Below are 56592 nucleotides of genomic sequence, written 5' to 3' on the forward strand. Positions count from 1 at the left end.
AGCGAATGCTGGTGGTGCATTTAGTCCCTTTGGTGACATTACTACCCTAATGGTTTGGCAAAAAGGCATAGTGGAATTTACGGAATTCTTCCGTTTGTTTATACCTTCTGTTGTAAATTTTTTAGTTCCAGCTTTTATCATGTCGTTCGCGGTACTCAAAGGAAAGCCGGAAATGGAAGCTTCGGTGGAATCCAATCGAATAAAGCCCGGCGGTATTCCGATTGTATTTATGTTTCTAGCGACCATTGTCACCGCCGTATCTTTTCATAGTTTTCTCCATCTACCTCCTGTGTATGGCATGATGTTTGGCTTCGCGTATTTAAAAATCTATTCTTATTTCTTAAAACTGCAATCGGAAAATTGGGAACAAGATCCTGACGGTTCTCCAGGAAGTACGCCGAGAGAGCAATACAGTAAATTTGATATTTTTAATAAAATTGCACAAGCTGAATGGGATACCTTATTCTTTTTCTACGGCGTAATCTTGGCTGTAGGTGGATTAGGATTTATGGGCTATTTAGCCTTAGCATCAAATGTTATGTATGTGGATCTTGGAATTTTACCCGCGAATATTTTGGTGGGCATTTTAAGTGCCATAGTGGACAACATTCCTGTGATGTTTGCGGTTTTAACCATGAACCCAGATATGGAATTGAATCAATGGTTGTTGGTTACCCTGACCGCGGGCGTGGGCGGAAGTCTACTGTCCATTGGTAGCGCTGCAGGCGTTGCACTTATGGGGCAAGCAAGAGGCTATTACACTTTCTTCGGGCATTTAAAATGGACACCTGTAATTGCCCTAGGTTATTTTGCCAGTATAGGAATTCACTTATTAATCAATTAAATGCATTAGAAGATTGAGATCTGATTATTTCTCGCTATAGTAGGTAGTATTACTCGTAAAAATTTGCAGGAGCAAGCGATAGCTACTCGTCTTCCCCCGATCATTGATGTTGAGGCTTCAGGGTTTGGTATAAACAGCTTTCCAATTGAAATTGGTGTCGTATTAGAAAATGGCAGTCGATTTTGTCGGCTTATTCGGCCATTTAATGATTGGGTACATTGGGATGATGAGGCCCAGAAAATTCACGGCATTTCTCAGTTAATGTTGGCTAAAAAGGGTGTGGACCCAGTCATTGTTTGTCATGAATTAAACCGTTTTGTCGGAAATCAAGTATTGTACTCTGACGCTTGGGTAGTGGATAACCCTTGGGTAAATACTTTGTTTTATCGCGCTGGTGTTCCCATGCAGTTTTCCATCAGCAGTTTGGAATTGATCCTCAAGGAACAACAACTTGGCACTTGGGACAGGGACAAAGCGTTTGTGCTACGCAGAAGTGGCCTAAAAAGGCACAGAGCTAGCACTGATGCATGTATTATCCAACTTACCTACGAGCGCAGCTTACAGCGCATGTTAAATACCTGAAAGTTATAGGTAGCCTCAATAACATACTGTTATACTATCGATTCATCATGGCAGCTTTCACTTGCATAGCAGCTTTTGGGCATTAGCAACTATCAAATCAATCAACATAAACAGGGTGTAAATGAAAGCACTGGATATTAGAGCCTTAGAGAAAACTTATAAAGGCGGTGTACAGGCGTTAAAAGGAATCGACCTGTCAGTAGAACAAGGAGATTTTTTCGCACTTCTCGGTCCCAATGGTGCTGGAAAGTCAACCACAATAGGCATTATCTGCTCCTTAGTGAACAAATCTAAAGGTCAAATTGAAGTATTTGAGAATGACTTTGAGCAACAAGAAGTAGCAGCTAAAAAATGCATAGGTTTAGTTCCCCAAGAATTTAACTTTAATCAGTTTGAAACCTTATTGCAGATAGTAGTGAATCAAGCGGGCTATTATGGTGTTCCTCGAAATATTGCCAAACAAAGAGCCGAGAAGTATTTAAAGCAGCTAGAACTTTGGGACAAGCGTAACGCTCGCGCTAGAGAATTATCTGGTGGTATGAAACGTCGACTGATGATTGCCCGCGCGCTTATGCATGAGCCTAAAATGCTGATTTTGGATGAGCCAACTGCCGGCGTAGATATTGAAGTAAGACGTTCAATGTGGTCGTTCTTGCGAGAAATAAATCAGCAAGGTATCACCATTATTTTGACCACACATTACTTAGAAGAAGCTGAAATGCTTTGTCGAAACATCGCCATCATCGATAAAGGTGTGATTGTTGAAAATACCAGTATGAAGGCCTTGTTATCAACGCTAAACATTGAAACCTTCGTATTTGATATCGAAGGCGACGCGACCAATATTAGTATTCCGGAATTTGAAACTCGTGCTATTGATGAGCACACACTAGAAGTTGATGTGCCGAAAACCAGTGGTCTGAATCCGGTTTTCAATAACTTTTCAGAGCAGAATGTAAAAGTCATGAGTATGCGTAACAAAGCCAATCGATTAGAAGAATTATTTGTTCGCTTAGTTGAATCATCTAAAAAGCAGGAGGCAAGTGCGTGAATAGTTTGAATTTTGTTGCATTACGCACTATCTGGATTAAAGAGTGTACAAGATTCTTACGGATCTGGGTGCAAACACTGGTTCCACCCGCAATTACTATGTCCTTGTACTTTGTTATTTTCGGTAGCTTGATTGGCAGTCGAATTGGAGAAATGGGCGGCAAGTCTTATATGGAATTTATTGTTCCAGGTTTGATAATGATGTCGATTATTACCAATTCCTATTCCAACGTATCGTCTTCATTTTTCAGCGCCAAATTTCAACGAAATATAGAAGAATTGATTGTTTCACCTGTGCCTACTTGGGTCATTATTTTTGGCTTCGTTGGTGGCGGTGTGGCTAGGGCTTTGTTAATTGGCATTATAGTCACCACGGTTTCTATGTTCTTTGTAGATGTGGAATTTCATAATGTATTGGTCATAGTGGTTACCTTGATTTTGACTTCCACCATGTTTGCGACTGCTGGGTTAATTAACGCTATTTATGCAAAAACCTTTGATGATATAAGTGTTATCCCCACGTTTGTGCTAACGCCTTTAACCTATCTTGGCGGTGTATTTTATTCCATTGATCTATTACCAAGCTTTTGGCAGACCATTAGCCAAGCGAATCCTATTGTGTATATGGTAAATGGATTTAGATACGGCTTTTTGGGCGTGTCAGACGTGAACTATTTAGTTTCGATGGCGTTGTTGGTAATTTTTAATGTGGTGATGTTTGCATTAGCCTATCGTCTATTGAGCAAGGGTGTGGGTATACGTTCCTAATATGCACAAAGTAAATCCAGTTACTAGCAATCAATCTTCAGTGCATGAGGATTTATCGTTTTATGTTGAACGTTACAAAACCGCCAATTTTAAACGTCCTTATGCACAGCATACGCTAGATGCATTTAAGCAAGTGGAAGATTGGTTAAATAACTGGTCAGGTGATGTGATTCTCGATGCTTGTTGCGGCGTTGGAGAAAGCACCGCAAAGCTGGCGGAACTTTATCCAAATAGTCGGATTATCGGAGTAGATAAGTCGGCCCACAGATTGTCTAAACATGATCATTATGCGGCAGAAACAGCAACAAACTATTTTGTTGTACAGGGGGATTTATTAGATTTTTGGCGGCTATTGTTAGAGGCGCAAAAATCTCATCCAGCGTGGAAAATAAGCCGACAATTTTTATTTTATCCAAATCCTTATCCAAAAAAATCTCAATTGAATAAGCGCTGGCATGCAGGCGTGATGTTGCCTTATATATTGCAGGTCTCGAAAAACATAGAAGTGCGGTCAAATTGGCGATTGTATTTAGAAGAGTTCAAAGCGGCATTGGCACTTTATGATATCTCGATGGAAATTCAAGAAGTCCAAGGGGAGCCAATAACGCCATTTGAGCGTAAATATTTACTGGATGGCCAAAGGTGCTGGCGAGCTTTTACGCTACTTGCTACCGAAAATTAACTTAATCTATTCGATACAGACAAGAAAAAACCTTGGCCATACTGAATCTGCAAATCTGCCACAGCGTCTAGAATTTCTTGATCTTCAATATTTTCAGCAATTAAAAGTACATTGTAGGTTTCACAGTACTGCTGGATTTTTTCAATCGATATAAATTGCTGTTGTATAGCAGGCGTTTTCAGCAATTCACCTCGTAGTTTTATAGCATTGATACCAGACGCTATGATAGCCAAGAGTTCGTTGCTACATTCAAACACGTCATCCACCGTCACAAAAAGTTGGGGCAGGCGACGAACCAATTGCCCTAAAACTTGTGGATTGTTTTTTACCGCTGAATAAGGGATTTCAATTCCGCATAGGCCTTTATCTACTTGGTTACAGATTTCAGTTACCGTTTCTAACACTAGATTATCATCCAAATCAGCGTCAAAAAGATTAATGTTCCAATGCATTTGTCTTGGACGACAGAATGCGTTAGAACGCTCTACCATCAAACGAGTTAAAGCGGCAGTAATTTGTTCTCTGGCGATACAGGTAATTTCACCAGTTGGCATCCATGCATCATATTGAGTTAAAGCTCGAGGGAAACATTCATAGCGTAATACTGACCCTGTGGATAGGTTATAGATAGGTTGAAAATAAGGCACAATATTATCTATATCGACTAATGGATGGTGAGAATGTGCTTGCAATGTCTTATTCGCTTAAAAACTGAACTACTTATACTTCTTTATCAGTCAGATTCTTCCAGTCTTTAATAAATTGGTAAAAAAAGTGTCATAATTTGCGTTTTTTATAAACTCTTGGATGTAATGCGCTTGGTAATTTTTCAGAACTGCGTTAAAGTTCGGCTCTCGGGGCATCGGGAAAACCTATTTTGATAAAAGCAGAAGTTAGTTTAGAACATCTTTTCAAGGTATTTACTAAGCCTGAAAATGATGACTCTACACTCGCAAAAATTGAACGGCAACTGTCAGATAATCTATCAGATTTTCTGTCTCAGCACGTGGTGACAAAAAAGACCTCGTTGGAAGAGATCGAAAAGGATTTTAATGATCCTAGAATTCCTCAGGAGCCCGAATTCGTATCCAGCCATGCTGAAGTATTATTAGATAAGCTCGTAGCCCACAGTGTAAATACTTATTCTCCGACCTTTATCGGGCATATGACATCTGCTCTACCTTACTTTCACTTACCATTATCTAAATTATTGGTAGGCCTAAATCAAAATTTGGTCAAAATTGAAACTTCTAAAGCCTTTACGCCTTTGGAAAGGCAAACGCTAGGCATGATTCATCACTTGATCTATGGAGAGAGTGATAAGTTTTATGAGAAATACTTACATAGTGCCAAACATTCTTTAGGCGCTTTTTGTTCGGGTGGCACCATAGCTAACATTACTGCACTTTGGGTCGCGAGGAATAAGATTCTTGGGCCTAAGGGAGTATTTAAAGGCGTATCGCAACAAGGGCTGGTAAGCGCTTATCAACATTATGGTATCAAGAACTTGGGCGTGATGGCGTCAAAGCGAGGCCATTACTCGCTAGGAAAGGCAGTGGACGTACTTGGCATAGGTCGCCAAAATATGCTCTCGGTAGATAGTCCAAGATACATGCTGGAGCCAGAAACTGCATTAAAAGTAGGTAATGCATTTCAAGCTGAAGGTAATAAGCTTTTAGCTATCGTTGGTATTGCCGGTACAACAGAAACCGGTCACGTTGATCCTTTAGATGAGCTAGCTGATGTTGCTAAAGAGCTAGGTTGTTGGTTCCATGTTGATGCAGCTTGGGGTGGCGCAACCCTATTTTCACAGAAAAACCGTGATAAATTATCAGGCATAGAAGAGGCAGATTCAGTTACCATAGATGCGCATAAACAAATGTACGTTCCTATGGGGGCGGGCATGGCGATTTTTAAAAATCCACACGATAGCAACGCTGTAAGGCACCATGCACAATACATATTGCGAGAAGGTTCTAAAGATTTAGGCGCCACCACCCTTGAAGGCTCCAGAAATGGAATGGCGATGATGCTGTATTCATCGATCCATATTTTCGGAAAAGGGGGATATGAGCTACTCATTGATCGCTCTATCGACCTTGCATTGAAATTTTCACAAATGATTAAACAAAGAGAAAATTTTGAGTTAGTCACTGAACCTAAACTCTCTATACTTACTTACCGACTTATTCCTGATGCCTTGCAGAATTTGGGTGAATTTGAAAATGAAACTCAAAAACGCATTAACAAACAAATCGACAGCCTGACCGTAGCTGTGCAAAAACAGCAAAGGGAAGCGGGTAAGTCATTTGTTTCGCGAACGCGCATCGAAGTAGAAAAATACCACGATCACTCAATCACTGTTTTTCGTGTTGTATTAGCCAACCCATTGACTACCGAAGAAGACCTATCTGCAATTTTAGACGAACAATTAGCTATCGCTAAAAATCAACAAACTTGGCATAAACTCGCCCACTGGCCTAAGTCAAAAATCGCATAAATTCAAGTTACACACATTTTCTGCAATAAAGTTGAATGGAATTTCAACCCAGTCCGGTCTTTTCACAAAACAATACAATTAGCTGAAAAGAGTGTTTTATGGATAAACTGCTTATTGTTGAAGATGATCTCGACATTGCAAATCTAGTAAAGGTAAACCTTAACGAATTAGGCTTTGAACTAGACCACCGTGTAGATGGAATTAGCGGGCTAGATGCCGCTCTATCTCAGACATATTCATTAGTTATCCTTGATGTAATGCTTCCTAAAATGAACGGCTTGGATATTTGTCGCAAGATAAGGGATCAAAAGCCAGAACAAGCAATTTTAATGTTGACGGCAAAAAATTCGGAAACGGATAGGGTGCTTGGTTTAGAGTTAGGCGCTGACGACTATATGGCCAAACCATTCAGTGTAAGAGAGTTGCAAGCTAGGGTTAGAGCCCTACTAAGACGTGCTGATTTGGTGCGTCAAAATCAACGAGTACTTGTTGATAATTCCAATAGTCTTATTTGTGGCGACTTGGTTGTAGACCGACGAACCCGAACCGTCGCTAAATCAGGAAAATGTATAGAGCTCACTGCAACAGAATTCGATCTCTTGTTTCATTTAATGCAACACCCAAATCAGGTGTTTAGTCGCAGTCAACTACTAGAATCCGTGTGGGGTTATCAGCATTGCGGGTATGAACACACGGTCAACTCTCACATCAACAGGCTAAGGTCTAAATTAGAAAAAGATGCGACAAATCCTGACTATGTACAAACAGTTTGGGGCGTAGGCTACAAATTTAATCAGGCCTCTGTGGTGCATTAGAATGTGGTTTCCTAAGCTCTGCTTTTACCAAAGATTAGCAATTTCATTAGTAGCGGGTTTTTTCACCATCATTGCCGTGCTTACTATTTATTCAACCTATTTGCAGCAAAGTATGCAGCATGAAGCTGAACAAAGATTGCACTTAGGTTTGGCTGAGCATTTAGTGTCAGATAACCCTATTTTGAAAGAAGGGGTGTATGATTACAAAGCGTTAAACAAATTGTTTCATACATTGATGTTGCTTGGGCCAAATTTTGAATTCTATTTCCTTGATCCTCAAGGAAACCTACTTACCTATTCAGCAAAAGCAAATGAGATTGTTCGCAAACAGGTGGATGTCACACCAATTAATGTAATGCTATCTGGTGGTAAAAGCTTCCCTAATTATGGTGATGATCCTAAAGACATAGATAAGCAAAAAATATTTTCAGTAGCCCCCGTTTACAACGATGATAGTTTGCAAGGGTATTTGTACATTATCATTGGTGGGGCACAGTACGATTCGATTACCGATAGCATTAAATCCAGTAAGGGAGTTCAACAATACATTTTGATAGTCTTAGCGGGCTTAATATTCTTGATGTTTGTGTTATTGGTGCTGTTTAAATTTTTCACCGCTCCGTTGAAAAAACTGAGTGATGATATGGACAGATTTCGCGGGGCTGGTTTTGATATAAAAAATGCGAAGATTACCTTATTACCTTGGCGCAACGACTCTCGCAATGAAGTTCAGCGTTTAGGTTACTCATTTAATGAAATGTTGCGGCACATCGACAAACAATGGCAGCAAATTAAACTTAATGACTTACAACGACGAACGCTTCTCGCGGATTTGAGTCATGATTTACGCACCCCATTGGCCAATATGCAAGGTTATATGGAGACCTTGTGCATCAATGATAGTCAATTGACCAGTGAGCAGCGAGATGAGTTTTTTGGCATTTGTACGCGCAATTTGCATAATTTGAAGCGGCTAATCGATCAAATTTTTGAGTTAGCTTATCTTGAGGGAGGCCATGTAAATTTGAAAATGGAACCTTGCTTGTTAGCTGAGTTATTACATGACATTGCAGCTAAATTTAATTTACAAGCTAATGCCAAAGATATAGGGCTGACGGTAGATATTCAAACGCCTAATGCCTACGTTAAAGCAGATATAGAGAAGCTAGAACGAGTGCTAACAAACCTCATTGATAATGCTATTCGACACACACCTGCAGGAGGCTCAATTCAACTGCAAATTAAAGAAGCCAACGACAAACTTGTGGTCAGTGTGAGGGATTCTGGAATCGGTATTGCTGCGGAGGAATTAGAGCATATATTTGTTGCACGTTACCAAGCAACCAATAGTCAAAAAGGGACGAAAACCCATGTAGGATTGGGGTTAGCAATTAGTCAAAAACTCATTGCATTATTTGATTCTACGCTTGAAGTAACGTCCGAAATAGGTAAAGGGACTAGCTTTAGCTTTACTCTTCAGCAAGCTAAAGCTTAGTACGCCTAATCATCGTCAAAATTTAATTCTTTAAGCTTTCGAGTTAACGTATTTCGGCCCCAACCTAAACGTTTGGCTGCCTCTTGTTTATGTCCACGGGTATGTTTAAGTGCTCGACTTAACAAGATCTTTTCAAAATCATATTGAGCTGTGTCTAGAATATCGTTCTTACCCGCTAATAATTGTTTGTCAGCCCATTGAGAAAGTAAAATCGTCCAATCATCACTTTCTGCAGCCTGTTTTACCTGCACGCCAGAAACGTTTAATTCTGGTGGTAGGTCATCGATTAAAATTTCTTGACCACTGGCCATCACAGTCAACCAGCGACAAGTGTTTTCTAGTTGCCTTACATTACCCGGCCAAGCGACTTCCATTAGCCTATCAGCTGCCGCCTTAGATAACTGTTTGCTTTCAACGCCTAATTCTTTAGAGGCCTTGTTTAAAAAATGTCGGGCCAATAATGGTATATCTTCTCTTCGTTCATGCAGACTAGGTAAGTGTATTTTTATTACGTTTAGTCTGTGGTACAAATCTTCTCTGAACTTGCCTTCTGCGACTCGCTGTTCCAAGTTCTGGTGAGTGGCAGCGATAATTCTTACATCTACTTTTACCGGTTGATGACCACCGACCCGATAGAATTGTCCATCGGCCAAAACCCGCAATAATCGTGTTTGTACGTCTATTGGCATATCACCTATTTCATCAAGGAATAAGGTACCGCCATCGGCTTGTTCAAAACGCCCTTGGCGGCTATTTTGTGCCCCAGTAAAGGCGCCTTTTTCATGCCCAAACAGCTCTGATTCAATTAATTCTGTCGGTATTGCCGCCATGTTTAACGGCACGAAGGTTTTATTTGCTCGCGGACTGTGTTTGTGCAGTGCTTGTGCAACTAATTCTTTACCTGTACCCGATTGGCCATTAATCAATACGCTAATAGAAGAGCGCGAAAGTCTTCCAACGGCCCTAAATACTTCCTGCATTGCCGGCGCTTCACCAATGATTTCTGTACTGTTTGTTAGGGTATCTTGTTGTTTTAACTGACTTGTTTCACGGGCATGTTCAATGGCTCGTTTGGTGAGTGAAACAGCTTCATCAATATCAAAGGGTTTAGGTAAATATTCGTAAGCGCCACCTTTGTACGCTTTTACTGCGCTATCTAAATCAGAATGTGCTGTCATTATGATAATAGGGAGATCAGGAAAGTGTTGATGGATCTCGTCCAACAGCGTCATACCATCCATTTGCGGCATTCTGACATCGGAAATGATGACTTGTGGAGCATTGCCACTGTGAATTTGAAGTAATAGATCTTCAGGGTTAGAAAAGCTTAAACACCCGATGTCGGCAGATTTAAATGCCTTCTCTAATACCCATCTAATGGAGCTATCATCGTCCACTATCCATACTGGCTCATTCATCTGCTAAATCCTGTTTTATAATTGGTAAATAAAGCGTAAATTCGGTATATCCTGGAAAGCTATCAACATCTATTTTGCCAAAGTGATGATTTATTAGGGTTTGTGCAATCGATAACCCAAGTCCACTGCCATTGGCTTTACTTGATACCATTGGATAAAAAAGTGTGTCTCGGACTTCTTTGGGAATTCCTGGACCATTGTCAACAATGCTCACCAGTGCTGAAAGGCTGTGGGGCTTTCCATTAATCACACAGCGGCGCTCTATTCTGGTGCGTAACCCTATGATGGGTCTTTCAATTTTTGCTTCACTCAGTGCTTGGCAAGCATTACGTACGATGTTTAATATGGCTTGTTCAAGCATATCTGGATCGGCGTATACTTCTGGTATAGAGGGGTCATAGTCGCGCTCGATATCAATATCAATAGATTGATCAGCGGTAATGACGCGTTTTACTTTTTCTATTACCTCATGCAGATTACACAGGCGTTTATGCGGCAGTGTATTTGGCCCTAACAAACGATCTACCAAAGCCCTGAGCCTGTCAGCTTGGTCCATAATCATTTGGGTAAATTCTAACTGATCTTCATTTGGCAGTTGTCGGCTTAGCAGCTGTGCTGCACCTCGAATGCCTCCGAGAGGGTTTTTAATTTCATGGGCTAAACCACGAATTAAATCTCTAGCAGCCATTTGTTGGGCATACTGTTGGGTTTCTTGACTTATTTTTCGTTGTTTATCCACGTGCATGATTTCAAACAGAATCATTTTTTCGCCGTCGATTAATGCCAAGTTAGCCTGCATATCTACCAGCAAGCATCTGCCATCTTTAAAACAGAGTTGTAATTCAGATTGAGAGAATTCTTCACCCGCTTCAAATACGTTTTCAAAACGGTCTTCGTCAAAACTATCAGGCGCAAAAAAGCTTAAGAAGGGCTTTTGGCAAATTTGCGATTTGCCAGTCTCAAAAATACTCAGCGCAGCGTCATTCACAAATACCACATGATATTCGCGGTTGACCATTACAAGTGCAGTTTTCATGCACTGTAACATGCTATCAATCTGGTTAAGCTCTAAAATCAATGTAAATCCTCGACTAAAGACTAAATATGCACAATATAAGTGCATTGCTTCATCTTAGTGAATGTACATAACCTTCACAAGGGATTAATTGAATAATGGAATCCCTGTATTCCCTTAGATATTAAGCTGTCCGCTAATTAATTGCGCGGGATTAATACTGAGGCTCTATGTAAAAATAATGTTCGTTGCTCGGACGATGCAATTATCTTGCCTGAGTTGTCAGTGAAATCCACTTTATATGAGTATTCTCCTCGGTCCATGTTTTCTAATTGAAAAACACCGCTTGGAGATTGGAAGGATTGGCCGTTTATAGTGAGGTTGTACATGCCTCCGATAGAAGGTTTTAGTTGAGCTTGAATGGAAAAATTGCCGGAATTATCACGCAATGTTGCTTCTTGTTTTGGAGACACGATGGTGAGGTTGAATTGTTTTTTCTTAACCGCTACATCTGGTTCGATTTTAGGTACCGGTGAAGAAGGTATTACAGTAGTGCTATCTCCTAGTATCACTTCAATTGCACCAGGGGAGGGCTTATCAGAAAAGGTAACAGTGCCATCTGCATGAACAGTTTTATATACAATGGTTTGACCATTCACTATGAAAGGGCAAATGAAACAAAACAAACCGACTAAAAATAAAGACTTCATAACAGGTCCTTAAAAGCACTATTCTTCATATTCTATCATACGCAATAAAAAAGCCTGCATAAAGCAGGCTTTGGTATGGTTTAAGCGGTGTAGTTATGATTTATACGCTGTAATACATGTCAAACTCTACTGGATGAGTTGTCATGTTCACTTTTTCTACTTCTTCAGCTTTAAGTGCGATGTATGCATCAATCATGTCGTCAGACATTACACCACCAGCAGTTAAGAATTCACGGTCTTCATCTAGTGCAGCAAGGGCCATTTCTAGCGAGCTAGCAACTGTTGGAATAGAGGCAGCTTCTTCAGCAGGTAGATCATATAAATCTTTATCCATTGAATCGCCAGGGTGAATCTTGTTTTTGATTCCGTCGATACCAGCCATCAACATAGCAGTGAACGCTAAGTATGGGTTAGCCGTTGGATCAGGGAAACGAACTTCGATACGACGTGCTTTATCGCTTGTTACATATGGAATACGGATAGATGCACTACGGTTACGAGCAGAGTAAGCTAACATAACTGGCGCTTCAAATCCTGGTACCAAACGCTTGTAAGAGTTAGTAGAAGCGTTAGCAAAAGCGTTGATAGCACGTGCGTGCTTGATGATACCGCCAATGTAATATAATGCTTCTTCAGAAAGACCTGCATATTTATCACCAGCAAAGATGTTTTTACCATCTTTAGAGATAGATTGGTGACAGTGCATACCAGAACCGTTATCACCTACAAGTGGTTTAGGCATGAAAGTAGCGGTTTTTCCGTATGAATGGGCAACGTTATGAATAACGTACTTGTAGATTTGGATTTCGTCAGCTTTGCTTACTAATGTATTGAACTGACAAGCAATTTCGTTTTGACCAGCAGTTGCAACTTCGTGGTGGTGAGCTTCAACAACCAAGCCCATTTCTTCCATAACTAAACACATGGCAGCACGAATGTCGTGAGCCGAATCTACAGGAGGAACTGGGAAGTAACCGCCTTTCACACCTGGACGGTGACCCGTGTTGCCACCTTCGTAGTCTGCACCAGAGTTCCATTTAGCTTCTTCAGCATCAATAGAATAGAAAGAACCTGCCATATCAGTGTGGAACTTAACGTCTTCGAACAAGAAGAATTCTGGCTCTGGACCGAAGAAACAAGTGTCGCCGATACCAGTTGATTTAAGATACTCTTCAGCACGCTTAGCAACAGAACGTGGATCACGGTCATAACCAAGCATTGTTGTTGGTTCAACGACGTCGCAACGAATATTAATTTGTGTTTCTTCAGCAAAAGGGTCTAAAACAGCAGAGCTTGCGTCTGGCATTAGAATCATGTCTGATTCGTTAATACCTTTCCAACCTGCAATTGAAGAACCATCGAACATTTTACCTTCTTCAAAAAACTCTTCATCGACAAGGCGAGCAGGAATTGAAACGTGTTGCTCTTTACCTTTAGTATCAGTGAAACGTAAATCTACAAACTTAGCTTCGCTTTCTGTTATAAGCGCTATAGCTGACTCAATTGACATATTGTCCTCCACTTATTTAAGTCCGTTGTGTGAGTAGTAAAAGCTTGTTCAAGCAAATTCGCATAAACAAAATCAAAAAAATAATGGATCTTTTATAAAATCAGCAAGCGATTCTGACACTCGATGATAGTCATCAAGATTAAAACCTAATGCAGATGAATAAAAGAAAAATCTAGTTATTTATTCTTGAGGTTTCATCAAGCGATAATCATGCCATGAGATGTAAATATAAATTAGCAATAAAAACAGTGACATATAAACGATGCGAAATAATAATACTGAAAATTGCACTGTTATGATGCATTTATTTGTGAGGGTTTGCACTATATTGGTTTGAAGGTCATGTGCTAATACCCTCAAATTAAAATCCGTTAGTTACTATCTTGTGAATGACAAAGCCTTAGACTGTTAAATTAGTTAAAAAATCGACAATTCCAATAGCACAATGGCGAATAAATCTGTAGAATCCGCCGCCAGTTATTTGTTGCCCGCGAATCAACCGATTGGCGGGTTTATTTTTTTGAGAGAATGTATGTCTGTTAGTATCGATAAAATTCGCAATATTGCCATTATTGCGCACGTTGACCACGGGAAAACTACCTTGGTTGATAAACTCCTGCAACAATCAGGAACGTTAAAATCACGTGGTGAAAACCAAGAGCGTGTAATGGATTCTAACGATATCGAAAAAGAACGTGGAATTACTATCCTAGCCAAGAACACGGCGATTAATTACGGTGACTACCGAATTAACATCGTAGACACTCCTGGGCACGCCGACTTTGGTGGAGAAGTTGAACGTGTAATGTCAATGGCTGACTCAGTACTACTATTAGTAGATGCTCAAGAAGGTCCAATGCCACAAACACGTTTTGTAACCCAAAAAGCATTTGCTCAAGGTTTAAAACCTATCGTAGTTGTGAATAAAATTGATAAGCCAGGTGCTCGCCCTGATTGGGTAATCGACCAAGTGTTTGACTTGTTTGATAACTTGGGTGCTACCGACGACCAATTGGATTTTCAAATCGTTTATGCTTCTGCACTCAATGGTTGGGCTGCACATGAATCTGATGAAACTGGTACGGATATGACACCATTGTTCGAAACTATCATCGAACAAGTAGCGGCACCGGACGCGGACGCTCAAGGCGCGTTCCAAATGCAAATTTCTCAACTTGATTACAACAGTTATGTTGGTGTTATCGGTGTTGGTCGAATTAAGCGTGGTTCAGTGAAAGTAAACCAGCAAGTGACTGTAGTTAATGCTGCTGGTGAAAAGCGAAACGGTAAAATTGGTAAGGTACTAGGTTATTTAGGTCTTGAAAGACATGATGTTGATCAAGCATCTGCAGGTGACATAGTCGCTATCACTGGATTGGGTGAACTGAAAATTTCTGACACTGTTTGTGATCCAAACAAGGTTGAAGCTCTTCCTGCATTAACTGTTGATGAGCCAACAGTAACAATGACTTTCCAGGTAAACACTTCGCCGTTTTCTGGTAAAGAAGGTAAATTTGTTACATCAAGAAATATCCTAGAAAGACTACAAAATGAACTAGTGCATAACGTAGCATTGCGTGTTGAAGAACTAGACGATCCAGATAAGTTTAAAGTGTCAGGTCGTGGTGAATTACACCTAGGAATCTTAATTGAGAACATGCGTCGTGAAGGTTACGAATTAGCGGTATCACGTCCAGAAGTTATCTTAAAACATGAAGATGGTCAGTTATTAGAACCTTACGAAACTCTTACCATTGACTGTGAAGATCAGCACCAAGGTTCTATCATGGAACAATTAGGTTATAGAAAAGCTGAACTAACCAATATGACGCCGGATGGAAAAGGCCGAATTCGTATGGACTTCATCGTGCCTAGTCGTGGCTTAATTGGCTTCCAAACTGAATTTATGACACTAACCTCAGGTTCAGGTTTGTTATATCATACATTCGATCATTATGGTCCGCATAAAGGTGGCAACATAGGTCAACGTAAGAATGGTGTTCTGATTGCCAATGCAGCAGGCAAAGCACTAACAAACGCTTTGTTTAACTTACAAGAGCGTGGTCGTTTATTTATCGGTCATGGTGTAGAAGTTTACGAAGGTATGGTTATTGGTATCCATAGCCGTGATAACGACCTAACAGTAAACGCCCTTAAAGGTAAGCAACTTACTAACGTTCGTGCATCTGGTACTGACGAAGCGCAAACTTTGGTTCCGCCAGTGAAAATGACGTTGGAACAAGCGTTAGAGTTTATTGATGACGACGAATTAGTAGAAGTAACACCAGAAAGCATTCGTATTCGTAAGAAATTGCTTACTGAGAACGAGCGTAAACGAGCATCTCGTCCTAAAAAAGAAGGTTAAGCTTAGTTAATAAGCAAGCATTTCAAAGTTTGAAAAAGCCCGAAGAAGTTAAGTCTGACTCGGGCTTTTTTTATGGTATTTAATGCAGATCAATTCCATTCGAGTTTGCATCAAACTATAGCTATCCAGCATCAATGCGGTCTGTTAAAATTGTGCAAAATCTAGTTAACCAAAAGAGATGTAAACTTGTACGACTTTGATAAGCTAACCGACCGTTCATCCACCTATTCTTTTAAATGGAACCGCTATAAGGGACGGAACATTATTCCTGCTTGGGTTGCTGATACTGAGTTTAAGTGCGCGCCACCAATAGTGGACGCAATGGTAGAAAGAAGTCGTCATGGTCTTTTTGGTTACACGTTACCGAATGAATATTTACCTGCTAAACAAGCTATCCAGCGTTGGTGTAGAAAACAGTATGATTGGGATGTTGCTCTTGATTGGATCGTTTGGACACCTGGTGTGGTACCTGGGTTTAATATGGCCATTCAAGCGGTGTCAGAACTTGATGACGGGATCATAGTACAATCTCCAAATTATCCGCCGCTTTTGGCGGCTCCTGGCATTAATAATCGTACTAGGTACGAAGTGGGTAATGTGCTTGAAAACGGTCGATGGACCTTAGACTTTGAACAGCTAGAAACTCATGCTAAACGCGCTGATACCAAATTGTTCATATTATGCAATCCAATGAATCCTATGGGCGGCGTTTTGACTCAGGAAGATTTGGATAGAGTGGCAAAAATTTGTAAAGATAACGATCTGGTGTTGTGTAGTGATGAGATTCACTGCGATCTTATTCTTGATGATTTACCCCATATTCCAGCAGGCAAATTGTCGCTAGTCGAAGATTCATCTATTACCCTTATGGCCGCAAGTAAAACCTTTAACGTTGCAGGGTTAGGGACATCCTTTGCAATAATTCCGGATGCCAAATTAAGAGCAAAATTCGCTAGCGCAGGTGCTGGACTCATTCCTTGGGTAAATGTCATGGGACTGGTAGCAACTGAAGTTGCTTTTACGCAATGTGATGATTGGCACCAAGCAGAATTGGCTTATCTTCGCTCAAATAGAGATTATTTGGTGAACGCCATAAATCAAATTCACGGTCTATCTTGTGTGTCACCGGAAGCAACTTACCTCTTGTGGATTGATGCAAGTGAACTGGGTGTTGAAGACACTCAAAAGTGGTGTGAAGACAAAGGTGTTGGGCCATCTCCAGGTAGGGATTTTGGCAATAAAAATTGTTTTAGAATTAATTATGGATGCCCTAAAAGCATGCTTGAAGAGATTGTAAAACGATTAGGCGGCTAAATTTTGTAGTAGTAGTGGTTGGAGTTTTATGCGGTATCGACAAACGCTTGAAAGCGCGCTTAAGTTGGCAAAATCTATAGTGCCATTTGAATTATGGATGATTACCAGAGTCAATGAAAATCATTGGTTCGTACTTGCATGCAGTGAAAATCCTTTTGGCATTCATGACAACCAGCTTATGGAATGGACAGATTCAATTTGTTCAAAAATGGTTGAGGAAAAACCACTAGTTTTTGTGCCAGATATTGAGTTAACGCCAGAGCATAAAACAGCACCTTCGGTCAGTCGACATAAGATTAAATCATATGCGAGTGTGCCGTTAAAAAATGCCCAAGGGGATATGATTGGCACCTTATGTGGGTTCGATCATCGAGCGTTAAGCGACGGTCAGTATAAAGATCATCAAGATCTGCCTTTAGTCGCGAAAATGATTGAGTACATACTTGAAGAGCATGCCTATATTCAACAATTAGAATCCAATACATTTACTGATATTTCAGATGAATTGGTTTTTGTAGAAAATTCGACACAATTTGATAATTTTGAAAGTATTGCTCGACAAAAACACGAAATTTACGCCAAGATTTCATGTCCACTGGGCATTCTTATTCTTGAAAATAGAAGCAAGGGATTAGCAGAAGAGTTGGTTTCTGATAGAGTTGAAAAAGTGCTCTATGAAACCTTAAGGGAATCTGACTCTGTTTATCGTTTATCAGAAGATCGATTGGGCATTTTATTGATTAACGTTGATAATAAATTTATCACTTAATTATTGCTTGAACTTCGTCAGAAATTAAATGATGGTCAATTAAAAGTGGTCATAGGCGCTCAAGTTTGTCGCCCGGATCAAAATATTTCTGATTCTATAAAAATGGCGCAAAAAAATCTTTGGGAGTAAGTCATGTGTGGGTTTATTGGTTATGATGAGAGAACTATTACTGAAACCCCTGACTTATTTGATAAATTAAACTCATTGAGTGACTGTATCGCTCGTATCCCTTCTTATTCAGCCTATCCGGCTTTTGGTGGCGATCTTAGTAAACGTATTCCATTGATCATTGAAGACGATGGCATTAAGTTAGTGAATGCCATTTGGTGGTTTGATGCCTATCAAAATAATGATTTAGCGACAGCACTAGGTAATCGCACCAGTTTTAATGCTCGTAATTTACAAAGCCCATTTTGGCGAGCTGCGCTAAAACATCAAAGAGGAATAGTTTTAGCATCTTCCATTGGTGAATCTAAATTAGTGGGTAAAACTAAACATCAATACTTAATGCAAAGTAAAAGTCCATTTTTGTTAGGTGCCTTATACAAAAAATTGCCGAACAATGATTATGCTTGTGCGGTCATAACGCGCGACGCACATCCTAAAATGGAAGCTTATCACGACAAAGCGTTTCCGTTGTTTTTACCAGTGCTAAGTCATTTTCTTGATAAATGGTTGTTAGCAAAAGGGGAAATTCCGTCTGAAGTTGAACAGTTGCTAGAATCTCCAAAGTTATTTCCAAATTTGCATGTGCAAAGGGTAAAAACCTATAAATCGGGTCAACCTATGGGCAAAATATCCGAAAATTTAATTTCAGATCATCCTGAATATTTGTAAATCGTTAATTAACTAGAAAAATAAATGAATTTTAGGTGCAAATTTTGCTAAGCACTGTTATCTTGATCTCGACAGCGTCATAAAAATAACAGTGTGCTAAAAATTAAACTGCTGATCATTACTTTTTTATTGGGGATTTCATCGACCTTTTTCGCCAAAAGCGAAGAGATAAAAATCGCCATCATAATCGATGACATTGGTGCTAAAGCATCCGATGCGCAGGCCTTTTCTCTGTCGAGAAAGGTAACTTTCGCGATTCTTCCCCATACTGAATTTTCAACGGATTTTTCTTACAGAGCAGCGCGACAAAATCGTGAAGTTATGCTTCATATGCCTATGGAATCTTTAAACGGTGAAAAATTAGGTGACAAGCCGTTGCTTTCAACTATGTATCCAAATCAAATTAAGCAGACATTGTCAGAAGCCTTAAATACTGTGCCACATGCAGTTGGAATCAATAATCACATGGGCAGTAAATTGACGCAAATGACATTACCGATGCGCAGTGTTATGGAACTGCTTGCTCAGACTAATCTTTATTTTATCGATAGTCGCACTACTCGTTATACAAAAGCAGGGCTGATAGCTGGACAATTTGGAGTACATAGTGCGACCCGTCATGTATTTTTAGATCATGTACAAACGCCAGAGTTTCTTGCACAACAAGTCAAACAATTAGTGAGAAAAGCTAAGCAAGAAGGAAAGGCCATAGGTATCGCCCATCCTTATCCAAGCACGCTAGCTTATTTGCCTAAAGAGTTAGAAAAACTCCCCTCAAATGTCACCTTGGTTACTGTAAGTGAGTTATTGCAAGAAACTAATAAGTTTCGGATTAGTCCAGCATTAGCCAATCAATCAGAAGTTAAAGAGCTAATTAGCGCCTCGATTTCACCGCAAGAATAAATTTTTGCACAGATGTTTGCTAGTTAAAGAGTTAATGTTATACTGTAACACTTTCTGATAAAGGCAATCGTTTAAACAGTGAAACCAACAGAGTTAACTTCAGTGCAAAGGGACGAACAACAAAGGGTAGACAATACGCGTTTTGACAAACTTGGCGTATGGGTATCTTCGTTGTGTGCTTTACATTGCCTAGCGATTCCTATGCTTTTACCCATAGCGCCTTTTATTGCGACTACCTTCTTTGCCGAGTCTTGGTTTGAACGCACTATTCTTGCTATTTCAATTCTTATTGGCTTTATTGCCTTGTTTATTGGTTTCCACCAATACCATAGACAGCTTTATCCGATTTACTCGCTGATTACCGGCGCATTGATTTATTGGAATAAAGATGTATTTGGCGAAGCCTATGAGCCGTTTACTATTGCCTTAGGTGCCGGTTTTATAATTGCAGCACATCTGTTGAACTTAAAACTTTGCCGACAGTGTAAAGACTGTAAATAAGTCTGCACTAAGAATTATCTGCTAATGTTTGCAAAGCCCATTGAGGGTCATCACTAAAAACTGCATCTACACCAAAGTTCTTCAACTTAGTTAAAAGGTCAGAATGGTTAACGGTATAACACCAGACTTCTAGAAACCGTTGATGGGCGTCTGTCACAAAGGCTTGATTAATTTGATTTCCTTCCAAAACCACAATATCGACTTCTAACTGTTCCCCAAACGCGGCTAAATCTATCGGCAAATGAGCAATGACGGCAGCGAACTTGATGTTGTCGAGAATTCGGTATCCGCGTAATTTTGACTTTAATTTCAAAATCAGAGGATGGTTAAAAGAACTTAGAATGATCTTGGTATCATAAGTTTGCATCAATTGACTTAGTTGCTGGATAAACAAATCAGCATTCTCAAGGGTTTTTATCTCTAAATTCAAAGTAGCTTTATTGCCAACAATGTTAAACAATTCAGCCAGAGTAATCACTTTTTGTCCACTAATTGTTTGCAGTGTTGCAATATCCTGACAAGAGGCATCAGTAAAGCGTCCGGAGTGAAAAGTAAGGCGGTCTAAATAAAAATCATGGTAAATAAAAAAGTCATCTTCAACTTGCTGAACATCACACTCAATATAGGCTGCACCTGTATCTAACGCTCGTTCAAATGCTTCAGCGGTATTTTCAGGATAGCTTTTGCTAAATCCTCTGTGGGCAATAATTTTCATGAGATTTATGTAGATTTTTGCTCTACATTCTTTTGTGAATGATGAGTTTTTACTGTCTCATAAATTGCGGCTGAAATCACCAAAATTCCACCGAGCAAAATTTCCCAAGAAGGTGATTCATTTAACAGTGCAATTGCGAATAACACCCCATAAAGTGGTTGCATACAGGCCACTAATGAAAAGGTTTTTGCCCTGAGATGTTTAAGTGCAGCCGCTACCATCGCATGTGGTAATGCGGTAAATACCGACCCGAGTAACAACAACATTAATCCAGTATGAAGTTCCATTTGCACAAAATCGTCGCTTACAAAAAAGATCAAGCAAGGACAAATGACCAAGGTCTGCCAGCCCATAGCTTTAGCACCGCTGTAGTGTGAGAAATATTTGCGGTGCAGCAAGTTTCGCATGGCGTAGAGGAAAGCAGAAAAAACGCCAACCGCGACTCCTAGGGTGATGTCGTTTTCTAACGATACTGTGGGAACGATAAAATAGATACCTAGAAGCACCACGCAAGCACTCGCAATGTCTTGCCACTGAATGCGCATTTTTTCAAAAAAGGGTTCTAATAACACAGTGATTACCGGGAAAGTAAACAGGGCGATCATGCCTACAGATACACTAGAATACTGCATTGAGAAAAAGTAAGTAACCCAATGCACAGCCATGATAACCCCCAAACCCAAACCAACAGCATAATCTTTTGCACTATTGAGTCTAAGGCTTTGGCCACCAAGTTTCACGAATAAAAATAAGCAGATAAAAGCCGGCAATGAGCGACCAAAGGTGATGTCTAAGGCGGATAAAGGGATCAGTTTTGAAAACAATCCTGTACCACCTAAAAGCATGACAGTGATATGCAGATTAATCAGACTTCGTTTGACTGGATCCATAGGTTATGACCGCAATAAAATTAGGGAATGAATAATAATGTCCTGATTTTATTGCTTTTCAGCCATGGGTTTGCCCATTCGGGTGGTGCTTGCAACGGCTAAATCGGTAAAGTTGATTTTATTAGGTTCAAAACATAAAACCACAGTAGAACCTAATTTAAAGCGTCCCATTTCATCACCCTTTTTCAGTGACACTTCACCTTTAGCATGTTGCCAATGCTGGACGTATTTACCTGCTGGTGGTGTGATATTACCGGCCCAAACAGTTTCTATGCTGGCTACGATAGTGGCACCTACCAACACCATAGCGACCTTACCTACAGGTGTATCAAAAAGCGCTACCACTCGCTCATTTCTAGCAAACAACCCAGGAACATTCTGTGCAGTTAACGGATTAACGGAAAATAATTCACCCGGTACATGCAAGGTGTCAGTCAATTCGCCATCAATAGGCATATGAATACGGTGATAATCTTTTGGCGCTAGATAAATAGTTGCAAACTCACCGCCTTTGAACACTTCTGCTAATTCAGGCTTACCGCCTAATAAAGTCGTTAAACTGAATTGGTGACCCTTTGCTTGAAAAATACTATCACCATTAATTGCACCAAATTGACTGACTGTGCCATCGACAGGATGACAAAGAACATTGTCGTTCTCGTCAATTGGACGAGCGCCTTGTTTCAGCGGACGGGTGAAGAATTCGTTGAATGTTCTATACGCACTTGGGGATTCAAAAGCAGCTTCTTGCATATTGATCTTAAATGCTTTGATGAAAATCTTAATAAAAAATTGAGTAACAGCCCCAAGTTCTCGTTTGGCGAGAGCTCCTACCATTCTTGATAATAGATGCTTAGGTAAAATGTATTGGGTTTTGACTTTTATCCAGTCGATCACGCAAGGGACTCCTCAATTAATTCGAATAATATTGTAACCTAGCTTAGGCTTTTTTGCTTGTTCCAAAGCATTATGAAGCCTTATGTTTTGGCATAAGAAGGGCGCTGAGATTGTAAACTTTCGATAATACGTAGATAACTTAAATAACGTTCTTCGTCTATTTCACCATTGGCAACTGCTTGGGTAATTAAACAACCAGGATCGTCTTGATGTTTGCAATCGCTGAACTTGCAACCACCTAAATATTGCCTAAATTCGATAAAACCTTGGGTGATTTGCTCTTCGGAGAGATGCCACAGACCAAATTCTCTAACACCTGGAGAGTCAATAAGCTCACCACCATTGGCAAAATGCAAAAGTTTGGCAGCAGTAGTGGTGTGCTGACCTAACCCCGAATTACTTGAAACATCACCTATGGCTTCAGTTGCTTCTGGCAGAAGTTGATTAATCAAACTTGATTTACCTACACCGCTTTGACCGACAAAAACGCTAACCTTGTCCTTTAAATGAGATGACAGTTCTTCAACCCCTAATCCTGTTTTACAACTCATCAGAATGACCTGGTAATCTAACTCTCTGTAGACATCGAGTTGTTCGTTTACATATTCAAGATCTTCGTCATCCAAAAGTTCAACCTTATTTACCACCACTAAAGGGCGAATTTGCGCGGTTTCACAGGCGACTAAATAACGATCGATAATATGGGTTGAAAATGCTGGAAGTATAGAGCTGACGACAATTATTTGATCAATGTTGGCAGCCACGGGTTTAACGCCGTCGTAGTAGTCAGGGCGAGTAAGTACTGACTTTCTATCCAAGACTGCTTCTATCACACCGCGCTCATCAGAATTCTGAGAAATGTTTGCACGAAACAAGACATTATCACCACACACCACCGAATCAATCGTACGTCGAATAAAGCATTTATGCTGCTCATGAGTATCAGTATCTTCAACTATGGCATGCTTACCAAACCGACTAACGACTCTGCCATTGGCTTGGTCGCCTAGATTTTCAAATACTTCTTGCGAGCTAGCATCAAGTCGTTTTTGCCTATTCTGCTGTACTCGACGTTTTTGATTTTTCGATAACTTAGGTTTTTTCGCCACGTTAGTTTATTAAATTTGGTGATACACAGTTGCCATGATACCTTTTCGCTAGAATTTTTGCACAACTTCAAATGTAGGCTTTTATATGGCGATTGATAATCAAAATTTAGTTTGGATTGATATGGAAATGACGGGCTTGGATCCTGAGACTTGTGTGGTGTTAGAAATAGCTAGCATAGTCACAGACAAAGACTTGAATATTATTGCACAAGGACCAGTAATTGCCGTGCACCAACCTGATGATGTCCTCGATGCTATGGATGAATGGTGCACCAAAACTCACGGCGAATCAGGCTTGACCCAACGTTGTAAAGATAGTGATGTTTCGGTGCTGGAAGCTCAACAACAAAGCATTGAGTTCCTGCAAGAATATGTTGAAGCTGGTGTTTCACCTTTATGTGGCAACAGTATAGGGCAAGATAGACGCTTTTTAGTCAAATACATGCCCGAGTTAGAAGCCTTTTTCCATTATCGCAATATTGATGTTAGCACTATCAAAGAGCTCACAAACCGATGGCAACCAGAGATTGCCAAAGGGTTTAAAAAGAAAGGGGTTCATCTAGCGTTAGATGATATTAAAGAGTCAATTGAAGAGCTGAGATATTACAGAGAAGCCGTGTTTAAAATCTGATCGCTGACGATACGGTTGCGACCATTAGATTTTGCCTTATACAGGTTTTCATCAGCAAAGCTCAACATTTGTTCAATTTTTTGATGGCCTTTGCTGGTGAGGCCAATACTGACGGTACATTTGACTTTACGTTTGCCTGATTTAAACATTTTTTCTTGCACCGCTAGTCGAAAATCTTCTAACTTCTTTAACGCGTTGACTTGATTGATACCATCAAAAAACACACAAAACTCTTCTCCACCGAAGCGCGAAATTGGATGAGATTTAAAGTGTTTTTTCATCAATTTTGCAACATCTTTAAGCACTATATCCCCTTGTTCGTGACCGTAGGTATCGTTGATCGCTTTAAAATGGTCGAGGTCTAATAGGGCAAGGCTCACGTTTTCGGGTTCACGTCGTAAAATGGTTTTCACTTCACTGAAGAAGTGACGACGATTGGGTAATCCGGTTAAATAATCCGTATTTGCGGTTTTACGAATAATGTCAATTTGTTCAATGTATTCGATATTTTGTAATACACGGCAGAAAAACTCTTCGTGACAATAGGGGATGCGCAGGTAGTCGTTTGCGCCACTTTTGATGAATCTGGCTAATAAAGCAGGATCGTCCTGTTCACTGGTGCCAATGATACTCAGTTCTTCTTTGCTGTATTCTTTGCGTAAGTTAGCGACTAATTCAATGCCAGATTGATCTCTTAGTTTGTTGTCTACAATCAATTGCTTGATGCTAGGATGCTTTAGCAATAGCACTTTGGCTTGCTCTAGGTTGTTCGCTTGATAAGTGACAAAATTATGCCGATTTAGTAGTTCGCATACAGGATTTCGCTTGGAGGGCGTTTTCGCCATTACCAATACTCCTACATGGCGATTTTTCTCTAAACGTGTTAACAAGCGGCTTAAATATTCGAATACTTGATGGTTTTGTTTGGGAATATAGTCAACAACGGCTTTTGACAGTATGCGAGCCCTTACATCTGAGTCAGGTTGATCGGTGAGTACTATTACGGGCACAAAGGAGCTTATGGCAAAGTCAATGGCTTCACCGTGGGGCGCATCCGGTAAGGTATAATCAACCACTGCACATAAGAAGCTTTCAGGTGTAGATTGGTCAAAAATCACTTTGGCTTCTGTCAATGTGCTGGCGACTACAACATCCAGATTTGCTTTACCGATAACCCGTTTGATAATGCGCAAGCTTACGGCGTTATGCTCAATTAATAGTATTTTATATTTCACTCAAATCCCTCGATACTTCTTCCAAAAGGCATTTATTTCTCATCTACCTTATCGGCAGAATTGTTGAAGAAATAAGCTTTTGCTGGCAATTAATTCAGTAAATTTGAGAAACCTAAAAATTTTTGGATTTTTCTTGAAAATACACTTGCAACCGGCGAAATTTTTTTTATAATGCGCGTCCGATTTACGTTGAACAACGTGGTCGCACATTTTTACATGCGGGAATAGCTCAGTTGGTAGAGCACATGCCTCGTCACGAAGTGATTGACAAGGCTTGGCGAGCCAGATGTTGCAAAGAACGCTGATAAAACCAAAAATGCGGGAATAGCTCAGTTGGTAGAGCACAACCTTGCCAAGGTTGGGGTCGCGAGTTCGAGTCTCGTTTCCCGCTCCAAATCTTCAAATATAAATTTCTCTCATTCAAAGATTAACTCAGCCCATTATTTAGATTACATTAGTTGCATTCGTTTTCGATTAAACCTAAGGCTTAGTTTGAAATATTACGCAGCAATAGAGGCCGGTGGCACAAAGTTCGTTTGTGCAGTCTTTGATGAGCATAGAAATCTAGTTGCTAAGCAACGTATTCCGACGACAAGTCCTACTGAAACCCTTGCTGAGGTAGTAAGGTTTTTTAACGCGCAAATTAAAAAAGGATTTCCTGTTTGCTCCATGGGCATTGCTAGTTTTGGCCCTTTGGATCTTAATCCTGAATCACCAACATTTGGTTATATCACAAATACTCCCAAGAAAGGTTGGTCAAACATAGCCCTGTTACCTCAACTGCAAGCCGCATTTTCAGTACCCACGCAAATTGACACAGATGTAAATGCTGCCGCATTGGCGGAATATAAATGGGGAGCAGGGCAGCAGTTAAGCCCGGTAATATATGTCACTGTAGGCACAGGAATAGGTGCAGGTGTGGTTATTAATGGCCAGCCACTTCATGGACTAGTTCATCCAGAAATTGGGCATATGAAAATAAACACTGCAGATGTTCCCGCTGCATGCTGTCCATTTCATGGAAGCTGTTTAGAAGGTGTGGCATCAGGTCCAGCGATGCAACATATTTGGCAAGTTTCAGCTGAAACCTTACCAAGTGAACATGCCGCATGGGAGCTAGAAGCAAAGTTATTAGCCCAGTTGTGCCACAATCTTATGTTGAGCTTTTCAGCTCGAAAAATCATTTTGGGCGGTGGTGTTATGGCGCATGAAGGACTTATTTCTAAAATAATCCACTTTACACAAATTAGCTTGGCAGGGTATCTAACTCTGCCGCCACAGGTTCAATTAAGCGACATCATAGTGGCTACCGGTTTAGGTGAGAATTCGGGCTTATTAGGTGCATTTGCTCTGTCTCTATCTAAATCAGCGCATTAATACGTTCTATAAATATAATGCTGCAAAACGAAATTTTTTATTTATCCGTGTGGCGTGAATTGTCGAAACTTGTTCAAAATTGACAGTACAGATCCATATGCTATCTTAGTCATCTGACCAGTTGAGAGTGGCTAATCTATGTCAAAACCTAATCCTTTACGCAAATTTGCCAATAAAGCACTGACCTATCCGCATGGATTGGCGATGTGGTTATTGACCACAGTTTTCCGATTCAAAGTTAAGTTAGTAGGTACTGCAGGATTAAAAATAATCGAGACAGATTTAAAGCGCGTGGTGTTTTATCAGAAAAACAAAACCAAGGTGCAAAACCATATAGGCTCAGTGCATGCTGCGGCAATGGCTCTACTAGCAGAATCGGCAACTGGATTTGTAGTGGGAGTGAATTTACCCGGTGATAAACTCCCGCTTATCAAATCAATGAATTTGCGATATGTGAAACGCGCAAAAGGAGATATGAAAGCTGAAGCTTGGGTGACCGATGAGCAAATTTCACGAATGCAAACGGATCCTAAAGGAGATTTAATAGTCGCAGTAAAAGTTACCGATGAAACTGGTGAAGAACCCGTCATTTGTGAGATGAATTGGGCTTGGGTTGAAAAGCGCTAAGCCCCGTCGCATATAATCAAGATGACATTTTTGTTAAGTTTTTATCATTTTTTATTGATATTGAATTTATTTTATTGACAGCGCTAAATTTCGAGAGTAAATAGTCGATTTTATAGAGAGCATATTTCTGTAATCTTTAACGGGAGCGGCGAGCGATGTCACAGTTAACAAAAGAAACATTATTAAAGCGATTATTCCATGATCCGAAAAACTATCCTTATGGGTTTTCAAGATCAGGCGATTTTTCAATATCAGAAAGCAAAGCACTAAGTGAATACGGTTGTTTGTTTGCCGCCTTAGTTGATGGTCATTACGCACCAACTGATGCCGAAGACAAACAATTTCTTAATGCCGCTTTAGGGCATGTAGATCCTGCCTCAGTTCAAGAAAGAGCTTGGGTTAAATATCAAAAGCGCATTAACCGTCCTAAGACAGGAAGCATATACGGGTCTAGACCAGTTGCTAATGTCGAAGATGACGAAGTAGATTCTTCGGATGAGTTAGATTTAGATTTAGAAAGCTAAATCATATCCAACTCTTCAAAAACCGACTCCTTTAGGCTACCGGTTCAACCGGTAGCTCGCTCGCTTTCAACAGCGAAATACTTCCCACGCTATAATTTTCACTATAAATCATTTTTATGAACAGCCTGTCGCTCAATTGTTAATATTACGCGTAGTTGTAAACAGTATGTTTTTATAAAGTAGCTTTTGATAACGAATGAGGTCTGAGCGTCTTGTTAGTATAGAGACATATCTACTCCAACTTCGCATTTATTGGAATTATTAGCCTAATAATACCCAAAAATACCGTAAAAAACGAAATGAATATCCTAAAATATACAAATAAAAGGAAATATATTTCACTTTTGCCTGTTTTTGGGTTTTTATATTTCGCCGGCTGCGATATAGTGCGCGCTAACTTAAACGGTAACTAAAATAGGAGTCACCAAGGTGAGGATGATGTCGGGCGCGGCAATGGTCGTACAAGCCCTTAAAGACGTAGGTGTGACGCATTTGTTTGGGTATCCTGGTGGTGCTGTACTGGACATTTACGATGCGTTATTTGCGCAAGATGATGTGAAGCATGTACTAGTGCGTCATGAACAAGCGGCTGCTCACATGGCTGACGGCTATGCTAGGAGCACGGGAAAAACTGGTACTGTATTAGTCACCTCTGGTCCAGGAGCTACTAATACACTTACCGGAATAGCAACTGCCTATATGGATTCTATCCCAATGGTTATACTGTCAGGGCAAGTACCTTCTATGCACATAGGTGAAGATGCTTTTCAGGAAACTGACATGGTGGGTTGCTCGCGTCCAATTGTAAAGCATAGCTTTTTAGTTAAGCGCGCGGTAGATATTCCTAAAGCCATAGCTCAAGCATATTACATTGCCAATACTGGACGTCCTGGCCCTGTAGTTGTAGATCTGCCAAAAGACATAGTAAATGTGCAAGAAGAGCATCTCTACGAGTTCCCTACTGATGTGACTATGCGCTCTTATAACCCAACGTTAAAAGGCCATCCTAAGCAGATCAAAAAAGTGGTAACCACCTTAGCTAAGGCTCGAAGACCGGTTATTTATGTTGGTGGTGGAGCTATTGCAAGTGAAGCTTCCGCGTTGGTTACAGAGTTAGCTGAAAAGCTTAAAGCACCAGTGGTAAGTACCCTTATGGGACTTGGCGCTTTTTCATGCACCCATCAACAATCTCTAGGTATGTTAGGCATGCATGGAACACTTGAAGCTAATAAAACAATGCACAATTCAGATTGTATTTTAGCTTTGGGTGCAAGATTTGATGATCGAGTGACGAATAATGTTGACAAATTCTGTCCTCACGCAGACATCATCCATGTAGATATAGATCCGGCTTCTATTTCTAAAACCGTGAATGCACATATTCCAGTAGTGGGTTCCGTTGATAAAGTTGTTCAGCAAATGCTTACAGAAATGCAAAAGCATGATTTTTCTGACCAAGAAAATAACTTAGCTGAATGGTGGGAACAAATTAGCGAATGGCGTGAACGTAAGTGTTTGAATTACAATCAAGGCGACACTGTTATTAAGCCGCAAAAAGTTATCGAAGCCTTATATAAACATACCAATGGTGAAGCTTACGTCAGTTCTGACGTGGGGCAACATCAAATGTTTGCAGCGCTTTATTATCCTTTTGCGAAACCCCGTCGATGGATTAATTCTGGCGGCTTAGGAACCATGGGATTTGGTTTACCTGCTGCTATGGGCGTACAGTTCGCACATCCAGACGCATGTTCAGTTGTTGTGACCGGTGATGGTAGTATCCAGATGAATATTCAAGAGCTATCCACTTGTTTACAATATAATTTACCGATCAAAATCATTTCACTAAACAACCGTGCATTAGGCATGGTGAGACAGTGGCAAGACATGATCTATAAGGGGCGACATAGTCATTCTTATATGGACTCAATGCCAGATTTTGTGAAATTAGCTGAAGCATATGGTCATGTGGGTATTAAGGTTGATTCTTTAGATCAACTTGATGATGCTATGGCAAAATGCTTTGCTGAAAAAGACAGATTGGTATTTATGGATATAGCAGTAGACCAAAATGAACACGTTTATCCGATGCAAATTAAATGGGGTGCAATGGACGATATGCGACTAAGTAAGACGGAGCGAACATAATATGAGAAGAATATTTTCTGTATTAATGGAAAACGCTCCTGGTTCGCTATCTCGAATTATTGGTGTTTTTTCCCAACGTGGTTATAACGTTGATTCTCTTTGTGTAGCGCCAACCAGTGATGAAAGCTTGTCTCGTTTGACAATTATTACTCAGGCCGACAATAAAGTTGCTGAGCAAATTCTTAAACAAATTAATAAATTGATTGATGTTTTAAGAGTTACTGAGTTAACTGAAGCTGCACATGTTGAACGTGAATTGATGTTGATAAAGGTGGCAACTCGTACTGATGTGGCGCGTTCAGAAGTTAAACGTAACGTGGACATTTTTCGTGGAAGAATTCTTGATGTTACTTCTCAACACTACACAATTGAGATTACCGGTACCAGTGAAAAGCTCACCGCATTCGCGGATGTAATGGCGCAATGCGCCGATATCACAGAATCAGCCAGAACGGGCGTTTGTGGGTTATCCAGAGGCGACAGAGCCTTAAGAGCTTAAGTTTAAAAGTCGGACCACTGTCCGACTTTTTTATTTTTAAGCTATGTGTTTGTTATTTATTAAAAAGTTAATAATTAATTTATTTTAAATTATTGTTATTTTTTATCACCTTTTAGAAAACTGTGCTACACTACACATGTTTTTGGTAATACACCTTTGTTAGTTTGCTACATCTTAAGTGTCAAGTTCCAAGTTCGTGAAGCTGTCGGACTCTTCTTTATTACTTCAGAGTAAGAATCTCAAAACGCTATTGTCAAAAATGCCTGCGCAGGCTGATGCGTGTTTTTTTTAAAGTTAAATTTGAGGTTTTTATGTCTAAAGTTACAGGCACAGTTAAGTGGTTCAACCCTGAAAAGGGCTATGGTTTTCTAACTCAAGATGACGGTGGTAAAGATGTATTCGTACATTACCGTGCAATCGTTTCTGAAGGTTACAAATCACTTAACGAAGGCCAAAGAGTTTCATTTGACGTTGAAGAAGGTCAAAAGGGACTTCAAGCAGCTAACGTTGAAGCAGTTTAATTAAAACGCTTCGTTAGTATTCAAAAAAAAGCGCTCGTATGAGCGCTTTTTTTGTGCCTGAAAAATAATGGAGCCGTAAATAATGGAGCCGTAGTTCATTTAAACAATGGAGCCGTAGTTCATTCTCACCGTTTACTTTGTAAAAATCCCCTAAGGTATTCAGGGTAGGTGAGAATGAACTACGGCTCCATTGTTTAAATGAACTACGGCTCCATTATTTCCAAGGGCTCCAATACTTACAAAGCTACACTATTCTAGATACGTTCAAATACCGTCGCTATACCTTGGCCTAGACCAATACACATAGTAGCTAATCCGATAGTGGCATCCTGATCTTCAAGAACGTTCAAAAGAGTAGTGGAGATTCTTGCGCCGGAACAACCTAGAGGATGTCCTAATGCTATCGCGCCACCTTTCAAGTTTACTTTGTCTTCATATACATCTAGCCAACCAAGCTGCTTAATACATGATAACGCCTGTGCAGCAAAAGCTTCGTTAAACTCCGCAAATTCAATATCATTCATGGTTAAACCAGCGCGTTGTAGAGCTTTCTTGGTAGCCGGTACTGGACCGAAACCCATAATAGCTGCATCACAACCTGCAACAGCCATTGACCGGATTTTTGCTCTTGGTGTAAGACCCATAGCTTTTGCTTTGTCAGCAGACATTACTAGCATAGCTGCAGCGCCATCAGAAATTGCGGATGACGTACCTGCGGTAACACTACCATTCACAGGATCAAACACGGGACGCAAACCGGCTAAGGTTTCCGTGGTGGTTTCTGGACGTATAACTTCATCGTGCTCAATTAGGGTTAAAACACCATCAGCATCATGACCTTCAATGGCAACAATCTCATTTGCCCATTTACCATCTTGCATAGCTTTGTAGGCTTTTTGATGTGAACGAGCACCAAATGCGTCTTGCATTTCTCGGGTGATACCATTTTGGCGACCAAGCAATTCAGCTGTCATTCCCATGTTGCCAGAAGCTTTGGCAGTGTATTTTGCCAGCGCTGGATGGAAATCCAAATTATAAGTCATGGGAACATGGCCCATATGCTCAACACCACCAATCATATACACATCACCGCGACCTGTCATGATAGCTGAAGTCGCATCATGCAAAGCTTGCATAGAAGAGCCACATAATCTGTTTATAGTTGCGGCACCTGTGCTTCGAGGAATTTTAGTCAATAACTGTGCATTTCGGGCAATGTTAAACCCTTGCTCTTTAGTTTGTTGCACACATCCCCAAATGATGTCCTCAATTTCACTAGGATCAAGATTAGGATTACGTTCAAGTAATTTGGTCATCAAGTGAGCAGATAAATCTTCTGCTCTTACATTTCTAAATACACCGCCTTTGGAGCGACCCATGGGTGTTCGAATACAATCTACGACCACTACATCTTTCATAAATTTTCTCCTTAACTGTTTTAGGCGAAGTATGATTTGCCTGAGGCGGCCATTTCACGTACGCCATCAGATACTTGATAGATTGGACCCAAATGGGCATATTTGTCTGCTAATGCAACAAAATTCGCGAGTCCAAGGGTTTCAATGTAACGGAAAATTCCGCCTCTGAAAGGAGGGAAACCCAATCCATAAAGTAACGCCATATCCGCTTCGGCTGCGCTGTCGACAACACCTTCTTCTAAGCATCGAATAGCTTCATTGGCCATAGGTATCATCATGCGAGCGATAATTTCGTCAGTATCGAATTCCTTAGTATCAGCAACATGGGGCTGCATGAGTGCATACGCATCTTCAGCCGGCGTTTTACTAGGACGACCGCGCTTGTCTTTACCATAATTGTAGAAGCCTTGACCGTTCTTTTGACCTAAACGCTTATTGCTGAACATCAAAGTTACAGGGTCGTTTTCAATTTTCTGCATGCGCTCAGGAATGCCATCAGACATTACGCTAGCAGCATGATCCGCAGTATCCATGCCCACAACATCAAGTAGATATGCCGGACCCATTGGCCAACCAAAGACTTTTTCCATCACTTTATCAACAGCGGTGAAATCAGCACCATCAATAACTAAACGACTGAAACCAGCAAAATAAGGGAATAACACGCGGTTTACAAAGAAGCCTGGGCAGTCATTGACAACTATTGGCGTTTTGCCCATCTTAAGAGTTGCTGCAACAACGGCAGAAATTGTAGCTTCGTCAGTCTTCTCACCTCGAATGATTTCTACTAAGGGCATTCTGTGTACTGGATTGAAGAAATGCATACCACAAAAACGTTCAGGTTTAGACAAAGCTTCTGCCAGTTGGTCAATAGAAATGGTGGAAGTGTTTGAAGTAATAATGGCATCTTCTGATACGGTATCTTCTACTTCTTTAAGGACCTTAGATTTGATGGCGGGGTTTTCTACTACAGCTTCGATCACCAAATCAGCATCTGCAATGGCCTTCATATCGAGAGTTGGGACAATATTGTTCAGGGTTGATGCCATTTTCGCTGGCGTAACCTTGCCTCTTTCCATGCCTTTAGTGAGGATTTTAGCCGCTTCATTCAAGCCTAATTCTAAGGCTTGATTATTAATATCTTTCATTACTGTAGGTACGCCTTTAACCGCACCTTGATAAGCAATTCCACCGCCCATGATACCAGCGCCTAACACAGCGTGTTGCTTGACGTCTTTGGTTGCTGCTTTTGCTTGTTTCTTACCTTTGCTTTTAACTATCTGATCAGCAAGGAATATACCTACTTGTGCTTGGCAGGCGTCAGTTTTAGCAAGGGCTACAAAGCCTTCGTTTTCTAATTTTAAAGCGCCTTCTCGTCCCAAAGCCGCAGCTTTTTGTACTGTTTCAACCATTTTGTGTGGTGCTGGATAATGTTTTCCAGCTTGAGCCGCAACCATAGCGGCAGCAGTTGAAAAACTCATCATTGCTTCATTAGTATTCAACGATAAAGGTGCTTTTTTCTGTTCTCTTCTTGCTTGCCAGTCTAGTTTGCCAGCAATAGCATCTTTGAGCATAGCCCGTGCCGCTTCATGCAATTTCTCTGGCGCAACAACGGCATCTACAGCTCCTTCGGCTAAGGCTTTCTGACCATCTCTATCGCGGCCAGTAGTCATCCACTCTAAAGCGTTGTCAGAACCGATTAATCGAGGTAAACGAACTGTACCGCCGAAACCTGGCATTAAACCAAGTTTTACTTCGGGTAGACCTATTCGAGCACTAGTATCAGCTACGCGTAAATCAGTGGCTAATGTCATTTCACATCCGCCACCAAGGGCAAAACCGTTTATTGCGGATATGGTAGGCACAGGAAGATCTTCAAATCTGTCGAACACTTGTGACGTTTTCGCCACCCAAGCTAGCACTTCTGATTCAGGCATTTCAAATAATGCGGTAAATTCAGTGATATCTGCACCGACAATAAAGACAGGTTTAGCTGAACGAACTAATACCCCTTTAACGCCATCAGAAACATTAATGGCGGCAATGGCTTTATCCAATTCTGCTACCGTTTGTTTATCAAATTTATTCACTGAACCCTTGGCATCAAATACCAGTTCAGCAATACCGTCGTCAGTCATTTCAACCGACAGACTCTCGCCGTGAAACATCATGTATATCTCCTGTGTCACATTTTTCGAAAAACTTTTATTAAGATTAGACCACCAATACCGATAGGTGAATTATAATGAGTGAATAAGACATAAAAGTTATAAATTTATTCAAACCAATGGAAAATTGTCTTGTCTATTCCTATGTTGCAACGAATACTACGATATTCAAGTATGATAAGGTTATTTATTTTATAAATGGCGACATATTTGAGTAACAAATAAGGGACTTTATTTTGTTCATCTTGTTTTGTAAAAACTTCTCTTTTTTACTAATAGCTTTTCTATTGGTATCAAATAGTTATGCCCAAAGTAAGGCGAATCAAGAAACGACTTCCACACCACAGGTCGACCAAGCTCTGAGAGATTCTCAACGAGCGGCATTTTTGCGATTAGATAAACGTTTGTGGAATATGTCTGATGAAGAATTGGTCGATGCTATACAAGACATTGGTGACTATCCATTAAATCCCTATTTAATTGCAAAAAAGCTCACACATCGCATAAGCCTTAGTAGAACAGGTCAAATTAGAGATTTTTTGCTTAAGTATGATGGCACTCCACTGGATCGTTTGGTACGAACGCCATGGCTAGAATATTTAAAAAAACGCAATAAAGACCAGTTGTTTATGCAGTTTTATCGAAATGTGTATGACACCGAATTAGCCTGCTATGACTTAGATTTACGTTATCAATACAGCCAAGACAAAGAGGCAGTATTTAATGAAGTGGCAGATTTTTGGAATGTTGGAAAAAGCCAGCCTAAAACCTGTGATCCCGTATTTAAAGCCTGGATGCAAGCTGGTTTATTGACGGAAGATTTAATTCTACAGCGTATTGAAAAGGCGGCTAATGGTGGCACTCATACCTTAATACCTTATCTAACGACCTTGTTGCCCGAAGATAAAAAGTATTTGGCAGAGGCTTGGCATAAGGTGAGGCGAAATCCGGCAACTGTCGCCAAATTGAATTTATTTAATGGACGCTATCAAATGATAGAGTCATCTATTGTCACCTATGCACTAACAAGACTTATTTGGCGTGATGCAGACCTGGCATTAAAAACCTATGAAAGGGCTAAAAATGCAATGGTATTTTCTCAAGCTCAAACGGCAAAAATTGCAAATCAATTTGCAGTAAGCTTGGCGTTAAATGAACATAAACAAGCGGAAAAGTGGCTGACCAAAGCTGGCGATGTAGCGCCTCAAGAAGATACCCTCAGATGGCATCTAGCTTTATTGTTGCGCAATCAAGAGTGGCAAAAAATCATTCTTCTAATAGAGAAAAGTCAGCCCCAATATACTCATGATTTACAGTTTCAATATTGGTTGGCCAGAGCATATGAACTTGTGGGTCGAAACCAAGATGCAACTAGCCTCTATCGTCAGTTAGCGAGTGCTCGGGACTATTACGGCTTTTTATCAAGTGCTCGATTAGGCGTAGATTATAGCTTTGAACATCAGCCATTATCCCCTTCCCAAGAGGATCTAGACCTCATTCGTCAGTCGGGCTTTGCTCAACGGGCTTACGAGTTGAGAAAGATAGGTCGTGATTATTGGGCGCGTTTGGAATGGCTAGCCTTAAAGCGTTCATTGAATCAAGAGCAGCAATTGGCAACTGCCGTCGTTTCGTCCGAGTGGGGCTGGCATGATCAAACCATTCGCACATTAGGTGATTTGCGTGAATTAAACGATGTAGAAAGGCGTTTTCCCATCGCTTATGCAGATTTGATTGTGCCAGAAGCTAAGAAAAATAATATCCAACCAGAGTGGAGTTTGGCTATCGCTCGACGAGAAAGTAGCTTTATGCCAGATGCTATTTCGTCTGTCGATGCGCGAGGTTTGATGCAAGTATTGCCAAGTACGGCGCGGTACTTGGAAAAGCGTCGAGTATCTTCTTCTGAGCTTTTAGAGCCAGACTTTAACGCAAGAGTGGGAAATAAATATTTAAGATATCTATTAAATAAGCTCGATGGCAATACCTTACTTGCTACCGCATCGTACAATGCTGGCTGGCGCCGAGTTCTTGATTGGTTACCGGAAGATAATGCTATCGACGCCGATATTTGGATAGAATTAATTCCCTACAGAGAGACGCGTAATTATGTAAAGGCGGTAATGGCGTACCAACAGATTTATCAGCGTAAACTATCTGATGAAATGCCGAAACACACAGTCTTCAGTCAACTCGCTTCGAGCCAGATCGAGCCAAGATCTTCTTAACTTGCGAATTTGAGCAAAAGTTAACAAAAAGGTTTTGTTCTTTTTTACCAGATATTGCCTATGTTAATATGTGCGTTTAAATAATAAGAAGAAGGAAATCAGTCAATGTCATATCCAGAGATAGACAAACTTTACCGCGACCACATTCAAGAATTACAGGTGCGAGCTAGAGAAGCCCTCGATAGAGAAGGCATTGACGGTATCATTATTCACTCGGGGCAACTTACGTATCAATTTTTGGATGACAATGCTTATCCTTTTAAGGTAAATCCGCATTTCAAAGCCTGGCTTCCGATCATAGATAATCCCAATTCTTGGTTGGTAGTAAATGGTGTCGACAAGCCCAAACTAATTTTTTATCGTCCGGTAGATTTTTGGCATAAAGTACCTGATGAACCCGAGGATTTTTGGGTCGAGCATTTCGATATTGTGTATTTAAAACACGCCAACAATGTCGAGAAGTTTTTACCATACGATCGCGCTAAATACGCCTACTTGGGTGAGCATATTGAAGTGGCTCAGGCTTTAGGTATTTCAATAGTAAATCCTGACAAACTGATACATTATTTACACTGGAAACGCGCATATAAAACAGATTATGAACTTGCTTGCATGCGAGAAGCGAACAGAGTCGCTGTGCTGTCTCATAAAGCCGCCGCGTTAGCATTTGCTCGTGGTATGTCCGAGTTTGAGATTTACCAAGCGTATTTAAGGCAAGCTAAGCAAGGCGAAAATGAAATGCCTTACAATGGAATTGTCGCACTTAATAAAAATGCATCCATTTTACATTACATGGTACAAGACAAGATTCCTCCAGATGCACATTTATCTTTCTTAATTGACGCAGGCGCTAGCTTTAGAGGATATGCCGCTGACATTACTAGAACTTATACACATGGTCCCGGCCCATTTGAAGATTTAATTGTGCAAGTAGATGAGCTAACCCAGAAGTTGGCGGCAGCATTGAAACCAGGTATTCAGTATACCAGTATTCATGAACAAGCGTTTGCCGGTATAGCGCAAATTTTGTTTAGTAATCATATTGTTAATTTAACCGCAGAAGGTATCTTAGAACAGGATATCGTCGGTACCTTCTTCCCACATGGCATAGGGCATTTCTTAGGGTTACAGGTACATGATGTGGGTGGTCATTTTGCAGATGATAGAGGCACGCCAAAGCCTGCTCCTGAGGCGCATCCATTTTTACGTTGCACCAGAGAAGTTGAAGCAGGCCAAGTCTTTACCATTGAGCCTGGACTCTACTTTATTGATTCGTTATTGGCTGACCTGCAAAGCAGAGAAGAATCTAAGTTCATTAATTGGAATGTGGTTGAGAAGCTTAAGCCTTATGGCGGCATCCGTATTGAGGACAACGTAATAGTCCATAAAGATCGCAATGAGAATATGACGAGGGAGCTTTGGTAGCTCCCTGATGTTTAGCTGGTTAGCTAGCTGTCTCGATTGACTGCCAAATCGGCTAAAGACAGCAGCGCTTGCTTGTAATTGCTATCTGGAAGAATCGCGATTGCGTCTTTAGCTTTCTTCGCTTCAGCTTCAGCTAGCGATTTAGTGTAATCTAACGAGCCCGCCGCTTTCATGGCTACCAAAATAGTATCAAAGTGTTGCATGCCGTTGGCATTTTCAATGGCATCTCGAATTAACTGTTGAGTTGATTCATCACTGTTCCACATAGCATGTAAAAGTGGCAACGTAGGTTTGCCTTCAGCTAAATCATCGCCGGCATTTTTACCCATTTCATCTTCTGTTGCAGTGTAATCCAATACATCGTCGATAAGTTGAAAGGCTGTACCTAAATGTTTTCCATATTGCTGCATTGCATATTCAACATCTTGGCGTTGATCTGTTAATACAGCAGCAAGCTGGGTAGCCGCTTCAAATAAACGTGCGGTTTTACTGTAAATTACATCTAGATAACTTTCTTCAGTAGTGTTGGGATCGTTACAGTTCATTAACTGCATGACTTCGCCTTGGGCTATTCGATTTGTCGCGTCTGATAAGATCTCCATCACTCGCATGCGATTGATTTCAACCATCATTTGAAACGCGCGGGTGTACAAAAAGTCGCCTACTAACACACTGGCTTGGTTACCGAACACGGCATTGGCAGTTTCGCGGCCTCTTCGCAACATTGATTCATCTACTACATCATCATGCAGTAACGTTGCTGTATGGATAAATTCAATAATAGCCGCAAGTTTGTGATGTTCGGTTGATTGAATATGTAAGGCTTTGGCTGCCAGCACAGTGAGCAAGGGGCGCAGACGTTTTCCGCCACTGTTTACGATATAAAATCCTAATTGATTAATCAGCGCGACATCGGATTCTACTTGTTTTTGAATAAGTTGATTCACAGCCGTCATGTCGGCATCGGCGAGTTGTCGTATTGTGTTTAAGTCCATTGGGTGGAAAGCTAGTTTTTATTTGCTGTGTATTGTACATAAATTTAGGCTTTTTACAGCATCATTAGGCGGATTTAATGGTATGTGTAAAAAATAGTCGAAATAATCGGCAAATATCCTGAATTAGTACTTGCGAGACGGGCAAAGTTTACGTACAATTCGCGCCCTGTTTTTTGAATTGAGCGCAATATAGCGCAGAGCGGAGATTTATATGTACGCGGTTTTCCAAAGTGGTGGTAAACAACACCGTGTGGCTGAAGGCCAAACCGTTCGTCTTGAGAAAATCGAAGTTGCTCCAGGTGAGTCAGTAGATTTCGATGATGTCTTGATGGTAAGTAATGGTGACGATGTTAAAATTGGTACACCATATGTAGCAGGCGGCAAAGTGACTGCAGAAGTAGTTACTCATGGTCGTGGAGATAAAGTTCAGATAGTGAAGTTCCGTCGTCGTAAGCATTCACGCAAGCAAGCGGGACATCGTCAGTGGTTCACGGAAGTGAAAATCACTGGTATCACAGCTTAATTAGGAGACGAACACATGGCACATAAAAAGGCTGGTGGTAGTACCAAAAACGGTCGCGATTCAATTAGTAAACGCTTAGGTGTTAAGCGTTTCGGTGGACAATCAGTTCTTGCTGGTAACATCTTGGTTCGTCAACGTGGTACAAAATTCCACGCAGGTGATAACGTAGGTATCGGTAAAGATCACACGTTGTTTGCCCTTTCTGACGGCAAAGTACAGTTTGAAGTAAAAGGTCCAAAGAATCGTAAATACGTAAGTATTGTCGCTGAATAGACTTTATACGCTAACGAATTGAAAAGCCGCTTAGTTAAGCGGCTTTTTCTTTGTGCGGTAGATAATGGAGCCTTAAATAATGGAGCCGTAGTTCATTTATATAATGGAGCCGTAGTTCATTCTCACCTATCCATTGCACTTTAAACGTTTTTACCGGGTAAACGGTGAGAATGAACTACGGCTCCATTATATAAATGAACTACGGCTCCATTATTTACATCTCCATTATTTTGCGCTTTTGCGTACTTTTTAGTAATCTTTTAGTTCGAGACAAGAGATAAACAGTTATGAAATTTGTAGATGAAGCTGAGATTCGTGTAGAAGCCGGTGACGGTGGTAATGGCACAATCAGCTTTCGCCGTGAAAAATTTGTACCAAAAGGTGGCCCCGACGGTGGTGATGGCGGGGATGGTGGTAGCGTTTTTCTCGAGGCGGATGAAAACCTCAACACGCTGATCGACTACAGATTCGAACGTTTTCATCGAGCTCAGCGTGGACAAAACGGCCAAAGTCGTAATTGTAACGGTAAAAAAGGCGAAGATCTCATTGTCAAAGTGCCAGTTGGTACGCGAGCAACGGATAAAGATACACATGAAGTATTGGCTGACCTTACCAGTAATGGCCAGAGAGTAAAAGTTGCACAAGGGGGATTTCATGGTTTGGGCAACGCGCGTTTTAAAAGCTCTGTTAACCGTGCGCCACGACAAAAGTCAGATGGTACACCGGGTGAAATTCGAACCCTACATTTAGAACTTATGTTACTTGCTGATGTTGGACTATTGGGATTACCCAATGCAGGTAAATCCACTTTCATTAGATCCGTATCTGCGGCTAAACCCAAGGTTGCCGATTATCCTTTTACTACCCTAGTACCAAATCTTGGTGTGGTAAGATTAGATACTCAATCAAGTTTTGTGATTGCAGACATTCCTGGATTAATTGAAGGTGCTTCAGACGGCGCAGGACTCGGTATTCAGTTTTTAAAGCATCTAGAACGTTGCCGTGTTTTATTACACCTTGTGGATGTAATGCCGGCAGATGGTTCAGATCCGGTTGAGAATGCCCTGACTATTCTTCACGAACTAGAACAATACAGTCCCAAGTTAGCAGCCAAACCAAGATGGCTAGTGTTTAATAAAGTAGATCTTCTACTTGAAGAAGAAGCAGAAGAACTTTGTTCAAATATAGCTGAGCAACTTGGATGGGAAGGGGATTACTACCAAATATCCGCATTCCATAAGATGGGGGTGATGGAAATCTGTAGTGACCTGATGGATTATATCGAAACACTTCCAGCAGAGAATTCAGCCATTGAAAAAGATGACGAATCTGGATTTAAGTGGGATGATTCTCGACAAAATGTCCCAACATCATCAGACGTTCATGATGACGACGATGATGATGATGATTGGGATGACCATCCAAATGTTATCTATACCAACGAATGAAGCGGCATTGCTTAGATTTTTCAGCATTAACCCCGAACCAAGTCTATGACATATTAAGACTTCGTTCGGAAGTCTTTGTGATTGAACAAAATTGTCTATATTTAGATGCAGATGGCAAAGACCCAAAGTGTAAGCACTTATTTTATTATGCAGGCGATACGCTTGCTGCCTATGCTCGCTTACTTCCTAAAGGTACCAGTTATCCTTCAGTCAGTATTGGCAGAATATTGGTTGCTGAAGAATTTAGAAAACACGCATTAGGCAAGCAGTTGGTAGAGGATGCTATCAAAAGCTGCCATTCCTTTTGGCCTGATGAAACAATTACTATTGGCGCTCAAAAATATCTTCTCAATTTTTATCAATCACTAGGATTTAAAGTAATTGGTGACGAATATTTAGAAGACGGTATTATGCATGTTGATATGCAATTGCAGTAAAAGGTAGTTTAAGCGTGAGAATATCCATGATTGCCGCTATGGCGAACAATAGAGTGATAGGGTTAGATAATCAAATGCCATGGCATTTGCCAGCGGATTTAAAGCATTTTAAAGCCGTCACACTGGGTAAACCAGTTGTCATGGGACGTAAAACCTACGAATCAATAGGTAAAGCTCTACCTGGAAGAAAAAACATCGTTATCACGCGTAATCAAGCTTATCAACTGACTGATGCCATAGTGGTGGAAACCATAGAGTCTGCGCTAAAAGTTGCAAGTATAGAATCATCAGAAGTCATGATAATTGGCGGAGGGGCTATATATGAAGCAGTCTTGCCTCTAGCAGATAAACTATTTTTGACCTTTATTGATTTAGAGGTGGAAGGTGATACACAGTTTCCAGATTATAATGCACAAGCAAAGTGGATTGAGGTTGATTCAGAACATCATCTAGCTGACGAAAAAAATCCTTATGATTACAAGTTCGTTACCTTAGAGCGAGCTTCTTGACGCGCCAAGCCGAAACTATAGAAATATCCGTACAGGGCACTAAAAAATATTGAAGGAATAACCGTCGGCCAAAGATTAGGTGTCGAAAAGCTAATGTTTATTCCGATTACCAACAAAGACTGTAACAGAAGCGCGGGAACAGGGGCTAAAATGAGGCCTGGAATGCAACTTCCGTGGCACAGTTTTTCATAGGTTTCTATACTGTGACTAATGGTCTCCACAGTGGCACATTTTTCACTTTTACTCATCTTTGACCACCTAGGAAGAATAAACGCAAGACAATAGTTTGATGTGCCAAATCGTCTGTAACAGGATTCTAAAAGATAAGTAAAAATCAAGGTTATTGCACCACTATATGTGCCTTGCACTATAGCGGCCTTGAATAAAATAGATGTATCCGAAGTGATGAGACTGTTAGCATACCAAGCCCAACTGGCATAGAAACTAAAAGCTACAAACGCAGATACAAACAATCTTATATAGGTTGACATCACCAAAGACGCCCTCGGTTATTGGGTAAATAACAGGCGCACTTTGGGATTAAATCGTTCTGATTTACTGAGCTCCAAAGAGCGCGTCAGTATTGAGACCTTCTTGGCGCAATAAATCTTTCAATTTTTTTAAGGCTTCAACCTGAATTTGCCTGACTCTTTCTCTTGTTAGCCCAATTTCGACACCCACTTCTTCTAAAGTCGAGGGTTCATAGCCCAAAAGACCAAACCTGCGAGCTAAAACTTCTTTGTGTTTAGGACTTAAGAGACTCATCCAACCAACAATACTATCGTTAATATTATTGTTTTGTAGCGAGCTTTCCGGACTATCTTGGTAATCGTCGGCGATGGTATCAACAATTGATTTGTCGCCATCTCCGCCAATGGGAGTATCCACAGAGCTAATACGTTCATTTAGCTTAAACATGCGTCTTATACTAGAGGCCGGCTCACCTGTAGCGTCGGATATTTCTTCTGGCGTGGGTTCATGGTCCAGTTCTTGAGACAATTTACGCGCGGTGCGTAAATACAAATTCAATTCTTTAACTATATGAATGGGCAACCTAATAGTCCGCGTTTGGTTCATCAAAGCGCGCTCTATTGTTTGCCTGATCCACCAAGTAGCATAGGTAGAAAATCGAAAGCCTCGTTCGGGATCAAATTTTTCAACCGCTCGAATTAGCCCTAAATTGCCTTCTTCGATCAAGTCTAATAAGGCAAGACCTCGGCTATTGTAGCGCCTAGCGATTTTTACGACTAAGCGAAGATTACTTACTATCATGCGCTCACGAGAAGCTTGATCGCCTTTCAGCGCAGCTCTGGCATACATGATTTCTTCTTCGGCACTTAATAATGGAGAAAAGCCAATTTCGTTGAGATACAGCTGAGTTGCATCTAAATTTTTGACATTTAATTGATCTGAGGAAAGATCAATTCGATCATTGTCAGAGTAATCGTCGTCTGAATAGGCTGATTCATCGTCAATATCTTTCAGTTCTACATCATCCAGATTATCCTGAATGTCCTTTTGGTCTATCCCTTGACTTACCATACTAACCTCCTCAACACGCAAAGATGATTGAAAAAGAAAATATCAGGGTAAATACTGCAGTGGATCCATTGATTGTCCACGTTTCCTGATCTCAAAGTGCAACATGGTCTCACTAGCTCCGGTGTTACCCATGGTTGCTATTTGCTGTCCTTGCAAAACAAAACTTTGCTCACTAACTAAAATACGCTCATTGTGTGCGTATGCACTTAAGTACTCATCGTTGTGCTTTATGATAATTAAATTACCATATCCCTTCAGGGCGTTGCCTGCGTACACAACTTTGCCGTTAGCAGCTGCGAGAATAGGCGACCCAATCGGACCTTTAATATCAAGTCCTCTGTTAGTGCCATCAATACCTACCGTAGCGACTCGATTAACGCCTGATGCTGGCCAGATCCAATTTTCAACTAAATCTGTGTTCAGAGCTGGCTTAGACTCGCTATTTTGCTGTCTTTGACGGACACGTTGACGATTAAGATACCCCTCCCTAGAACTTTCGTCAACCTTTGAATTGCGAATTAAATCAACTTTAGTCGAATTATTCTTGGTTTTGGCAATCGAATTTGTTTGCGGAGTTAACCTGATGTTTTGATTGGGGAAAATTTCATAAGGAGCAGAAAGGTTATTCCAAGCAGCGAGATCACGATAAGTGTTACCACTATAAAAGGCAATAGAAAATAATGTATCGCCCCTTTTGACCCGATAACTTGTGCCCGTGATTTGGGTAAGATTATTTTGACTGGCTAACTTGGTAGATAGGGTATGCACAGGGGCTGGTGTGCTGCGACCTGTACAAGCAGCCACAATGATACAAAGGAGTATAATAGTGACTCTTTTTTCCATGGGCGAGTTACCGTAGGACTAAATAAGCAACAATAGCCAGTACGACAACACTCCAACCTATGACTTCAATATATTGTTTTAATCTTGCTTCCATTGGCGGACCACCCCACTTCATGAAAGCCGCCACTAAGAAAAATCGCAAACCACGACCTACTGCTGAGGCAATAACAAAAGGGAAAAATGGCATAATCAACGCGCCCGCGCTAATGGTAAATATTTTATAAGGTATGGGTGAGAAGCCGGCTAAAAAAACGACCCAGACACCATATTCGGCAAACCAAGATTCAGCCAAAGCCAATTTATCACCATAGCCCCATTCAATTGCCATGGGCCCAAGCCAAGTCTCGAAGGTGAAATATCCGAGTAAATAACCAAAAATACCACCTATAATGGAAGCAACAGTGGTTACTGTTGCAAATCGCCATGCTTTGTCTGTTTGACTTAATACCATGGGCGCTAGCATCACGTCTGGTGGTATAGGGAAAAATGTCGATTCAGCACAACTTAGACCGGCAAGATAACGTTCGGCATGCCTATGTCTCGACCATCTTAAACAGGTATCATAGAGTCCAGTGAATATTTTCACGATATTGCTCCTGCTACTAAAGGAACAAATCTGACTTGACCGATTTCACTTTGTTGCACTTGCTCACCATCCTTGTTAATTAATACTAATTTCTGCTCTTTTTCACCAACAGGTAAAATCAATCGTCCATTGGGACTCAATTGTTCGACTAGTGCTTCAGGCACTCTCGATGCTGCTGCTGTCACTATTATGGCATCAAATGGCGCTTTACTTGTCCAACCTTCCCAGCCATCACCATGTTTCATTTTAACGTTGTGTAAGTCAAGCTGATTCATTCGGCGTTTCGCTTGGAACTGCAAAGATTTAATCCGTTCCACCGAATAAATTTGAGGAAAAAGTTGGGCCAATATCGCGGTCTGATAACCCGAGCCTGTGCCAATTTCTAACACCTTTTCAATTTTAAATGGCGCTTCCAGTAAATACTGGGTCATCTTAGCCACGGTAAAAGGTTGTGAAATGGTTTGCCCTTGGCCTATAGGTAATGCATTGTTTTCATACGCTTTGTGTTGAAGAGCTTGGGGAATGAAAAGTTGTCGAGGAGTTCGACTAATGGTACTTAGGATCAGTTCATTAGTGATTCCCTGAGCTGCCAAATGCTTTACTAATTGTTGGCTATTCCGTGATGTACTATTGGTTGTCATTATTATTAATCTTCAAACCACTTTTTCAGAGACATTACCTGCTTATGAACCGTCATATCAGTCGATAACGGACTGACTGAACAGTAGCCATTGGCGACCGCATGAAAATCTGTGCCTTCTCCGGCATCTAGCTCATTTCCAAGTCTGCCATACCAGAAAATTTGATTTCCAAAGGGATCAATATCTTGCAGCATGGTTTCCGCTCTGTGGCGTTTCCCGCACCGCGTGGCCATTATACCCTTAATTTCACGAAAAGGCAGATTTGGTACATTTATATTTAGAATCTGATTACTTTCTAATGGATGGTCTTCAAGGCGCTTGATAATATCAAGGGTAAGCTTGGCGGCAGTTTCAAACTTTTGGTCTTGTTTTGAGCACAAAGACACTGCAATGGCTGGCAGACCCAAATGACGTCCTTCCAAAGCCGCAGCTACAGTCCCAGAGTAAATAGTATCATCGCCTAAATTAGGACCATGGTTGATACCAGAAACGACTAAATCCGGCTCTTCAAAATAACCGCTATTTACCCCTAACTGAACACAATCAGAAGGCGTTCCATTGACCGCGTAAAAACCGTTTTTGGTTTTACTGATGCGTAATGGGCTATGTAGCGAAAGTGCGTTACTCATGCCGCTACAATTTCTATCGGGTGCAATTACTGTCACATCGAATTCGCCCGATAAATACTCATACATGCAATGCAGGCCTTCAGCCAAGACCCCATCATCGTTACTCAGTAAAATTCTCATTGTTCCTCCGCTGCTTGAACATCAATCATCTCACGCAATACACTAGTAGCAAATGAACCCTTTGGTAAGGTAAAGGTTAAGGTTAAACAATCCTGTTGTAAATCAACTGTCATGTCTTTTGGAAATAGCATTAAAGGGCGCCTTTCTTGTGTCAGTCCCAGATCTTCCAAACAAGCGCATATGTCACTGTGTTGTTGGATAACAGTTTGCTCAAATTCAATCGCTTCCAGTAGTTGGGAATTCGAATCTTTGGTAGATTTTGGTTTACCCCAAAGAGGCGCTGATAATTGGATATCACGGCTATCTAGGCGTTGCTGATTTTCGTTTAATTGTTCTATTTGGCTGGTAAAAAAACTGTTACTGCCGCTTAACAGCAAAGTATCGCCGGCTAACACTTTGTTATGGTTTTGAGCTGAAATTCTCGCGCTAACCACTTCATTGAATAACCAACTGCGTAGCGCAGAGATAACAATATTACGTTTATTTCGATTCCGAATTTGTTCTCCCGCAAGTAATCTTTGCGCTAAGTCTAAATTACCATTTAGATATACTTTGCCATCACTGGCGCGCATTTCACCGAAACGCTGCTGACCAAAATAGTTAGGCACGCCTGATGCTCTAATATTCTCAATTCGTTGCAATAGTTTGTCAGCAGAAATTTCAGAAGTTAAATATACCTTGAGGGTAAATCTATTGGCTTTTAAAACGCCGGTTTTTAACTTTTTATTGTGTAGAGTGGTTTTGAGTATTTTAATCTCGGGAAAATCAAATGTGCTCCAGTCTGGTTTCGGGCGATTTCCATGATAAACAGAAAACCACTGGATGGTTTTCGCGTACTTATCTTTCCTGCCAGCAAAGCCAACATCACGCAGGGGGACTTTAGCAAATTTGGCGATTAACTCGCCCACGTAGGCACTATTCGCATTCACTTTTTCGACTAATAAAAAGCTGTGTTCGCCTTCGCCACTAGGCTCAAAACCAAGGAGTTCCTCGACAAAAAAATCTTCTGGAGAACGTTTGATTTCGCCTTTTGCTAAAGGCGCGCCGTGTAAATACGCCCAATGATCGGTCGATAAATGAGTTTGAGTTGTCGGCATAGTCATATAGTTTTACTTTTGTGATGCAAGGAGCACAACCGCATCCACTGCGATGCCTTCTTTTCTACCAACAAACCCCAACTTTTCTGTGGTAGTTGCCTTTACACTGATTTGCTCAAGTTGGACTTCAAGACCAGATGCGATATTTTGACGCATGTCTAAAATATGAGGTGCTAATTTAGGTGCCTGGGCTGCAATAGTGATATCAGCGTTATTTAGTCGATAGCCTTTTTGTTTTATTAGGGAATAAACGTGTTGTAACAACAGCATGGAATCAGCACTTTCATATTGGCTGTCAGTATCTGGAAAATGATGACCAATATCACCTAGAGCTAAAGCTCCGAGCAATGCATCTGAGAGTGCATGTAAAGCAACGTCTCCGTCGGAATGTGCTATTAGACCTTGTTCATGCGCAATTTTTTGTCCACATAAAACAATAGGGCCATCGCCACCAAACTTATGTACGTCATATCCGTGTCCAATTCTGATATCCAACTAATCGCTCTCCATTTGGTTTAGATAAAATTCAACAAGGGGTAAATCTTGCGGCTGAGTAACTTTCATATTTGCAGCTTCACCAACGACTAACTTAACATCAATTCCTTGTATTTCCATGGCAGATGCTTCATCAGTAATCATAATGTTTAAAGCCAACGCCTGACTAATGGCATTATGAAGCGCTTGGGTTTTAAACATTTGTGGCGTCTGCGCCATCCATATTCGATTTCGGTCTAGGGTTTTATCAACACTCCCGTCATGGGATTGTTTTATAGTATCGGTTGCAGGTAAGGCTAAGATACCACCGTCTGTATTTTTTACTTGGTCAATCAATCTACTTATCGCTTCCATCGATAAACCAGGGCGAGCCGCATCGTGCACCAAAACCCATTCAGAATTCAATGTGGTTTTTGCATATTCAATTCCTGCCAATACAGAATCTGCTCTTTCAGCCCCACCAATGACAACATGAACCTGAGAATTTGTAGCCACAGATAATTGGCTAAATGTCTTATCTTCAGGATGAATAACCACAATGATCTGCTCAATCTTAGGATGTTGTAAAAAGGTATCTATGCAGTATTCAATCAGGTATTTGTCAGCGACTTTCAAGTATTGTTTGGGTATTTGCGACTGCATTCGAGTGCCTATACCCGCAGCGGGAATAACAGCGGTGTAGGATGTGGTGGTCAATTTTCTACTGCTCTTTGGGGATGATTCTAAAAAAAGTTTCGCCCTCTTTTATTAAACCTAGTTCGTTTCGGGCTCTTTCTTCCATTGACTCTAAGCCCGATTCTAAATCTTCGATATCGGCTCTGAGTAATTGATTTCTTTGTGTTAGCTTGGCGTTTTGTTGCTGCATGAGATCGATTTGTTGTTGCATTTGACGATAGTCGGCAATGCTATTTTTTCCAAACCACAAACGGTATTGGAGCAAGCCCAACAGCACTAGCAACACTAATCCAACCCATTTATGTTTCATAAAAACCCCGCAGCAAAATCGCTTGCGGTTATTGTACTGTGCTTTAGACAATCAAGCAAAATCTTGTCAACCTTTACTAAAGTTTAAGAAGCTGGTTAAAAATTCCTGGCATCAGAAAAACATTGGCAGTCTAAAATCGAAAAAAATTACTTTTTGTATCGAGGTTTATTATCCTAAATTTTGCTTAATATTGCCGTTTTTTAACCGGCTTATTTCAAATTGGCGCTTATTTGTCAAAAGCCTTGCTAATTTCGTTTCACGTTTGCATTTTAACTCATTCACTGTCAGCCTGTTAAAGCCACGCTCTAACTAAAAGTGCTTATTTACCCTATATTTCTAATGATAGAATATGGGGTTTTTGGCAAACCGAAAATTTACATTATGAACAATTTTTGCGACTTGTTACGTATGTAAATTGAAATATTTATTCGGTTTCTTACTTAAGAAAAGTTATCAACCCTAACCAAGAGGATGTTCATGTTAATTGACGGCAACTTATCTACAATTTCTCCAATGCGTCAGAAAATCCGCGAATTCCACAGAATCAATGAATCCCAAATAATAGACTACATTTTGCCTGAAGCAGAAGTATCCATGACTGCCCGAAGCCGAGCATGGGAACGAGCAAGAAATATGGTGTTGCGAATTCGTAAGGAAAACAAAGCGCATGGGGGCGTGGACGCCTTACTTAATGAATATTCTCTTTCTACCTCTGAAGGCGTGGTATTGATGTGCTTGGCTGAAGCCTTATTGCGCGTGCCAGATAAGAAAACCCAAGACGAATTAATTCGCGACAAACTTTCAAAAGGAAAGTGGGCGCCGCATTTGGGAAATAGTGATTCACTATTTGTTAATGCCAGTGCATGGGGGTTGATGTTCACTGGTAACATGGTGACCTACAGTGATAAGAAGAAACAACATCAAATTGGCCTATTGAAGAAAACCTTGGGCCGATTGGGAGAACCTGTCATTCGCCGGTCTATGAACATTGCTATGAAAGTAATGGGTAGACAGTTTGTAATGGGTGAAACCATTGAAGACGCCTGTGAACGAGCGGAAGAAAAAGAAAAGCAAGGCTATGTGTATTCTTATGACATGTTAGGCGAAGCGGCGCGTACTGAAAAAGATGCTCAGCGTTACTACGATTCCTATTCAAAAGCGATAAAGGTTATAGGTAAAGCAGCCAATCAGCGAGGACCTAGAAAGAGTCCTGGAATTTCGGTGAAATTGTCCGCTATTCATCCCAGATTTGACTTTAAAAAGCGTGATACCGTTGTAGATGAGATTTCGGAACGACTTAAATCTTTGTGTCTAATGGCGAAAGAATACGATATCGGCCTGACAGTAGACGCCGAAGAGTCAGAGCGATTGGACATTTCGTTGGATATTATTGAAAAGGTCTTTACTGATGAAGATCTAAAGGGTTGGACTGGTTTTGGAATAGCGGTGCAAGCCTATCAAAAACGCGCTATTTACGTGATTGAATGGATAAGAGAGCTTACCCTGCAGCAGAAAAAGAAGATGATGGTAAGGTTGGTAAAAGGGGCTTATTGGGACACTGAGATTAAACACAGTCAGCAAGGTGGATTTGAAGATTTTCCTGTTTTTACTCGCAAATCTTCTACAGACGTTTCTTATCATGCTTGTGCTAACCGTTTACTTGCGTACAGAGACAGTATTTATCCCCAGTTTGCGACCCACAATGCTTACACCGCCTCTGTCATTTTGGAGCTAGCGGGTGACGATAAACAAGATTTTGAATTTCAGTGCCTCCACGGCATGGGTGATACTCTTTATGATCAAATAGTAACTGAAGATAAGATTCAATGTCGCGTGTATGCACCTGTTGGTGAGCATGAGGATTTATTGGCTTATTTAGTACGTCGTTTGCTGGAAAATGGCGCTAATTCATCTTTTGTAAACGCTATTGTCGATGATACTAAAGAGGTTGAAGAGTTACTTATTGACCCAGTAGAGCGTACTCAACGACTATCGAATCGCGCCAACGATCAGATTGCCAATCCAACAGAATTATATGGAACGGAAAGGGCGAACAGTAAAGGTCTTGATTTATACGATGTTAATGCGTTGACAAATGCGCAATTTAATATGCAAAAGTGGTTTGCCAATCAGCAAAGAACTCTTGATACCCAAGAAGCTGAAAAAGCAGATATGCAAATCATTAATCCTGCAAATCTTGACGAAGTTATTGGTTATCATAATTTCGATTCCCCAGAGCAAATGAAGGAAAAATTGCAATTAGCCGAAAGCGCATTCGAAGAGTGGTCGAAAACACCGGTGAAAGACAGGGCTGAAATATTGCTTCGCACTGCTGATATTCTTGAACGTCACATGGATGAACTTATCGCAATCTGTATAAAAGAAGCAGGCAAGGTAGCCCAAGATGGTATTGATGAAATCAGGGAAGCAGTAGATTTTTGTCGCTATTATGCCGCCAGAGCAATTGAATTAGCCAAAAACGACAAGCTGGAGCCTCGCGGTGTTATTTTATGTATCAGTCCGTGGAATTTTCCATTGGCAATCTTTTTAGGTCAGGTGGCTGCTGCTGTCGTAACCGGGAACACTGTCCTTGCCAAACCAGCAGAGCAAACCAGTAAAATTGCACAGCGGGCAATTGAGCTAATGGGTAGCATAGGCTTGCCCGAACATGTGGTGCAACTCATTATTGCTAAGGGGCCAGCTGTTGGCGATACCTTGTTGTCAGAACACAGCGTGCAAGGTGTCATGTTTACGGGGTCTACCCAAACTGGCACATTGATCAGCCAAAAATTAGCAGAACGCGGTGTAGGCCAGGTGCCACTGATCGCGGAAACCGGTGGTCAAAATTGCATGATCGTAGATTCTACAGCCTTACCGGAACAGGTGGTTGATGACATAGTTAACTCGGGATTTCAAAGTGCTGGGCAACGATGTTCGGCATTAAGAGTTTTGTATTTACAGGAAGAAATAGCCGATAAAATCATCGACATGCTTTGTGGTGCCATGAAAGAATTGAAGATTGGTGATCCTCAATGGTTGTCAACGGACATTGGTCCAGTTATCGACGAGCGTGCGTTAAAAACCTTAACTGAGCATGCCAAGAAAATGGAAAGCTCAGCGAAAATTCTTCACAAGTGTGAATTGGATAGTGATCTAAATGGACACTTTTTCGCTCCTCATCTTATTGAAATCAATAGTATTCATGATCTTGAGAAAGAAGTGTTTGGCCCAATCGTGCATGTTATCCGCTACAAATCAAAGGATCTCGATAAGGTAATTGAAGATATCAATGGAACTGGTTACGGCTTGACCATGGGAGTCCATTCACGGATTGAAGAGCGTGGACATGAACTGGCGAAGTTATCCAAAGCGGGGAATGTCTATATTAATCGAAATATGATCGGTGCTATCGTTGGCGTGCAACCTTTTGGTGGTCGAGGACTTTCCGGAACAGGACCCAAAGCCGGTGGTCCAAATTACCTATCGCGTCTTATGGCCGAAAAGGCAACACCAGATCTAGAACCTTTAAATGAGAGTTTTGAGGATGATAAAGCCTTAGTAAGTACCAAAAATGACTATGAAGCTGTAGAACGTCTAATGACGGCCGCAATGGCGGAAGAACAACCTTGGCGATTGTCTTCTTTAACATCTCGAATTTCTTGGATTCGACAGTTGCTGGCCAAAATAGCGCAGGTAGAAAGTGTTGGCGAGTTAGCTGACGACTTGGATCGAACCTTAGCAAGTGCAAGAGCCCAATTAATGAGCATTGAGCGTCAATTGAAAAAACCAACGCAACTGCCAGGTCCAACAGGGGAATCCAATACTCTGCATTTAGAACCTAGAGGCATTTTAGTGACCTTTGCGGATAAAGACGTGACCTTTGAATATTGGATGCTCTCAATAGTGACAGCTTTGGCAACGGGCAATATAGTGATTTCTGTTGTGTCTGATTTGTTTTACGAAGAAGCAAAAGAAGTTCAGGACAAGCTCGAACTAACCGGTGCACCTAAAGATATTTTCCAAGTAGCTAAGTTGCAACATTTAGAAGCCCTGTTAGAACACCCTGGACTTGCCGGTGTAGTCATTGATAGCAATACTTCGAGAATTGCCAGTGTGGCACTAAAGCTGGCCTCGCGAGAGGGCGCTATACTGCCTATGATTACCGCCGAGTATAACGATAATCTTATCAAACGACTGATGACCGAGAAAACCATCAGTATAGATACTACTGCTTCTGGCGGTAATACTTCATTGATGACCTTAACCGATGAAGATGAAGATTAAGCTTTATCAAATTAAGTGGTATGCTTGTTAAATTACAAGTGTAGATCCTATGAGAGTTCTGGTGGATGGAAATTGAGTTAAAGTTAGCTGTTGAAGGTAATGCTTTGGCTGCTTTGCAAGAGAGGGTCATCCCTGAGTTGGATGCTAAATGCAAGTATTCTGAAAAAGACGTCTTTAATGAATATTTTGACACGCCAGAACTGCTGCTTAGAGAACGTAAGATTGGGTTCAGGGTTCGAACGCAAAAAGGGAAATACGAGCAAACGGTAAAAACCCAAGGACAAGTGCAAGGCGGTGTACATCAACGCCCTGAATTTAATATTGCCCTTGAGAAGCCCATTCCTGATCTGCTTAGATTTGATCGGGACTTGTGGGCAGAGGATTTTGACGTAGAAGCGGTAAACCAAAGCCTGTCGAAAGTATTTACTACCCATTTTCATCGCCATCAATTTGAAATTATCATGGAGCAAGGCGTAGTTGAGCTTGTCTATGATGTTGGTGAGGTGCAAACCGAACAGTCTACTCTTGAGATCAACGAAATTGAGCTTGAACTTAAAAAAGGCAATGAATCCCTATTATTTGCTATTGCTGAAAAAATTATCAAATACGTAGAAGTTCGATTAAGTAACAGTTCGAAAGCAGCAAGAGGCTATCGACTGTTAAAAGGTCAACAAGCGTCGAGTAAAAAGTTACCTAAATTTTTGGCCTTGGGACAAGACGATAGCACGGAAGAAGGCTTAACCAAATCTATCAGTTGTGCGTTAGAGCATTGGCAATATCATCAAAGCGTGTTCCTTCAAACAGGAGAAGAAAAAGCGCTATCTCAAATTAGAGAAAGTATTGCTTTATTGCTACAAGGTGTGTCCTTATATCTCCCTGTGTTACAAACTGACGAATTGCTAAAACTACACAAAAAACTATTGAAGCTAATGCAACAATGGAAGTGGACAGAAGATCTTCAAACCATTCACAGATTGCGTTCCAAAAAAGGTGCATTTAGTCGACGTATCCCTAAAGAACAGGGAGTAATGAATTACTTGTTAGGTCGCAGAGAAGGTCTGCTAGTTGCCCATGAACCAAGAACCTTGATGCTGACAAAAGAATCTACCGGTGTTCAGTTGCTTGCGTCAAAATTACTGATTGAAAAGCCTTGGCGAGAACAAAATACAGGGGCTGAAATCCCAGTTCGAAAACATGCTAACGGTTGGCTATCGCAGACTTGGCAAACTGTTATGCAATCATTGCCACGAGACAAAAATATGAATACGTCGAACTATTTGGCGGTGGAAGTATTACTCAAGCAGTCATTAATCAACGGTTTTTTACTCGGTGATCTTTTTACCGAAACTCGCGGCACCTTTAGAACGCCTTGGATAGATCTACAACAAGGTATTAATGAATTAAAAGCCATAGTCTATTTAAAAGATGCCTTAGGTGAGTTCGATGTAGATGAACCTCATGATTTCAAATTATGGTTAGATGAAAAAAACAACATTCTCATTAATGTTATGGAGCGCTCCCGAGAAGTTGCCATGCAAGCTGAGACCTATTGGTAAATATAGTCTAGTCTAAACGTGAAATTTGGAGGGGTGTTGCATGCTTGGTTAAACTCATCATTTAACGATATTCGAATCAGTTTTTTTGCATTTGTGTTATTTGCTATTTTCATTAATCGGTTAAGCATTTGCATACCCATCTCTTTTGATACGTCGCAACCGTAATCAACAGCGATCCTGTGTTTGGCAAAGATATCACCGTCTTTTGCGGCTTCTTGAATCAAGGATAAACCACCATCTTCATAGGTTAAAATACCTAAGATGAATTTGGCTCTTGGATCTTCGTTCTTTTTAATATGGTATTTAAGAATCGCATGGCTCTTATATTCTGATACTGGATAGATGCTAATAATAGTTCCGTTTTGGTTGGGGAGAGTTCCGCTAAAATAAGCATAAGCATGGCGAAGTGATTCTGCATAGTCTATTGATGCTAGATTAGAAGGTGAAACATCAATCGCTTTATCTTCGAATCTCTGTTGTTCTTGCTCTAAGGCTATTGCTTGATCATTCTCAGCTTTAACAAAGGTGAATACGAACAAGAAAGTGCTTACGGCATACAACAGAATAGCATTGAGAACAAAGGTGATTGGAAGGGTCAAATAACTTTTATTCTTAGCAAACTTCTTGCTCGGGTGGGTTTGTTTTTCCGTTAATTCAAAAAATGCTTGTCTTTCAAATGAGGGAACATTTTTTCGTGCCATATAAGCGGCTAACCAAGCCCCCAAAAGATATAATCCGACTAAGATAAATAGTCTAGTTGATTGCCCTTCGCCCAATACCAACCCCTGCAATACTGCGAACAGCACGAGTAGAAAATGACTTATCCAGGCAATAACTGAAAATAGTGCTGTATAGCCTTGCCCGTGAAAGCGCACCAAACTGCCAATCATAAGACCGCTTAGTGCTAATATAATTGATGTGGCATATGAATATTGATGATAAATCCAATACCAAAATATCAGGATTAATAAAGTATAAAGGGGAATCAGTAAGGCAGCTTTAAGGGCATTTTGTTGGTTTAATTTATCTTCAACATCCTTTTGGTGAGTTTGTGCCAGTGTCATTAATTGAAATAGTCTCAACTTAATCTGACACTTCTTCTTGCAAAAGAGAGAGTTACCCGTTTTGATAAAGGTGTCGAATCT

The 56592-nt window shown here is 40.8% G+C and carries 54 protein-coding genes and 1 tRNA gene (1 of these 55 running past the window's edge); 31 read left to right on the top strand and 24 right to left on the bottom strand.

Annotated elements, in window-relative coordinates:
* The 5 genes from nhaD to trmB form a co-directional block, all read left to right on the top strand.
* Positions 1-844: the 3' portion of a sodium:proton antiporter NhaD gene (nhaD, locus tag ACNKW3_RS13225; RefSeq protein ID WP_427399832.1), read on the top strand. Its footprint begins 515 nt before the window's first position; only the last 844 of its 1359 coding nucleotides appear in the window; its start codon lies beyond the left edge, outside the window; the stop codon is at positions 842-844.
* A gap of 63 nt (positions 845-907) precedes the next feature.
* Positions 908-1426: an exonuclease domain-containing protein gene (locus ACNKW3_RS13230; RefSeq protein WP_427399779.1), complete on the top strand. Its 519-nt coding sequence runs from the start codon at positions 908-910 to the stop codon at positions 1424-1426.
* Positions 1427-1547: 121 nt separating this feature from the next.
* On the top strand, positions 1548-2477 hold the full coding sequence (locus ACNKW3_RS13235) for an ABC transporter ATP-binding protein (RefSeq protein ID WP_427399780.1): 930 nt from the start codon (positions 1548-1550) through the stop codon (positions 2475-2477).
* Positions 2474-3244 carry an ABC transporter permease gene (locus ACNKW3_RS13240; protein ID WP_427399781.1) on the top strand — a complete coding sequence of 257 codons (771 nt, stop codon included), beginning with the start codon at positions 2474-2476 and terminating at the stop codon, positions 3242-3244. Before ACNKW3_RS13235 ends, ACNKW3_RS13240 begins: the two co-directional genes overlap by 4 nt.
* A gap of 1 nt (position 3245) precedes the next feature.
* Positions 3246-3926: a tRNA (guanine(46)-N(7))-methyltransferase TrmB gene (gene trmB / locus ACNKW3_RS13245; RefSeq protein WP_427399782.1), complete on the top strand. Its 681-nt coding sequence runs from the start codon at positions 3246-3248 to the stop codon at positions 3924-3926.
* Here trmB and ACNKW3_RS13250 read toward each other — a convergent pair.
* Positions 3923-4618 (bottom strand): EAL domain-containing protein, encoded by a 696-nt coding sequence (locus ACNKW3_RS13250; RefSeq protein ID WP_427399783.1) that lies wholly within the window; start codon positions 4616-4618, stop codon positions 3923-3925. The two genes, trmB and ACNKW3_RS13250, sit on opposite strands and share 4 nt — an antisense overlap.
* A 185-nt stretch (positions 4619-4803) precedes the next feature.
* Between ACNKW3_RS13250 and panP the strand changes: the two genes are divergently transcribed.
* The 3 genes from panP to ACNKW3_RS13265 all read left to right on the top strand — a co-directional run bounded on the left by panP (position 4804) and on the right by ACNKW3_RS13265 (position 8736).
* Positions 4804-6426: a pyridoxal-dependent aspartate 1-decarboxylase PanP gene (gene panP, locus ACNKW3_RS13255; RefSeq protein ID WP_427399784.1), complete on the top strand. Its 1623-nt coding sequence runs from the start codon at positions 4804-4806 to the stop codon at positions 6424-6426.
* Between the two features lie 98 nt (positions 6427-6524).
* Positions 6525-7241 carry a response regulator transcription factor gene (locus ACNKW3_RS13260; RefSeq protein WP_427399785.1) on the top strand — a complete coding sequence of 239 codons (717 nt, stop codon included), beginning with the start codon at positions 6525-6527 and terminating at the stop codon, positions 7239-7241.
* A gap of 1 nt (position 7242) precedes the next feature.
* Complete coding sequence (locus tag ACNKW3_RS13265) at positions 7243-8736, top strand: sensor histidine kinase (RefSeq protein ID WP_427399786.1); 1494 nt, start codon at positions 7243-7245, stop codon at positions 8734-8736.
* 5 nt (positions 8737-8741) lie between these two features.
* Here ACNKW3_RS13265 and glnG read toward each other — a convergent pair whose 3' ends face one another.
* From glnG to glnA, 4 genes are all read right to left on the bottom strand, one after another.
* Positions 8742-10154, bottom strand: a complete 1413-nt coding sequence (gene glnG / locus ACNKW3_RS13270; RefSeq protein ID WP_427399787.1) for a nitrogen regulation protein NR(I) — start codon at positions 10152-10154, stop codon at positions 8742-8744.
* Positions 10147-11202, bottom strand: coding sequence for a nitrogen regulation protein NR(II) (gene glnL, locus ACNKW3_RS13275; protein WP_427399833.1), 1056 nt, complete (start codon positions 11200-11202; stop codon positions 10147-10149). The genes glnG and glnL overlap by 8 nt, the downstream gene beginning before the upstream one ends.
* Positions 11203-11369: 167 nt before the next feature.
* Positions 11370-11879, bottom strand: a complete 510-nt coding sequence (locus ACNKW3_RS13280) for a DUF4124 domain-containing protein (RefSeq protein WP_427399788.1) — start codon at positions 11877-11879, stop codon at positions 11370-11372.
* 100 nt (positions 11880-11979) lie between these two features.
* Positions 11980-13389 carry a glutamate--ammonia ligase gene (gene glnA / locus ACNKW3_RS13285; protein ID WP_427399789.1) on the bottom strand — a complete coding sequence of 470 codons (1410 nt, stop codon included), beginning with the start codon at positions 13387-13389 and terminating at the stop codon, positions 11980-11982.
* Positions 13390-13921: 532 nt separating this feature from the next.
* Here glnA and typA point away from each other — a divergent pair.
* From typA to ACNKW3_RS13315, 6 genes are all read left to right on the top strand, one after another.
* Positions 13922-15754 carry a translational GTPase TypA gene (typA, locus tag ACNKW3_RS13290; RefSeq protein WP_427399790.1) on the top strand — a complete coding sequence of 611 codons (1833 nt, stop codon included), beginning with the start codon at positions 13922-13924 and terminating at the stop codon, positions 15752-15754.
* 186 nt (positions 15755-15940) lie between these two features.
* Positions 15941-17068: a MalY/PatB family protein gene (locus ACNKW3_RS13295; protein WP_427399791.1), complete on the top strand. Its 1128-nt coding sequence runs from the start codon at positions 15941-15943 to the stop codon at positions 17066-17068.
* 28 nt (positions 17069-17096) lie between these two features.
* Entirely contained in the window at positions 17097-17837 is a 741-nt protein-coding gene (locus ACNKW3_RS13300) for a GAF domain-containing protein (RefSeq protein WP_427399792.1), read from the top strand.
* A 132-nt stretch (positions 17838-17969) separates the two neighbouring features.
* Positions 17970-18674 carry an SOS response-associated peptidase family protein gene (locus ACNKW3_RS13305; protein ID WP_427399793.1) on the top strand — a complete coding sequence of 235 codons (705 nt, stop codon included), beginning with the start codon at positions 17970-17972 and terminating at the stop codon, positions 18672-18674.
* A gap of 93 nt (positions 18675-18767) precedes the next feature.
* A complete protein-coding gene (locus ACNKW3_RS13310; protein WP_427399794.1) occupies positions 18768-19577 on the top strand; it encodes a divergent polysaccharide deacetylase family protein in 810 nt (269 codons plus the stop codon).
* 78 nt (positions 19578-19655) lie between these two features.
* Entirely contained in the window at positions 19656-20078 is a 423-nt protein-coding gene (locus ACNKW3_RS13315; protein WP_427399795.1) for a MerC domain-containing protein, read from the top strand.
* Between the two features lie 7 nt (positions 20079-20085).
* On the opposite strand, the gene ACNKW3_RS13320 is transcribed toward ACNKW3_RS13315, so the two are convergent.
* The 4 genes from ACNKW3_RS13320 to rsgA form a co-directional block, all read right to left on the bottom strand.
* On the bottom strand, positions 20086-20793 hold the full coding sequence (locus ACNKW3_RS13320; protein WP_427399796.1) for a glycerophosphodiester phosphodiesterase: 708 nt from the start codon (positions 20791-20793) through the stop codon (positions 20086-20088).
* 5 nt (positions 20794-20798) lie between these two features.
* Positions 20799-21683 (bottom strand): DMT family transporter, encoded by an 885-nt coding sequence (locus ACNKW3_RS13325; RefSeq protein WP_427399797.1) that lies wholly within the window; start codon positions 21681-21683, stop codon positions 20799-20801.
* 48 nt (positions 21684-21731) lie between these two features.
* Positions 21732-22580: an archaetidylserine decarboxylase gene (gene asd / locus ACNKW3_RS13330; RefSeq protein ID WP_427399798.1), complete on the bottom strand. Its 849-nt coding sequence runs from the start codon at positions 22578-22580 to the stop codon at positions 21732-21734.
* 80 nt (positions 22581-22660) lie between these two features.
* Complete coding sequence (gene rsgA / locus ACNKW3_RS13335; protein ID WP_427399799.1) at positions 22661-23689, bottom strand: small ribosomal subunit biogenesis GTPase RsgA; 1029 nt, start codon at positions 23687-23689, stop codon at positions 22661-22663.
* An 85-nt stretch (positions 23690-23774) separates the two neighbouring features.
* Between rsgA and orn the strand changes: the two genes are divergently transcribed.
* Positions 23775-24320, top strand: coding sequence for an oligoribonuclease (gene orn, locus ACNKW3_RS13340; RefSeq protein WP_427399800.1), 546 nt, complete (start codon positions 23775-23777; stop codon positions 24318-24320).
* On the opposite strand, the gene ACNKW3_RS13345 is transcribed toward orn, so the two are convergent.
* On the bottom strand, positions 24293-25555 hold the full coding sequence (locus ACNKW3_RS13345) for a GGDEF domain-containing response regulator (protein ID WP_427399801.1): 1263 nt from the start codon (positions 25553-25555) through the stop codon (positions 24293-24295). The two genes, orn and ACNKW3_RS13345, sit on opposite strands and share 28 nt — an antisense overlap.
* A 318-nt stretch (positions 25556-25873) precedes the next feature.
* Between ACNKW3_RS13345 and ACNKW3_RS13350 the strand changes: the two genes are divergently transcribed.
* From ACNKW3_RS13350 to cspE, 7 genes are all read left to right on the top strand, one after another.
* Positions 25874-25949: transfer RNA gene (locus ACNKW3_RS13350), tRNA-Gly, on the top strand.
* A 98-nt stretch (positions 25950-26047) separates the two neighbouring features.
* Positions 26048-26932: an ROK family protein gene (locus tag ACNKW3_RS13355; protein ID WP_427399802.1), complete on the top strand. Its 885-nt coding sequence runs from the start codon at positions 26048-26050 to the stop codon at positions 26930-26932.
* Between the two features lie 138 nt (positions 26933-27070).
* Positions 27071-27559 carry a DUF4442 domain-containing protein gene (locus ACNKW3_RS13360; protein ID WP_427399803.1) on the top strand — a complete coding sequence of 163 codons (489 nt, stop codon included), beginning with the start codon at positions 27071-27073 and terminating at the stop codon, positions 27557-27559.
* Positions 27560-27714: 155 nt separating this feature from the next.
* Complete coding sequence (gene maoP, locus ACNKW3_RS13365; RefSeq protein WP_427399804.1) at positions 27715-28083, top strand: DUF413 domain-containing protein; 369 nt, start codon at positions 27715-27717, stop codon at positions 28081-28083.
* Positions 28084-28512: 429 nt separating this feature from the next.
* Entirely contained in the window at positions 28513-30231 is a 1719-nt protein-coding gene (locus ACNKW3_RS13370) for an acetolactate synthase 3 large subunit (protein ID WP_427399805.1), read from the top strand.
* Position 30232: 1 nt separating this feature from the next.
* A complete protein-coding gene (gene ilvN / locus ACNKW3_RS13375) occupies positions 30233-30730 on the top strand; it encodes an acetolactate synthase small subunit (protein WP_427399806.1) in 498 nt (165 codons plus the stop codon).
* A 311-nt stretch (positions 30731-31041) separates the two neighbouring features.
* Entirely contained in the window at positions 31042-31251 is a 210-nt protein-coding gene (gene cspE / locus ACNKW3_RS13380) for a transcription antiterminator/RNA stability regulator CspE (RefSeq protein WP_427399807.1), read from the top strand.
* Positions 31252-31505: 254 nt separating this feature from the next.
* Here the strand turns inward: cspE and fadA are convergent, their stop codons facing one another.
* Positions 31506-32669 carry an acetyl-CoA C-acyltransferase FadA gene (gene fadA, locus ACNKW3_RS13385; RefSeq protein ID WP_427399808.1) on the bottom strand — a complete coding sequence of 388 codons (1164 nt, stop codon included), beginning with the start codon at positions 32667-32669 and terminating at the stop codon, positions 31506-31508.
* A 20-nt stretch (positions 32670-32689) separates the two neighbouring features.
* Entirely contained in the window at positions 32690-34840 is a 2151-nt protein-coding gene (fadB, locus tag ACNKW3_RS13390; protein ID WP_427399809.1) for a fatty acid oxidation complex subunit alpha FadB, read from the bottom strand.
* Positions 34841-35124: 284 nt separating this feature from the next.
* Here fadB and ACNKW3_RS13395 point away from each other — a divergent pair, with 284 nt between their 5' ends.
* On the top strand, positions 35125-37059 hold the full coding sequence (locus ACNKW3_RS13395; RefSeq protein WP_427399810.1) for a transglycosylase SLT domain-containing protein: 1935 nt from the start codon (positions 35125-35127) through the stop codon (positions 37057-37059).
* A 105-nt stretch (positions 37060-37164) separates the two neighbouring features.
* A complete protein-coding gene (gene pepQ / locus ACNKW3_RS13400) occupies positions 37165-38484 on the top strand; it encodes a Xaa-Pro dipeptidase (protein ID WP_427399811.1) in 1320 nt (439 codons plus the stop codon).
* Between the two features lie 23 nt (positions 38485-38507).
* On the opposite strand, the gene ispB is transcribed toward pepQ, so the two are convergent.
* Positions 38508-39479: an octaprenyl diphosphate synthase gene (ispB, locus tag ACNKW3_RS13405; protein ID WP_427399812.1), complete on the bottom strand. Its 972-nt coding sequence runs from the start codon at positions 39477-39479 to the stop codon at positions 38508-38510.
* 211 nt (positions 39480-39690) lie between these two features.
* On the opposite strand from ispB, the gene rplU reads away from it, so the two are divergent.
* The 5 genes from rplU to folA all read left to right on the top strand — a co-directional run bounded on the left by rplU (position 39691) and on the right by folA (position 42669).
* Complete coding sequence (gene rplU / locus ACNKW3_RS13410) at positions 39691-40002, top strand: 50S ribosomal protein L21 (protein ID WP_427399813.1); 312 nt, start codon at positions 39691-39693, stop codon at positions 40000-40002.
* Positions 40003-40017: 15 nt separating this feature from the next.
* Positions 40018-40275: a 50S ribosomal protein L27 gene (gene rpmA / locus ACNKW3_RS13415; RefSeq protein ID WP_427399814.1), complete on the top strand. Its 258-nt coding sequence runs from the start codon at positions 40018-40020 to the stop codon at positions 40273-40275.
* A 287-nt stretch (positions 40276-40562) separates the two neighbouring features.
* Positions 40563-41723, top strand: a complete 1161-nt coding sequence (gene cgtA, locus ACNKW3_RS13420) for an Obg family GTPase CgtA (protein ID WP_427399815.1) — start codon at positions 40563-40565, stop codon at positions 41721-41723.
* A gap of 77 nt (positions 41724-41800) precedes the next feature.
* On the top strand, positions 41801-42160 hold the full coding sequence (locus tag ACNKW3_RS13425; protein ID WP_427399816.1) for a GNAT family N-acetyltransferase: 360 nt from the start codon (positions 41801-41803) through the stop codon (positions 42158-42160).
* Between the two features lie 26 nt (positions 42161-42186).
* Entirely contained in the window at positions 42187-42669 is a 483-nt protein-coding gene (gene folA, locus ACNKW3_RS13430; protein ID WP_427399834.1) for a type 3 dihydrofolate reductase, read from the top strand.
* Here the strand turns inward: folA and ACNKW3_RS13435 are convergent.
* From ACNKW3_RS13435 to ftsB, 10 genes are all read right to left on the bottom strand, one after another.
* Positions 42636-43160, bottom strand: coding sequence for a hypothetical protein (locus ACNKW3_RS13435; protein ID WP_427399817.1), 525 nt, complete (start codon positions 43158-43160; stop codon positions 42636-42638). The genes folA and ACNKW3_RS13435 overlap by 34 nt on opposite strands.
* A gap of 64 nt (positions 43161-43224) precedes the next feature.
* Positions 43225-44211, bottom strand: coding sequence for an RNA polymerase sigma factor RpoS (gene rpoS / locus ACNKW3_RS13440; RefSeq protein ID WP_427399818.1), 987 nt, complete (start codon positions 44209-44211; stop codon positions 43225-43227).
* Positions 44212-44253: 42 nt separating this feature from the next.
* Positions 44254-45054 carry a peptidoglycan DD-metalloendopeptidase family protein gene (locus ACNKW3_RS13445; protein WP_427399819.1) on the bottom strand — a complete coding sequence of 267 codons (801 nt, stop codon included), beginning with the start codon at positions 45052-45054 and terminating at the stop codon, positions 44254-44256.
* A 7-nt stretch (positions 45055-45061) separates the two neighbouring features.
* Complete coding sequence (locus ACNKW3_RS13450; RefSeq protein ID WP_427399820.1) at positions 45062-45640, bottom strand: YqaA family protein; 579 nt, start codon at positions 45638-45640, stop codon at positions 45062-45064.
* Positions 45637-46281 carry a protein-L-isoaspartate(D-aspartate) O-methyltransferase gene (locus tag ACNKW3_RS13455; protein WP_427399821.1) on the bottom strand — a complete coding sequence of 215 codons (645 nt, stop codon included), beginning with the start codon at positions 46279-46281 and terminating at the stop codon, positions 45637-45639. Before ACNKW3_RS13455 ends, ACNKW3_RS13450 begins: the two co-directional genes overlap by 4 nt.
* Positions 46282-46286: 5 nt before the next feature.
* The gene (gene surE, locus ACNKW3_RS13460; protein ID WP_427399822.1) at positions 46287-47030 is read right to left on the bottom strand and encodes a 5'/3'-nucleotidase SurE; all 744 of its coding nucleotides are present in this window, start codon (positions 47028-47030) and stop codon (positions 46287-46289) included.
* Positions 47027-48127: a tRNA pseudouridine(13) synthase TruD gene (truD, locus tag ACNKW3_RS13465; RefSeq protein WP_427399823.1), complete on the bottom strand. Its 1101-nt coding sequence runs from the start codon at positions 48125-48127 to the stop codon at positions 47027-47029. Before truD ends, surE begins: the two co-directional genes overlap by 4 nt.
* Before the next feature lie 12 nt (positions 48128-48139).
* The gene (gene ispF / locus ACNKW3_RS13470; RefSeq protein WP_427399824.1) at positions 48140-48622 is read right to left on the bottom strand and encodes a 2-C-methyl-D-erythritol 2,4-cyclodiphosphate synthase; all 483 of its coding nucleotides are present in this window, start codon (positions 48620-48622) and stop codon (positions 48140-48142) included.
* Complete coding sequence (ispD, locus tag ACNKW3_RS13475; protein ID WP_427399825.1) at positions 48623-49318, bottom strand: 2-C-methyl-D-erythritol 4-phosphate cytidylyltransferase; 696 nt, start codon at positions 49316-49318, stop codon at positions 48623-48625.
* A 4-nt stretch (positions 49319-49322) separates the two neighbouring features.
* Positions 49323-49607, bottom strand: a complete 285-nt coding sequence (gene ftsB / locus ACNKW3_RS13480; RefSeq protein WP_427399826.1) for a cell division protein FtsB — start codon at positions 49605-49607, stop codon at positions 49323-49325.
* A 477-nt stretch (positions 49608-50084) separates the two neighbouring features.
* Here ftsB and putA point away from each other — a divergent pair, with 477 nt between their 5' ends.
* Positions 50085-53891: a bifunctional proline dehydrogenase/L-glutamate gamma-semialdehyde dehydrogenase PutA gene (gene putA / locus ACNKW3_RS13485; RefSeq protein ID WP_427399827.1), complete on the top strand. Its 3807-nt coding sequence runs from the start codon at positions 50085-50087 to the stop codon at positions 53889-53891.
* A gap of 65 nt (positions 53892-53956) precedes the next feature.
* Positions 53957-55447, top strand: a complete 1491-nt coding sequence (locus ACNKW3_RS13490) for an inorganic triphosphatase (RefSeq protein ID WP_427399828.1) — start codon at positions 53957-53959, stop codon at positions 55445-55447.
* Here the strand turns inward: ACNKW3_RS13490 and ACNKW3_RS13495 are convergent.
* The coding region (locus tag ACNKW3_RS13495; RefSeq protein ID WP_427399829.1) for a hypothetical protein at positions 55438-56592 on the bottom strand (1155 nt) is incomplete at its 5' end. The genes ACNKW3_RS13490 and ACNKW3_RS13495 overlap by 10 nt on opposite strands.

The organism is Glaciecola sp. 1036, from assembly GCF_050306235.1.
Taxonomy (GTDB): Bacteria; Pseudomonadota; Gammaproteobacteria; order Enterobacterales; family Alteromonadaceae; genus Glaciecola.

Excerpts from the sequence above, each read along its gene's own strand:
- ACNKW3_RS13435 (WP_427399817.1), bottom strand. The coding sequence starts at position 43,160 with ATGTCAACCTATATAAGATTGTTTGTATCTGCGTTTGTAGCTTTTAGT.
- orn (WP_427399800.1), top strand. The coding sequence starts at position 23,775 with ATGGCGATTGATAATCAAAATTTAGTTTGGATTGATATGGAAATGACG.
- cspE (WP_427399807.1), top strand. The coding sequence starts at position 31,042 with ATGTCTAAAGTTACAGGCACAGTTAAGTGGTTCAACCCTGAAAAGGGC.
- ACNKW3_RS13300 (WP_427399792.1), top strand. The coding sequence starts at position 17,097 with ATGCGGTATCGACAAACGCTTGAAAGCGCGCTTAAGTTGGCAAAATCT.
- fadB (WP_427399809.1), bottom strand. The coding sequence starts at position 34,840 with ATGATGTTTCACGGCGAGAGTCTGTCGGTTGAAATGACTGACGACGGT.
- trmB (WP_427399782.1), top strand. The coding sequence starts at position 3,246 with ATGCACAAAGTAAATCCAGTTACTAGCAATCAATCTTCAGTGCATGAG.
- ispB (WP_427399812.1), bottom strand. The coding sequence starts at position 39,479 with ATGGACTTAAACACAATACGACAACTCGCCGATGCCGACATGACGGCT.
- ACNKW3_RS13490 (WP_427399828.1), top strand. The coding sequence starts at position 53,957 with ATGGAAATTGAGTTAAAGTTAGCTGTTGAAGGTAATGCTTTGGCTGCT.
- ACNKW3_RS13260 (WP_427399785.1), top strand. The coding sequence starts at position 6,525 with ATGGATAAACTGCTTATTGTTGAAGATGATCTCGACATTGCAAATCTA.
- typA (WP_427399790.1), top strand. The coding sequence starts at position 13,922 with ATGTCTGTTAGTATCGATAAAATTCGCAATATTGCCATTATTGCGCAC.
- ACNKW3_RS13235 (WP_427399780.1), top strand. The coding sequence starts at position 1,548 with ATGAAAGCACTGGATATTAGAGCCTTAGAGAAAACTTATAAAGGCGGT.
- ilvN (WP_427399806.1), top strand. The coding sequence starts at position 30,233 with ATGAGAAGAATATTTTCTGTATTAATGGAAAACGCTCCTGGTTCGCTA.
- ACNKW3_RS13325 (WP_427399797.1), bottom strand. The coding sequence starts at position 21,683 with ATGGATCCAGTCAAACGAAGTCTGATTAATCTGCATATCACTGTCATG.
- ACNKW3_RS13320 (WP_427399796.1), bottom strand. The coding sequence starts at position 20,793 with ATGAAAATTATTGCCCACAGAGGATTTAGCAAAAGCTATCCTGAAAAT.
- ftsB (WP_427399826.1), bottom strand. The coding sequence starts at position 49,607 with ATGAAACATAAATGGGTTGGATTAGTGTTGCTAGTGCTGTTGGGCTTG.
- maoP (WP_427399804.1), top strand. The coding sequence starts at position 27,715 with ATGTCACAGTTAACAAAAGAAACATTATTAAAGCGATTATTCCATGAT.
- folA (WP_427399834.1), top strand. The coding sequence starts at position 42,187 with ATGATTGCCGCTATGGCGAACAATAGAGTGATAGGGTTAGATAATCAA.
- fadA (WP_427399808.1), bottom strand. The coding sequence starts at position 32,669 with ATGAAAGATGTAGTGGTCGTAGATTGTATTCGAACACCCATGGGTCGC.
- ACNKW3_RS13280 (WP_427399788.1), bottom strand. The coding sequence starts at position 11,879 with ATGAAGTCTTTATTTTTAGTCGGTTTGTTTTGTTTCATTTGCCCTTTC.
- rpmA (WP_427399814.1), top strand. The coding sequence starts at position 40,018 with ATGGCACATAAAAAGGCTGGTGGTAGTACCAAAAACGGTCGCGATTCA.
- glnA (WP_427399789.1), bottom strand. The coding sequence starts at position 13,389 with ATGTCAATTGAGTCAGCTATAGCGCTTATAACAGAAAGCGAAGCTAAG.
- ACNKW3_RS13360 (WP_427399803.1), top strand. The coding sequence starts at position 27,071 with ATGTCAAAACCTAATCCTTTACGCAAATTTGCCAATAAAGCACTGACC.
- ACNKW3_RS13305 (WP_427399793.1), top strand. The coding sequence starts at position 17,970 with ATGTGTGGGTTTATTGGTTATGATGAGAGAACTATTACTGAAACCCCT.
- surE (WP_427399822.1), bottom strand. The coding sequence starts at position 47,030 with ATGAGAATTTTACTGAGTAACGATGATGGGGTCTTGGCTGAAGGCCTG.
- glnG (WP_427399787.1), bottom strand. The coding sequence starts at position 10,154 with ATGAATGAGCCAGTATGGATAGTGGACGATGATAGCTCCATTAGATGG.
- pepQ (WP_427399811.1), top strand. The coding sequence starts at position 37,165 with ATGTCATATCCAGAGATAGACAAACTTTACCGCGACCACATTCAAGAA.
- putA (WP_427399827.1), top strand. The coding sequence starts at position 50,085 with ATGTTAATTGACGGCAACTTATCTACAATTTCTCCAATGCGTCAGAAA.
- truD (WP_427399823.1), bottom strand. The coding sequence starts at position 48,127 with ATGCCGACAACTCAAACTCATTTATCGACCGATCATTGGGCGTATTTA.
- rplU (WP_427399813.1), top strand. The coding sequence starts at position 39,691 with ATGTACGCGGTTTTCCAAAGTGGTGGTAAACAACACCGTGTGGCTGAA.
- glnL (WP_427399833.1), bottom strand. The coding sequence starts at position 11,202 with ATGTTACAGTGCATGAAAACTGCACTTGTAATGGTCAACCGCGAATAT.
- ACNKW3_RS13445 (WP_427399819.1), bottom strand. The coding sequence starts at position 45,054 with ATGGAAAAAAGAGTCACTATTATACTCCTTTGTATCATTGTGGCTGCT.
- cgtA (WP_427399815.1), top strand. The coding sequence starts at position 40,563 with ATGAAATTTGTAGATGAAGCTGAGATTCGTGTAGAAGCCGGTGACGGT.
- ACNKW3_RS13455 (WP_427399821.1), bottom strand. The coding sequence starts at position 46,281 with ATGACAACCAATAGTACATCACGGAATAGCCAACAATTAGTAAAGCAT.
- ACNKW3_RS13265 (WP_427399786.1), top strand. The coding sequence starts at position 7,243 with ATGTGGTTTCCTAAGCTCTGCTTTTACCAAAGATTAGCAATTTCATTA.
- rpoS (WP_427399818.1), bottom strand. The coding sequence starts at position 44,211 with ATGGTAAGTCAAGGGATAGACCAAAAGGACATTCAGGATAATCTGGAT.